Below are 42,786 nucleotides of genomic sequence, written 5' to 3'. Positions count from 1 at the left end.
GATTGGAACATGAGTTTTTAGCGCATTTTTATGCGAATGAAAATGATGCGGATTGTGTCAACGCAGTAAGAAGGGCAGCCGAATCAGCACAGTTGAATGTATCTGAACAGTCTTTTCCATTTAAATGGGGAGAGGATTTCGGGATTATTACCTCCCGGTTCAAAGGGTGTATGTTTGGATTGGGCTCAGGCGAAAATCAACCTGCCCTTCATCATCCTGATTATGATTTCCCGGATGAATTAATTCCTGTGGGGGTAGCCATTTTTACTGCGCTTATTGAAAATCAACTGAAATAGAGCAATTCATTTAAACCCCTTCATCAACACACCATGGGACAAATCCTTACTGCAAAATGCCGATGCGGCTACACCGTGAAATCACTCAATTTCGGGGCGGGAATGATGAACTTTGAAGATTCCTGTTCTGTCCCGGCACTGGACCGAAATACCATGGAAATCGTTTCCCGGGACCTCATGAAACCGGGGGCAGATGATGGGAACCTGAGTTATTATACGGAGCCCGAAATGAACGACGGGGCCGCCAGGGAAAGCCCGTATGAGCACTTCGACAGATTTATTCAGCGCAGCAGGAATTATTGCCCGAAATGCCATCAGTTCACCCTCGGTTTTGAAATGACGGCACTCTATGATTGAGGATTGGGCTTAATGATCTGATAGGCGCGGTGCCCGCTTGAGTGGCATCGCTGTTTTCTGTCCTGTATTTCACTTCTTCCACGCGGTTCCCTGGAAAAGCAAAACCCCAAACTGATCAGTCATGATTCCGGCAGGCGAACATCAATTGGTCGTTGCGCATCAGTCTTATTCCTGCTTCGGGGAAGATAGATTTTCACTAACTTTATGCTCCGAGAAAACCCGGGAATAACCCAATGGATTTCCATGCCAAAAATATTGATCAAACGGCGGCCGAGCTGAAGACTGATCTGTCAATGGGACTGTCAGAGGGGGAAGCTAGGGAGCGGCTGAAACAGAACGGACCGAACAGGCTGAAAAAAGCGCCAGAAAAAACGATCCTTTGCCTTTTTCTGGAACAGCTGAAGGACTGGCTGATCTATGTGCTTTTCGCTGCGGTGCTGATTACCGTTTATCTGGGTGCACTGGTGGATGCCGCCATCATTTCAGGAGTGATTCTTATCAATGCATTTCTCGGGGTGTACCAGCAGCGCAAAGCAGCGCATGCTGTGGAAGCCCTGCAGAAAATCAGTTCACCAAAATCTTATGTAAAAAGGGGAGGAAAAAGGAATGAGATCGACTCCGGTCAACTGGTAGCCGGTGATGTGGTGGTGCTCGAAACCGGCAGGATGGTGGGTGCGGATCTTCGGCTGGTGGAAAGTGTGAACCTGCGGATCGAGGAAGCCGCGCTGACCGGCGAATCCCAACCTTCGGAGAAAGATGCAGCATCCGTCATCACGGAGACCAACGCACCGCTCGGTGACCGGAAGAATCTGGCGTTCATGGGCACTACTGTGACCGCAGGAAGAGGAACCGGAATCGTGACCACAACAGGAATGGAAACGGAAATCGGGAAAATTGCAGGCATTATCCAAAACGAGCCTGAGGAAAAAACTCCGCTCGCGCAGCGGTTGGACCAATTGGGTAAAATACTCGGTTTCGTTGCTGTGGCGGTATGTGTTTTCCTCTTTGTGCTGTCGTGGTTTCAGGGGCGGGATGTGGCGGAAATGTTCCTGATCTCAGTTTCGCTTGCAGTGGCATCCATTCCCGAAGGTCTTGCAGCCATCGTGGCAGTGGTACTTTCAGTGGGCGTTACTGCGATGTCGAAAAACAATGCCATCATCAAAAAGCTGCCTGCCGTGGAAACTTTGGGTTCGGTAAACATCATCTGCACGGACAAAACGGGAACCTTAACCCAAAATAAAATGACCGTGGAAAAGTTCTGGACCTCCGAGGGATTGTTTCAGTCCGGAAATGGAGTGGATCCCGGAGAAACCGCCCGGTTGTTGGTGAAGGGGATGATTCTGGCTTCCGATGCCACTCTGGAAAAGGGAGAAAGTACAGGTGATCCCACTGAAATTGCACTCCTGAAACTGGGCGACGATCTGAATATCAACCGGGCACAGCTTGCACGGGAAACTGTGCGTCTGGAGGAAATTCCGTTTGATTCTGCCAGAAAAATGATGTCTGTACTGATTAGACACGGAAATGAGCTGTCGGTTTTTGCTAAAGGCGCTCCGGGAAAGATCCTGGAAAAATCCACAATGATTCTGAAAGAAGGAACCCCCGTTCCGTTAAACGGTATGCTGAAGAACGAAATCAGAAAAGTGGCGGAAGAAATGTCTGATGAGGCCCTGCGCACTCTGGCGCTCGCATACCGCCAGGTTGCCACGGTACCCTCACGGATTGCAATGGAGCAGGATCTGATCCTGGTAGGGATTGCGGGAATGATTGACCCGCCGCGTGAAGAGGCCAAACCTGCCATAGAAAAAGCCCGAAACGCAGGCATTACCACCCTGATGATTACCGGGGATCATGCACATACTGCTTTTGCCATCGGCAAAGATCTGGGCATTGCGGTTTCTGAAAGAGAAGTGGTGACCGGCAGGGAACTGGACGAAACCGGTGAAGACCAGCTGAGAGCTTCTATTGGGAATTACCGAATATTTGCCAGGGTCTCTCCGGAACACAAAGTGAAAATCATCCGTGCGCTGAAAGCCGGAGGAAATATTGTTTCCATGACCGGTGATGGCGTGAATGATGCACCCTCACTGAACGCTGCCGACATTGGTGTGGTCATGGGAATTACCGGAACCGACGTAGCGAAGAGCGCTGCAGATATGATCCTCACCGATGATAATTTTTCTACCATTGTGAAAGCGGTGGAGCATGGCAGAAATATTTACCGGAATATCCGCAAAGCCGTCATTTTTCTGCTGAGCTGTAATTTCGGCGAGGTGATTTCCATGGTGGCTGCGCTGCTGATTGGTTGGCCGGCTCCATTGCTGGCGACGCAATTGCTTTGGATCAATCTCATTACCGATTCCCTTCCGGCCATCGCTTTGGGTATGGATCCCGGCGATCCTGAAGTAATGAATGAGCGCCCGAGATCTTCGCGGGAAAGTTTCTTTTCCCACGGCGGTACACTGCAGGTGGTTCTGGGCGGTTTGCTGATTGGCGCAATCACGGTGTTTGGCTATTGGTATGGATTTTACGAATTGGGATTTTCACCAATGGATCAGGATATTCCCGATGAGGTCCTGAAGAATGCAAGGACGCTTGCCTTTCTGATCCTTGTTTTTGCCCAGCTGTTTTATTCATTGGCACTTCGTCACCGCAGAAAATCTGTGTTCACCATCGGTATTTTCAGCAACCCATATTTGATTGGTGCCCTGGTTTTGGGGGTGGTTTTACAGTTGTTGCTGCTGTTCGTGCCTTTCCTTCAGGATGCTTTCCAACTTCATTTTCCCGATGCCGGAGGTTGGCTTACCGCATGTGGTTTGGGATTGGTTCCACTGGTTTTCAGCGAGGTGCACAAACTGTTTAAAAGAATTTTGTGGTAATCCGCCCAGAAGCTTTCCGCATTGATGTTCAGTTGTTTTTCAGAGGTCACTAAAAATAATGGGTGCACGATTTTTGGCCGAAATAACAATGACGAAACTTCGCCTCTTCCTGTGGAAAGCAGCGATCTCAAAAACAATTCAATCCCAATGTCAGCTCAACCCGGTAATCTTACCATTTTTGTCTATGCTCATTCCTTCCGCAGCAGGAACATTCGGTAATCCCGGCATCCGCATCATGTCGCCAAGGATCGGGATGATGAATCCGGCACCGGCTGCAAATTCAAATTCACGGACGGTGATTTTAAAGTTGGAAGGGCGGCCGATTTTGGTTTCGTCGTCGGTAAGGGATTTTGGGGTTTTCGCCATGCAGATCGGCACTTTATCAAAACCCAGATCGTAGATGGTTTTCAACTGGTTTTTTGCCTTTTGGGAATACACCACGGTATCCGCTCCGTAAACTTCTTTGGCGATGGTCTCGATTTTATATTCCACCGAATCATCCACTTTGTAGAGAGGCTTGAAATCATTGCCGCAATTGGAGGCACAGAACGCCACTTCCTCGGCGAGTTCGGTCATTCCCGCACCGCCTTTGGTGAATTCTTCAGCGAGGATGGCTCTCACGCCGAGTTTTTTGCACTCTTCCTGGATGAAGTTGATTTCTTCATCGGAATCAGTGGCGAAACGGTTGATGGCAACAATCGGCCTTAAACCGAATTTGAAACTGTTCTCGATATGCTTTATGAGGTTGGCAATTCCATTTTTCACGAACGGAAGGTTTGGAACTTCATATTCGCCTTTCTTGGCACCGCCGTGGTAACGCAAAGCGCGGATGGTAGCTACAATCACCACTGCATCGGGTTTCATTTTTCCGTAATGGCATTTGATGTGGAGGAATTTCTCGGCTCCCAGATCACCTCCGAAACCAGCTTCTGTGACGACATAGTCGGCGAGCGAAAGTCCGGTTTTCGTGGCGATGATGGTATTGGTTCCCTGCGCGATATTCGCGAAAGGACCTCCGTGAAGAATCGCGGGATTTCCCTCCAGACTTTGCACCAGGTTGGGCTTAATGGCGTCTTTAAGTAAAATGGCCATTGCGTTTTCTGCTTTTAAGTCTCTTGCGAAAATAGGTTTTTTGTCAAAAGTATAGCCCACGAAGATATTTCCGAGTCTGGTTTTCAAATCTTCAAAATCCTGGCTCAGACAGAGAATCGCCATCACTTCACTTGCCGGAGTGATGTTGAATCCTTCTTCACGGGTAATTCCGTTGTTGGAACCACCCAAACCGATCACGATTTGCCGGAGTGCGCGGTCGTTCATGTCCATCACGCGTTTCCATACGATGGTTCGCGGATCGATGTTTAAGGAATGTTTCCTGTTCTGAAGATTATTGTCTATGAGTGCTGAAAGCAGGTTATTGGCTTTCTCAATGGCTGCAAAGTCTCCTGTAAAGTGCAGGTTGATGTCCACCATCGGGATCACCTGTGCGTAACCGCCTCCTGCAGCGCCGCCTTTCACGCCAAAAACCGGACCGAGGGATGGTTCGCGCAACACGGCGATGGATTTCTTGCCGATTTTATTCAGACCGTCATTCAAACCGACCGATACTGTGGTTTTTCCTTCACCGGCGGGAGTGGGGTTGATTGCTGTGACGAGGATCAGTTTTGCTTTTTTGATCTTTTCTTCGTCGATGTATTTCAAGGGAATTTTGGCTTTGTATTTTCCGTAGTATTCCAGATCATCATGGTGGATTCCGATTTTATCGGCGATGGTTTTAATGTGCTGGATTTGCGCGGACTCTGCGATTTCCAGGTCGGTTGGGAAACTCATGTTGTACAATTTTAAACAACCAAATTTAGCCAAACTATAGATTCCTGCGAAATATTTTGGAATGTCTTATGTCAGTTTTTGACTTTTTACGGAGTTGCGACCTGAATGAATTTGTTCCAATGTAGCCGGACCTGTTCTTAACCATGAAAGCAATTGAAAGATTAGGAGCACAATGGGATCAGATTGATGAGGGTTCATATCCCTCCGGAATACGGTGCCCCATTTCATCTGACGAAGTTAATTCCCAATAAACATACGGTTCGTTGGATTTGAACTGATAATGGAGTTCATGTGAAGGAGAGGTTTTGTATTCGCGCAGTGATGTTCCCTTGTGCAATCGGGGCTAAAAATTATTAATCCTGTATCATTTTTAGCCACCATAAAAATCCGTAAATTTGCAGATTCCCAGTTTAAAAGAACTATCCGGGAAAAATGAGAGCAAGAAATGCAAAAAACCAGCAGCCATTCCGACAACCATTCTACTTCCGCCGCTGATGGCAAAGAATATATAGAAATATACGGAGCCCGCGAACACAACCTGAAAAGCATTTCGGTGAAAATTCCGCGAAACGAACTCGTGGTGATTACCGGACTTTCGGGAAGTGGCAAATCCTCGCTGGCTTTCGATACCATCTTTGCGGAAGGTCAGCGACGCTATATCGAGACTTTTTCCGCATACGCAAGGCAGTTTCTCGGCGGTTTGGAAAGACCTGATGTGGACAAAATCGACGGACTTTCGCCGGTGATCGCCATCGAACAGAAAACCACGAACAAGAATCCACGTTCCACAGTAGGAACCGTGACTGAACTCTACGATTTCCTAAGACTGCTTTTCGCCAGGGTTTCTGATGCGTATTCAATGACTTCCGGTAAAAAACTCGTGAGTTACACTGCCGAGCAAATCCTGGAAACCATTAAAGAAAATTATAAGGGGGAGAAAGTGTTGCTCATGGCACCCGTGGTCCGTTCCCGAAAAGGGCATTACCACGAACTTTTTCTGCAGAAACTGAAAAAAGGTTACGGACAGGCAAGAATTGACGGTGAGTTGGTAGATATTGAACACGACCTGAAACTCGACCGCTACAAAACCCACGACATCGATATAGTGATCGACCGGTGGATTATCGGTGAAAAAGCAACCGAACACCGAATGGAAAATTCCCTGCGAACTGCCCTGGAAATGGGAGAGGGAACCATCGGGCTGCAAAAACTCAACGAGAATGAAGTCCATTATTTCTCCAAAAACCTGATGGACGACGAAACCGGAGATTCACTGGAATTACCGGAACCGAATACTTTTTCTTTCAATTCGCCCAAAGGAAGTTGCCCGAATTGCAAAGGTCTGGGAACCATCAAAAAGGTGAACACCGATTATTTTGTAGAGAATCCGAAACTTTCCATCAGCCAGGGCGGTTTGCTGCCTTTGGAAGATATCAAGTCGAACAAATGGATACTCGCACAGATCAAGAATATTCTGGAAGTTTTTGACAAAGATTTATCGACACCTATTAAAGATATTCCTAAAGATGCCTTGGACCTGATCTGTTTCGGGGCGCACAAAGAGGTGGCTAAAGAGCTGAAACATGCAGGCATCACGAAGAAAATCAAGGTCAATTTCGATGGTTTGGTATCGATCATTGAGGAGTTGATTGAAGACAAAGAAAGCTATGACGCGATATTGCTTGAAAGGCACTTTACCAACGAAGAAGTTTGTCCGGAGTGCAAAGGAACGCGTCTTCAGCCGTCAAGTCTAAGTTTCAAGATCGACGGAAAAAATATTGCCGAAATCAACGCCTTAAGTTTGGCCGATTTGATGGACTGGCTCCATGAAGTGGAAGACCGGTTCAGCGACAAAAACAAGATCATTGCCCATGAAATCTTAAAGGAGATCAAGACCAGACTGCAGTTCCTTTTGGATGTGGGACTGGATTATCTGAGCTTGAGCCGGAGTTCGCGAACCCTTTCGGGAGGTGAATCACAGCGGATCCGTTTGGCGACCCAGATTGGTTCTCAACTCGTGAATGTGCTCTATATCTTGGATGAACCTTCTATCGGGCTTCACCAAAGAGATAACGAACGGCTGATCAGTTCTCTGAAACATTTGAGGGACATCGGGAATTCCGTGATCGTGGTAGAACATGACAAGGACATGATTCTGGAAGCAGATGAAGTGCTGGATATCGGTCCGCGTGCCGGAAAGTTCGGTGGCGAAATACTTTGGCAGGGAAAGCCGAAAGATTTGTTGAAAGCCAACACCTTGACGGCGGATTATATTTCAGGCAAAAAGAAAATCGAAGTTCCCAAGGAAAGAAGAAAAGGAAATGGGAAGTCATTAGTGCTGAAAGGAGCTGCCGGAAATAATTTGAAGAATGTCAATCTGGAAATTCCACTCGGAAAACTGGTGGTGGTGACCGGAATTTCCGGAAGTGGAAAATCGTCTTTGATTAATGGTACCCTTTATCCGATTTTGAACCGACACTTCTACAGAGCAGTGCAGGAACCTTTGCCCTACAAAAGTTTTGAGGGAATAGAAAATATTGACAAGATTGTGGATGTGGACCAGGCTCCGATTGGAAGGACGCCGCGTTCGAATCCCGCCACTTATACCGGAATGTTTACGGACATCCGAAACCTTTTCGCCGAACTTCCGGAATCTAAAATCCGGGGGTACAAAGCGGGACGGTTCTCCTTTAACGTGAAAGGCGGAAGATGCGAAACCTGTCAGGGGGGAGGTTTGAAAGTCATTGAAATGAATTTCCTTCCGGATGTGTATGTGCATTGCGAGACCTGCAACGGAAAGCGTTTCAACCGGGAGACGCTGGAAGTGCGCTACAAAGGAAAATCCATTTCAGACGTGCTGGAAATGACAATTGACGAAGCAGTGGATTTCTTCGCACCGATCCCGAAAATCTTCAACAAAGTGAAAACTTTGCAGGATGTAGGATTGGGTTACATCACTTTGGGGCAGCAATCCACCACGCTTTCCGGAGGGGAAGCACAACGGATCAAACTCGCTACAGAACTCGCCAAAAGGCAGACCGGAAATACTTTATACATCCTGGATGAACCGACCACAGGTCTTCATTTTGAAGACGTGAAAGTGTTGATGGAAGCGGTGAGCAAACTCGTGAATCTGGGGAATTCCTTCATCATCATTGAACACAATATGGATGTCATCAAATTGGCGGACCACCTCATAGACATTGGTCCGGAAGGCGGAAAACACGGCGGAAAGATCATTGCCGAAGGAACACCGGAAGAATTGGTGAAAAGCAAGAAATCGCTTACGGCTAAGTTTTTGAAAAGAGAATTGGAGTGAATTTCTCAGGCTAAGTTCGTTGCGAGGTGAAATCAAAGATTCGGCGGAGTCCATTTGGACTTTGTCAATTAATTGCTCTTTTTCATTATTCAATTCCCGTTTGTTGCTCAGTGGGTTTTCAAAAGGTCATCTGCTTATTTTTTATGATTTTTATCCTGAAAGTCGAATATTATTAAACATTTTTAAGCATAATTGAAAATATAGCTGTTTTATTTTCAGGTAGTTGGTGTTTCATAATGGTTAATGTTAACCCAATGTTAACAAAATGTAAACTCAGTGTGAATTCTATTTTCTATATTTGTATCGTAAATGTTCAACTCATTATTAACCAATCCATTAATCATACAAGAAAATGAAAAAGATATTCACCAAAGCAGTAGCGATTTTAGCATTGGGGGTCGCAATCAGTGTCTTCTCTCAGATCAAGGCTCAAAGCAGCAATAATATAGAGGAGGTTACCATTAATTCTAAAGGAATATTCGGCGAGTTGCGCCAATTGGTCGTCAGCAATTTCGATTTTACAAACCCTAATTTAACCGAAGGAACCACCGATTCTGTCCTGGAATTTAATATCGCAGAAAACGGCAAAATCACAAATATTCACGCAAAAGGCGGCTGCAAATATGTTTCCGAAGAACTGGAGCATGTGATGAAAAGCCTGCTCTATAAAGTGGATGTGAATAAACTGAACAAGAACCTGATGGCATCTACATTTATCATGCCGGTAAGTGTGAATGTGAACAGCAAATAATGGAGCAGCATCTCTATCAAAAAGAAGCCGGACGGAATGTTCGGCTTTTTTCAATGAAGTGCAGTCCTAAAACTTGAACCCGATACTGAAATAATACCTCCAGATATCGATCAGGTTATTTTTTGAAACACTGAAGTTGAGAGGTCCCACCACCGAAAAGTAACCGAGATTGATTCCATATCCAAAAACGTTTTGGGAATTACCCTCATCAAAACCGCTCAACTCTGCAGAAATCCTTCCATAGCTGAGTGACGGAGTGAGGTAAAATTTACCGAAAGGATTATATTGCGCCGCAAAACCTAATTTTGCGATGGAGTTCACAGGCAATTCTTTTTGTTTGAAACCTTCAAACTCCGGGTTCATCCCATCATCATTAAATTCGCTTCCGCCGGTGTAGAATTTTTGGTTCAGAAAAATGTAAGGGATGTTTTCATCCGGGATTGTGTTTCGGCTGAAATGGCGGCCCAGATATCCATTAAACTTCAGCGAGAGCTGTTTTGAAACAGGCCATGCAAAATTTTCATTGATAAAGATTGCGGTCAGTGCTTCTGGCATGGTATAAAAATCATGGTCTGGATTAAGATACAGATCCAGTCCGGGTTGTGTCTTGTCCAGGTCGTAAGTGTTGTAATGGTTGTTGAAATAAGTCCTCATTCCGATGTGGAGATAGTTTCCGCTTTTGGCATAATATCGGGTGCTCAAACTGTTCTGGATGTATTTCAGATAAACAAATTGATTGTTGTGGCTGAACAATTTAGGGTCATATTCGTCCAGAAGACTTCTGGCGATATCGTTTAAAGAGTTTTTGAGAAGCTCGGAATTGTGTTCGGCTCCGATCCCAATTGCCGAATTGGAGTTGATTTTGTAATTTATTCCGATCCCGCCCATGAAATTGGAATATTTATAGTCCGGGAAAATCACTGCGTTTCCCTGTGCGGTTTCGCCAATCAGTCTGAAAAAGATGTCGTTGCTGTTCGTGCTGGTATATTTTGTTTCTGCGGTGACGAAAAGACGGTTTTTTCGGTCGATGAATTTTTGCAGGTTTAATCTTGCCTTGAACTTTTCGGCGATATCTATGGTTGCAACCAATCTGGACTTGGTGAACAGGAGGTCACGGTAGGTATAGTTGACGATGATTCCCACAGATTGTTCATTGTCATAATGCGGTGCGAGTTTGAACCGGCCTGCTTTTGCCTTTTTTACAAAAACATTCATAATGAGTCCGGATTCTGAATCGGTGTAGGTGTAATAAACCTTGTCGTAAAGCCTTGTTCCGAAAACATAGTCAATGCTCTGGTTCATGGTTTTCGCGTCATGATAGGTTCCGGTTTCCAGATTCATCAGATTTTTGATGGATTCTATTTCCTGCTGAGAAGCGATCGCTGTTCCGTCTTCATTAAAATATCTGATTTCCACCGTGGGTTTCTTCACTTCCTGCATCATTTTGTGGTCGTAAACCACCCCAAGTCTTCTTTGTTCTTCCGCAACTTTTACCAGTTCGGGAAGAATTTTTTTGGTTTCCTCTTCACCGATCTTGATTATTTTCTTATATTTTTTAAAATCTTTGGTGGTGATGTCTTCCAAAGGTGCCACAAAATTCACAAGCACATCCGTATCTTTTCCTTGAACCTTGAAATCTTCCACCGACCGGATGGCGTGTGTCTGATAAATCATTTTTAAAGGATTCTCAATTTCTTCCTTGGTAAATAGCCTGAACCCCGTGTACCCCCCAATCACGAAATCTGCGCCCATGTCTTTGACTTCCTTCACCGGGAAATTGCGGTCAAGTCCACCGTCAACGAGTAATTTTCCATCAATATAAACCGGGGAAAACGCCGCAGGAATCGCTAAAGTAGAACGAATCGCCAGTGGAAGCGATCCTTTTTTCTGCATGATGAGACCACCGCTCACAATATCGGAAGAGGTCAGTTCCACAGGAATTTGGAGTTTGCTGAAATCGTTGATGTGTTTCGTGGGAAAAGTAAGCGTGTTCAGCACTTCTCCCATATATTGCCCTTCAATAAGCGAACTTGGCAGGGTAGGAATTCCTCTCACGATCGGAAATTCAATGATGTATTTGTCAAATTCGTCCTTTTCTTCGATATTCACTTTGCGATAAGGGATTTTGTTGCTCAAGATGCGGTCCCAGTTCATTTCATAAATCGTGGATTTTAGATCTTTGCCGGTGTAGCCCATCGCATAAAGTCCGCCGAGAATTCCGCCCATACTTGTCCCGGTGATATAGTCGATTTTAATCTGCAAAGAATCTATGGCATTTAAAAGTCCGATGTGGGCGAAACCTTTTGCCCCGCCACCGCTTAAAGCGAGTCCGAATTTTTTCTGATGGTTGGTCTTAAGGGTGTCTTGTGCGGAATAATGATTGAAGAAAGTAATGGTCAATAGAAAAACAGCGTAGATTTTAATTTTCATGGGCAATAGGTAAGCAGCTAAATTACTTTTTTTTATTGTTTTTAGGGCAATTTTGCTATTTTTATATCCTTGAAAAAACCGGAACTGCATTAACTTGTTTCTGGTCAGAGTGCTTGAAAAAGATTATTAATGCTTTAAATTCAATTTTATGAATCCTTTTTTAGACGTATCTCTCCGCTCGCTTGCCGTTTATCTGTTCATGGTTTTGGCATTGAGGATTTTTGGAAAAAACCAGCTTTCGCAGCTGAATGCGGGAGATGTCATCTTGCTGCTTCTGATTTCAAATGCCGTTCAGAATGCAATGGTCGGACAGGATACTTCCCTACAAGGTGGTTTGGCAGCGGCCACGGTTTTATTTTTGGCCAATTTTGGTTTAAAGAAATTGATGTTCAGAAGTAAAAAGATGCAGCACCTGATCGAAGATGAACCCGAAGTTTTGGTTCGCGATGGAGTGGTAGATCTGGTGAAACTGAAACATGCCGAAATCACCAGTGATGAATTGCTGGAAACGATTCGGGAACATGGTGTGGAAGACTTGAAGCATGTGAAACTCGCCGTGTTGGAAGTGGATGGAAATGTGAGCGTAATTTCCATAGACCAAAACAACCAGACGAATTTTTCCAGGCATAAAAGAAAATTCCCCAGAAAGGCACACCGGATCTGACCGGAATTCCCAAACAGTGATGATGGTGAATTCCTCTCCGCTGCAATGTTGGTCCAATTACCTATCGGGATGGACAAAACCCGAAAGACGGGGTGGCAATGAGATTAAAAACGCAAGAAAATAGAATGTAAACAAGTCATATGAATTACGAAATACGACCGATGCGTCCCGAAGATGGCGCAAGAGTTTTGGAAATCTTCCAGCAAGGAATTGATGGTGGCAATGCTACTTTTGACGACCATGTTCCCGTTTGGGAAGCATGGGATACGGATCATTTCAACGTGTCCCGTTTTGTTTTGGAGGATGAAGACGGAAAAGTAGTGGGTTGGTGCGCCCTGAAACCCGTGAGCAAACGCGACTGTTTCAAGGGAGTGGCAGAAGTGAGCATTTATCTGGACAATGCTGTTCAGGGAAAAGGTTTGGGTAAAATGCTTTTACGGAAATTAATTCTTGATAGTGAAGATCATGGATTCTGGACTTTGCAGGCCGGGATTTTCCCGGAAAACGAGGCAAGTATCGCAGTTCACCAAAAACAGGGATTCAGGATCGTGGGAACCCGCGAGAAGATTGGGAAAATGAGCGGCATTTGGCGGGATATTGTTTTCATGGAGAGGAGGAGTTCGGTTGTTGGGGTGTGATCTGGCTTTTTGGTCCTTTTCGGTGCTGCCTTCCGATAGGAATAAGTTTCGGTTGTCCTATAACCGATAAAGCAACCATTCGGTATTTGCATGAAGAAATTGAAATTACTTCAAAGTCCGTTCTGCACTGGCGTTATTATCAAATGATGTCCTTTATTTTTAATTATTCTTCCCTATTTTTTACTTAAGATTTTCATTTGGCATTAAGATTGAACCTATGGTGTTAAGTTTTAAATTATAATGAAATGAAAAATATAATAAAAATAATGGCAGTAACAGGTTTGGTCTTTGCTTTGGCGTCTTGCGCCGCAACTAATGATCCTTATGCAACCAATTATCCGAACAACTATCCGGCAACTTATCCCGGCAATGGTCCCGTCTTCAGGGCTCCGGACGGAGCGGTTTACAGGCAGGGCGAAGTGTACCGGGACCGAAACGGAAATGTCTATCAGAACGGCAGAGTGATTCAGACCGGTGATGTTTACGGGCAACCCGGAATCTTAGGCAGAAATGGCAACAACACGGTATATTATCCGAACAATAACGCCAGGAGACTACCACCGGGACAAGCCAAAAAAATCTACGGTGGGGAAGCCAAAGATTACGCACCGGGCCAGCTTAAAAAAAGAAACAGCAGCTGGGGAAATGACAAGAAATGGCGCAAAGATGAGGAAAAGAGAAACAAAGCTAACAGCAAAAAATACCATCAGAACCGGGATGACCAAAATGACCGAGACGACTGAAAAAAGCGGGATGAATTTCCCGCTTTCTCTTTAAAAACAACATGTGAATTAACTGGTTCACAAATCCTTGATTTCGTCCCAATCGTTGTCGGAATCGTGTTTTTTAATTTTTATCGATGCTTCCGAGCACTTTCTGCGCAAAACCATTCAGCGCCTCTCTTTCGCTCATTCCGTTTTTCACGTTCTGATGAACTTCCAATGCACCACAAATGTCGGTAATCATTTCTCCCACTACATTCAGGTCTTCTTCGGTGGTTCCCCGGAATTCTGAAAAAGATTCCAGAACCTCCAAAGCTGTTTCCAGGTTTTCAGGGGTTTGATTCTGATAAAACTGTCTGATTATTGGGAGTTTCATTAATTCAATGTTTTGAAAAGGTTCAACAAAATATCCTGCTGGTTGGTCTGAACTTGATCTACCAAACTTCCGTTCCTGAAAACCGCAAAGGTGGGCAGGTTATCCACTTTCGCCAATTTTCTGCTTTCCGGAAGCTTTTCCGCATCTACATAAAGGAAAGGAATCTCCTCGTTTTCAGAAGCCAGCTTTTTGAATTTCGGTTTCATGATCCGGCAGTTTCCGCACCATGACGCTCCGTACTGAACGACCACTTTTTCATTGTCTGCAACAATTTGCTGCAAATTATCTTCTGCTAATTCTGTGTACATTTTTTTGAAGGTATTAAGGTGAAAGTGTATCCATGTAGCATTCACTCGGTCAATAATTGGTCAGATTTTCATTGACTATTGCTAAGGAATGCATTGTTGCATGATAAAATATTGGACTAATTCTTATGCGTTGCCAAATATTCTGCGGTTGACTGTCTGTCCGCTTTCATCGCGTCTTTTCCTTCTTCCCAGTTTGCAGGGCAAACTTCGCCGAATTTCTGCACGTGCGTGTAAGCATCGATCAGTCTCAAATATTCCTTCACATTTCTTCCAAGCGGCATATCGTTTACTGATTCGTGGAAGATTTTTCCGGTTTCGTCAACCAGATAAGTTGCTCTGTAAGTAACGTTTGAACCCGTGAAAAACTCGTTTCCTTCTTCATCAAACTCAAACTCCTGATCCACGATCCCTAAAATATTCGCCAGTTGTCTGTGCGTATCGGCAAGGATTGGATAAGTTACCCCTTCGATTCCTCCCTGGTCTCTTGCGGTGTTCAACCATGCGAAGTGCACTTCATTGGTGTCGCAAGATGCACCGATCACTTTGGTGTTTCTTTTTTCAAATTCCGGCAAAGCTTCCTGGAACGCGTGCAACTCGGTAGGGCAAACGAAAGTGAAATCTTTCGGATACCAGAATAAAAGAACTTTTTGGTGGTTCTTTGTTGCCTCTTCCAGAATGTTGATTTTCAGATCATCTCCCATTTCAGACATTGCGTCGATGGAGATATTTGGGAATTTTTTTCCAACTAATGACATATGATTTGTTTTAAATATTGTGCGGCAAAGATATGAAGATTCCATCAATGATAAAAGAGGTGCTGATTTATATCATCTATTGCAATGAATGGGTAACCGATTTGGAAATTTGGCACAGATTTCTTTAATAGCAAGGTTTTTTGATCTGATTTTTAAAGTCTCATTGGCAAAAGGCTGATTTTTAATATTATTTTTAGTCACCTTGGATTTATTTTGAAAATTATTGTTTAAATTCACGTCAATAAATAAAACCGCTATGAAAAAGATCCTCGTCATTTTGCTCGTCGCTTTTGTCTTGATTCAGTTCTTTCAAATTGACAAGACCAATCCGGCTCCGACTCCTCAAATGGATTTCCTGAACATTAAGAAAACTCCCGAATCCACTGCTAAATTAATTAGAAGCAGCTGCTACGATTGTCACAGCAATGAAACTAAATATCTGTGGTATGCAAATATCCAGCCGGTAGGTTGGTTTCTGAAAAACCACATCGATGAAGGCCGGCAAAAACTGAATTTTTCTACTTTTGCGAATTATGAGCCCAAGAAGCAGGCGCATAAATTGGACGAAGCTGCAGAGATGGTGCAAAAAGGTGAAATGCCGATGGATTCTTATGTAATCATCCATTCTGATGCGAAACTGAATGATGCCCAACAGCAGGAACTCATCAAGTATTTCAAGTTAATAGCGAGTGATACCAGGATTCTAAACCACCTTCCGGTGGAGGCTGAAAAAGAATAAAGTTTTCAATAATGGATTCATCCAAATATTATATTTTCTATGACGGCGATTGTGGTTTCTGCAACTACTGGGTCAATTGGATTTTAAAAAACGATAAAAAGGACAAGTTTCTTTTCTCGCCGCTGCAATCTGAGTTTGGACAAAGTTTTTTGAAAGACAGAAATCTTGCCAACAAAGACCTGAAAACCATTTATCTTTGGAAACCCAGCTCATTTTATCTCACCAAATCTCAGGCGATTTTTGCTGTTGGCAGAATTTTGGGAGGCGTGAATGCGGTTTTCGGAAATATGAACTTCCTCCCAAGAATACTCACAGATTTCGTTTATGACAAAGTCTCAGAAAACAGGATGAAACTGTCTTCGCAGAAATGTTTGGTCCCGGATGAAAAGGAGAGGATGAAGTTTGTCGAAAAATTGCAATCTTATTAAGACGTAAAAAGACTTACCAAATTGTTCTAAGTGTGCAGATCATGTTAATTTCATTAATTGCCTTTGGAAATTTTTTTTAAGTTGAAGGCTAATGTAAAACAGATGACTGATCATTCAAAAGGTTGCATTTCCGAAAGGTGAAAAATTAGACAAGAATTAGAAAATTTTGGTGGAGACGGAGGTATTGATGACTTTTTTTCTTATTTTTTAGAAAAAAGGATTATTTTTAAAGTGATTCCGAAATCCAGAAAACGCAGTAACTGCATAAAAACTTCCTTTATTCAGTTTTCTTGGGGATTCGCCTTCGCCGGAATGACCAGTACATTCTTCATATTATTTTGCAAAACCTGAAACCTGAAGCTGGAAACCATTCAAGAGTTCAACCAAAATCAAACTGCTCCAAATAATCTCAAACTTCGCTATCTTTGCACCTATGGAATACAACACCCAACGAACCCATCTTCATATGCCTGAATATGGCAGAATCATTCAGCAACTCGTGGAACGCTGCAAAGAACTCCCAACCAAAGAGGAAAGGAATGAACTTGCCACAGCGATTGTAGATTTTATGGGGCAGAGAAATCCCCAACTTCGGGATGAGGAAAATTATAAGCACAAACTTTGGGGACATCTCTACATTCTTGCAGATTACGATCTGGATGTGGATTCTCCATATCCTTTCCCAACCCGTGAGGAAACCCAGGCGAAACCGAAAAGGATGGATTACCCGGTTTTGCAGGGCGAATTTAAATTTTACGGAAAAAGCATTTTGCAGCTGATCGAAAAAGCGATTGAGCTGGAAGCGGGTGAAGAAAAAGACGCGCTGATCCAGGTCATCGCCAATAATATGAAAAAATCCTACAATGTTTACAACAAGGAACATGTGCAGGATGAGGTCATTTTCAGGCATCTGAAAGATCTTTCAGATGACCGGCTGGATTTGACAGGAATCGATTCCCTGGATAAGAGCAAAATCTACTATGCTTCCAACCGAAGCAACAAAAACCAGAAAGGCAGTCAGAACAGCCAAACCAAAAGACGAAACTACCACAACAATAAAAATCGAAAATAAGGATGAGCGGAACATTTCAAATACAGGGCGGAAAAAGGTTGCATGGCGAAATTACTCCGCAAGGTGCTAAAAATGAGGCGCTTCAAATTTTGTGTGCAGTCCTTTTGACCGATGAGGAAGTTCGGGTAAAAAACATTCCCGACATCCATGATGTGAATCGGCTCATCGAAATCCTGGGCGATTTTGGGGTGAAAATCACCAAAAACGCACACGGCGATTATACTTTCAAGGCCGATTCGGTGAATTTCGATTACATTAAATCCGATGAATTTAAAAAAGACGGTGCAAAACTGCGTGGTTCAATCATGCTTTTGGGACCCATGTTGGCGAGATATGGTGAAGCATACATGCCGACTCCGGGGGGGGACAAAATCGGGAGACGACGTTTGGATACACATTTCCAGGGTTTGGTGGAATTGGGAGCAGAATTTCACTATGACGAACAGGAATATTACTATTCATTAAAGGCAAAAGAGCTCAACGGAAAATTTATCCTGTTGGAAGAAGCCTCCGTAACCGGAACTGCAAATATTTTGATGGCAGCAGTTTTGGCGAAAGGTAAAACCAGAATCTACAACGCCGCTTGTGAGCCATACCTGCAGCAACTTTGCAAAATGCTCAACAGAATGGGTGCCAATATTTCTGGAATCGGTTCCAACCTTTTGACCATTGAAGGCGTATCGCATCTTCGTGGAACAGAACACACCATGCTTCCGGATATGGTAGAAATCGGTTCGTGGATTGGTCTCGCTGCGATGACCAAATCTGAAATCACCATCAAAAACGTCAACTGGAACCAGCTCGGCGTTATTCCCCACACGTTCAGAAAATTAGGAATCCAACTCGAACAAAGAGGAGACGATATCTTTATTCCGTCACAGGAAAATTACAGAATCCATAAATTCATCGACGGTTCTATTCTCACGATTTCAGATGCGCCTTGGCCGGGATTTACTCCGGATTTGCTGTCGATTATTTTGGTGGTGGCAACCCAGGCTAAAGGAACGGTGCTCATTCACCAAAAAATGTTTGAATCCAGATTATTCTTCGTGGACAAACTCATCGATATGGGAGCGCAGATCATCCTCTGTGATCCGCACCGCGCCACAGTTGTTGGTTTAAATCACGAATCGCCACTTCGCGGAACCACCATGACTTCACCCGACATCAGAGCCGGAAACGCATTGCTGATCGCCGCACTTTCAGCGGAAGGAAAATCCACCATCCACAATATTGAACAGATTGACCGCGGCTATGAGAATATTGATGGCAGATTAAGAGCATTGGGAGCAGATATTGAGCGGATTTAGAGGGAATGGGTTGAGTGGCATAGTGGTTAAGTGATTTAGTGATTTTGGGTTTTTTCGCTTAATCCTGCGTTTTTTACCAACCACCGCCACCGCCACCGCCGCCACCGCCACCAGAGAATCCTCCACCACCGGAACCTGATGATGAGGTTGACGCAGAAGTAATTGAGCTGGTCAATGAACTGGAGAATACACCCACATTGAAGTTGTGAAACGAGCCGCCATAGTAATAGGTGGGTCGGTAATCTGCACCGGAATCTGATAAATATTTAGTGAATTTTTCGCCCCAAATTTTGTCCACTCCGAAAACCACCGCATACGGAAGGAGTTTTTCAAAAAATTCCGGCGTCATTTTGGGTGGATTGTGGAATTTTAAAACTTCATCTTCTGCGGCGTGCATGTACATTTTGAAACCATCGATCATTGAAATTATCCGTAATTTTTCTACTGATGGTTTTTTGATTAGCCATTGGTAAACCATCAACGAAATTATAGCCAATACCAAGAAAGTATAGCAGCTGTTGAAATTGTTATTCACAAAGGAGAATTCATCAAATCCTAAACGATACGCAAAAATAAATGCTCCTAAAACAAAGAACACTCTCACGAAATTCCAGCCGATTTTTCCCATTTGGCTTCCGATAAATGTGACTGCCGTGAAAGTGATGGCAAGGATCACAAAAATCACTATACCGAAACCAAACTTATTGCCATCGGGATTGATGAGGTAAGAAATTCCTAATCCAACCAAATAGACGATCGAAATCAGAATTCCGGGTATCCAGAGTTTTGAAAAATTATTTCCTTCGTTCAACAGCTGGTCATGTTGGTATTTTAAGCTGGCTTTAAAGTTTTCTACGGTGGATTCGAGGTCTTCGCTATATTGGCCGTCTAGAGTCACAGTTTCGCCTTTTCTGAAAAGTGAATTCATCAGCAAAATTTCTTCCTTAGCTAAGGATTGGTCCACATTTTTTAATTTTTCTAAAGTGAAAACTTTTCCTTTAAATATACTTAAAAGTCCTTTTGCTTCACTTTCCCTAATTTTTAAAAAACCTTTTATGGCCAAACCGATAATGGCTGCCGTAATCTGTTCATCCCGAAAACTTGCGGAACGGATATATCCCAATGAAGCAGGTGAAAGATTTTCCGGAGCACTGAACTGAGGAAAAATAACCGGACTAGGCGGATCAACCCCATACTTTTTCCATGTTCTGTAGAAATAAAGGATGAGTCCAATTAGCGTTAACAAAAAACCGAATAACAATCCATATTTTTCGAAGGAATTAGGTGATTTTGGTGGAATCATTACCCCTTTGTTGAAACCGACCGAAATCGTTAATCCCTCATTACTAAGTAAATTAAAAGCTTCCCAACTGATGGAATTTTCCGAAAGAATTTTCGAGGAACAGTCTTGTTTTTTGCTTCCTGTGGTTCCTGTGTAGCAGCTGTTTTTAAGAATTTTTGCGTTTTCAGGCAGTTTTACGGTTGCGGAAATAGAATCGATGTTGAAGTTCCAGAAATTGCCGTTGACATTCCAATAAAGTTCATCGTATTTCTCGAAAAAACCGATTTGTTTTTTGGTTTTGTAGGTTAGTTCGTAGGTGTAAATTCCTGGCTCTAATTCTATATTCCGGTCTCCGATTTTGATGTCAAATGATTCGTATTTATTTTGGGTGGTAAAAGGTTCGGTTGCACCATTCTTGTTGACGGAAAGAACGGTGTATTTTACACTTTGTGAGCTTCCGTTGATATTTCGAGTAACTGGTAATTGCCGAAAAATTCCGTGCCGAATTTGATTACCGCTGGATTCGATTTTGATTTTTTCAGTTACCGTCAAAGAGGCGTCTTGATGAACGATAATATCTGAATGAAAATTGATAATCCTTTCGCGGATGAAAAACGGGTTGAAAGAAACCTCAGTTTGAGCAGACGAGAAAAAATAGAAAAGCAGAAAGAAAATTGAAATAACCTTTTTCACTGATTTAGAATTTCATGTTTGGAACCGCTCTCTCTGCAGTATTTTCCAGTTCAAAGAATGCAGATTTCGAGAATTTAAACATGTTTGCAATAATGTTGCTCGGGAAAGTGTCCACCAGAATATTGTTTTCGCGCACGGTTCCGTTGTAATATCTTCTTGATTTTTCTATGTCGCTTTCCACATTAGACAGTTCGCCTTGCAACTGCATGAAATTTGCATTGGCTTTCAAGTCCGGATATTGCTCTGCTACGGCATTCAGGCGCATCATTGCTTGTCCGAGACTTTTTTCGGCGGTTTCTTTTTCCTGCACAGAATTTGCGCTCATCGCGTCTGCTCTGGCTTTGGTGACGGCATCAAAAGTTTCGCGCTCATGTATGGCATAACCTTTCACGGTTTCCACCAAATTCGGAATCAGGTCGTAGCGTTTTTTCAACATTACATCAATGCTGCTCCACGCTTCCTGAACCATAGTTTTAAATTTTACCAGTCGGTTGTAGGTAGAAACTCCATAGAGAAGGAATAGAATTCCAACTGCGAGAATAATTGCTAAAATAAACATTTCAATAAATTTTTGTTTGGTTGCGAATCCGATAAATGAGATATGTTTGTAAAGTTAAAAATTATTGTCAATGGGGCGATTTTTTATTTTAATCTGATTGTTAATTTTTTAGTTTCTAAGGTTATCTCATTGATTTTCTCTTAAATGGAAACTGCCTTTTCCCCACTTTTCTTATCTTTTCAAAAATTTTCTGGGCTTCAAAAGTTGAAGTAACCCATTCTTAACTTAAAATGATTTCGCCAGATGAGTTGTGTTTTAACACACTGAGCTGTTTAGAACCACATCCGAACAGTACCTATACAGTGGTACTGTAAACTACGGTGCAACTATGGGTGAACTATGGCTCAACCTCCGCTTTCGGTTTGCTGTAAGTAATTAAGAGGAATTTAATAGAAGAAATTTACTACTTTTGTGAGGTAGTAGTAAATGTTAATGTCCTGATTAACAAGATGATGTAAAAACACAAAAAATATGGGAACAGCACATTCTATTTCAGAAATTTCAGGAAAAGTAGGTGATTGCATTATGAACGGTGCCGTATTAGCATAATTTTCAAGCATAAACATCAGTACACCGCACCAAGTCAAACCGCTGGCAAAGGCTCCCCACTTTTGAGTTTTTAAAAATATGATCAGTTCCTCCTTTTTTTACACCCAACACCCAACATCCATCAACCAACTTCCAGCATAAAAAACTATCTTTGCAAAAATTTTTGGGCTCCAAAAGATGGAGTAACCCATTAATAATCATCGTCCTTCATTTATTGAGAGGATTATTAAACAAAATTTTATGAGCAATATTGTCGCAATCGTTGGAAGACCCAATGTAGGAAAGTCCACCCTGTTTAACCGTTTCCTGGAAAGAAGAGAAGCCATTGTAGATTCTACAGCCGGCGTAACCCGTGATCGCCATTACGGAAAATCGGATTGGAATGGAGTAGAGTTCACGGTAATTGATACCGGTGGCTACGAAGTAAATACCGAAGATGTTTTCCAGGAAGAAATCTCAAAACAAGTTCAGCTGGCGATTGATGAGGCCACTTCCATTATTTTTATGTTGAATGTGGAAGAAGGATTGACCGATACGGATGAGGAGATTTTCGAGATGCTTCGCCGCTCCAATAAACCGACCTATATCGTGGTCAACAAAGTGGATTCTGCGAAAGAAGAATTGGCAGCGACCGAATTTTACCAGTTGGGAATTGAGAAATACTACACTTTATCTTCTGCAACCGGTTCCGGAACAGGAGAATTGTTGGATGATATTGTCAAAGATTTTCCGTCCACCGAATACAAAGACCCATTTGAAGGATTGCCGAAAATTACGATTGCGGGAAGACCGAATGTGGGGAAATCTACTTTGACCAATGCCCTTTTAGATGTTGAAAGAAACATTGTGACCGATGTTGCGGGAACCACCCGCGATTCCATCGAAACGCTTTACAATAAATTCGGCCATGAATTTGTGCTGGTGGACACCGCCGGAATGCGTAGAAAAGCGAAAGTGAAGGAAGATCTGGAGTTTTATTCCGTGATGCGGTCAGTTCGCTCGATCGAATATTCAGATGTGGTCATCATCATGGTGGATGCAACTTTGGGTTGGGAAAGTCAGGATATGAACATTTTTGGTTTGGCCCAAAAGAACAGAAAAGGAATCGTGATCCTGGTCAACAAATGGGATTTGGTGGAAAAAGAAACCAACACCATGCGCGATTTCGAGAATGCCATTAAAGCAAAAATTGGGCAGTTTACGGATGTCCCTATTCTGTTTATTTCTGCTTTAACGAAACAGAGAATCCTGAAAGCTGTGGATACGGCGATGGAAGTTTACCAAAACCGTGCGAAGAAAATCAAGACTTCAAAACTCAACGAGGTGATGCTTCCGATTTTTGAGAAGACGCCACCACCGGCAATCAAAGGGAAATATGTGAAAATCAAATACTGTGTTCAGCTTCCTACGCCGAGTCCGCAATTTGTGTTTTTCTGTAACCTTCCACAGTATGTAAAAGAGCCTTACAAAAGGTTTACCGAGAATCAGCTTCGCAAGGAATTTGGTTTTACCGGAGTTCCCATTGAGGTTTATTTCAGACAGAAATAAATGACAGTCCTTTCGGGATTTCCGGTGCTGAAAGTTTTTTTTCATGTTTTTCAGCCATTTAAAGGGAATATCAGAAGTTTTGAAATGCTTTCTGGTGAGGTGTTTCTTAAATTTACGAACTTTGTAAAATAAAATAAATAGAATGGTTACCGTTTTAGCAGACAATTTTTCATTAGTAAACTCCTGGATCAACGATTTAAGAAACACCGAAGTTCAACGCGATCGCATGAAGTTCCGCAGAAATATGGAACGCATCGGAGAAGTTGCGGCTTTCGAAATCTCAAAAGGTCTGGAACAAAAAGAACTGGAGATTCAAACGCCTTTGGATAAGATTAAAGTCAAGGAAATTGCAGTTCAGCCGGTCATTACCACGATTTTGCGAGCGGGGGTTCCCTTATTCCAGGGAATCCTGAATTATTTTGATAAGGCAGATTGTGGATTTGTGGCAGCTTACAGAAAACACGACGCTAACGATTATTTTTCGATCAAACAAGATTATCTTACCTGCCCAAATATCGATGGACGACCATTGATCGTGGCTGATCCTATGTTGGCAACAGGCGCAAGTTTGATCGAGGCTTTGAAAGATTTGCTGAATCACGGGAAACCAACCCAGCTGCATATTGTGGCTGCAATTGCTTCAAGACAAGGAGTAGAAACACTTGAAAAAGCGTATCCGGAAGCAAAAATATGGATCGGAGCATTGGATGAAAACCTGACATCTAAAGGTTACATTACACCTGGTTTGGGCGATGCGGGAGATTTGTCCTATGGTGAAAAGCTGCAGCGGTAGTGGTCCGCAATTCGCATCCACATTAATTCTAGGCACAAAAAAAAGGAAAGATTTGGACAGGGTTCCATTTCAAAGACTTGGTTGCCGAATACATCAGCTAATGTCGTCTTAAAGGCAGAAAGAGAATTAACCAAAAATTTCCTTATTTGGGAAGAGTAAAATTAAGAAATTATTTCAAATAAAAAGCCAGATTCACTTTTTTTTTATGATGATTTTTGTCAAACTGGAGATGGCTTGAAAATCATTGATTTTCTTTATTTCCCAGTACCTGTTTTTCAGCAACTTCAAGGATTTCAATGGGTTGAGCTCCGCAAATGGACATTCTCCTGAGCGGTTGATAGGTTACCCATACTTTTTTGCCCGGTGAAAGGTTGGAGATTTTGCTAGTAATCTCGGTCACTTCGTAATTGTTACCGCTTTTGTCCTGAAGAAGATAGTCGCAGTTTTCTGATTTCACGGCAGTCATTTCTGTAAACCGGTTGGGTGCGGATTCTGCAGTGGAAGTCACGGAATTGGTCATCATGCAGGAAATTGGGAAAATGAATGTGGACAAAAATAAGTTTTTCATACGGGTGGTTTTAAAAAAAGCTGCTGAATTTCTCAGCAGCTTCGTGATTAATATAGATGAAAATTTACTTTACCAGTAATTTTTTCGAATAGGTCTTGGTACCGTCTGAAATTTTAATCATGTAAATTCCTTTTGGTGCGTAAGACATATCGAAATCTGTTTCATATCCTGTACCAGCTCTGAATAGGCGTTTTTTAAGCACTTCCTGTCCGGCTGCATTGTAGAGATCCATGTCCACCATTTTGTTCATTTCCTTGTCATTCAAAATCACTTTGAATTTGTTGATTCCGGTATTGGCAACCATTACGTTATTGCTGTCCACTTCAACATTTGAAACTGCCAGATTATCGTTGGTGCAAATATCCAGTGTCCAATCAAGTAGTGTTCCGCCGTCAAGGTTTGACATATCTGTGATGACCAGTTTCCAATCGCCGGTCATCAATTTGCCGTTAAGGACAGAAAGTGGTGATTCCGGTTTGAATGTTCCGGTGAACGGAGGCGTTCCCGAAGAAATAGCAGTGGTAGCATCATCATCAAAAATGGTATTGGTGTAGTTGTCGCCAGAACTTCCTCTTCTGTTTGCTAAGATGACTTCAGTATTATCTGGTGCAACCAATTTGATTACAATATCTCCCACCCAGGTGTGAACCAGATTCACTCTCACTTTCACCTTGTTCACCGCACCTCCGTTAGGATAGTTCACAATCGAAGTAGTGACTGTGCCGCTGTTTGGTCCAATTGGATATGGAGTGTTGTTGGTTTTAGCGATACAAGCTGAGTTGACGATTGTTTTTGTGACAACGTCGTTTGCAGGAACCGCATCATTGGCAAGCATAGTTTTGGCCGTAAGATTATAAGTCTTAATGGTGTTGAAATTATACGGTGTGGTAAAAGTATAATTTAAAGATGTTCCTGCCGGAATTGGAGTAGTCACTGTTTCGTTCACGAATGCTCCACCATCCACATTATACGCAACTGGAAGATTGGTAATGGTTTGGGTTCCCTTATTTGAAATTTTCACTTTGATTGGTTGGGAGTTCAAATACCCACCAGAGTTTGGATCGGTGATTTCATCCATTGCGGCATCCCATTGAAATACATGGGTTACATTTTTGGTAATGCCATCATTGGTGGTGTCTTCATCGCCACTTAGCGATGTTCCGGCATAGATGGCGTAAGTCTGACCTTCAGTTCCCAAATTCGCTTTGGCAGTAAATGTGTAATCTGCCGTGGCACCTGAGGCTAAAGGTCCTGCAAAAGTTTCGGTGGCAATAGTGGTCCCATTAACTTTAAATAAAACTGGGATATTGCTTTGTGCATCTGTGCCGTAATTGTACACTTTTACTTTTACGGTTTCCGCATTGCTTAAAGCTCCGGAAACAGGAGTATCAATACTGATAACGCCCACATCCTTCAAGAAATTCGGTGCAATTTTGAAAACTCCCACCACATTTTTTCTGCCACTGTTCATATATTCGGTATCGTACCACATCGTTTTATAGTCAGCCGGGTCGATATCTATTTTTGAATAATCACCATATCTTCCACCAGGAATGTTCGCGTTACCTTCTTTGATGATGGTTTCCGCAACAGTCATTGTTCCCAGAGGATCTACTGCTTTTCGGCCGGTATAATAAGAACCTACATACTTATTTCCTGGACCACCCATGGCAGTATATCCCATCCCGATATTTCCTTGCACATCCATAATCAAACTCGCATTCCAAGCGTGTTTCCCATTAGCTGCTGTATAGGTTCCTTCCTGATAGATCGTCCAGGGTTGTCCGTCAGCTGGTTGACGAAGCTCAAACCAGCGAATTCCTGCAAGTTTTCCTGTGGCGGCCGTGTTGACCACAAAATTAAAAACTGCCGAATTGTGATCTGCAAATTTTCTAAACTGTGCCTGGTTCATAATGGTTGCCTGAAGTGCATCAATGGTGGCGCCTCCGTTTGGCTGAGGTAAATTATAAAAACTTCCCCCGTCAAAAACACCTACGAAAGGTTGGGTGTTGAGCTGCACTGGTTGTGACATTACCGAGGCACTCGGATTTGCCCAGTTCACACTAAGATTCCACAATTTGAGGTGGTCTTGTGAAACGCCGCTCCATGCATCATCTTGCATGTAAACGATTGGGACATTCCCTGCAGCTGGTGCATTTGGATCCGAAAGGGTAAAAAATTGCGGGCTGTAAAAACCTGAAGTTACAAGTCCCGGAAGCGGAAATGCCAATATTTTTGCAGAAGGATCACCTGCCAACATTTTTTCTCTTTCAAAAGCATAAACTTTGTTGCTAGAAGTAGTGTTATCAGTCATATAATATCCATCACTCCACACTGAAAGCTTTTGATAGTCAGTGACTGAAGAATAGGTGTAAACATTCCAGCCGGAAGTCACAGGATCTGCAGTTTTCGAAACGGCCACATAAGCGCCGCTTCCCAGAAGTGTAACCACCCATCTGTTCGCTATATGGTCATATGAAGCGGTAAGGTCGCAACAGCCATTTGTCCCGAAAATATTTGACGGTGCCAATTGCCCGGTCAAAGGATTTCCGGATTTGTCAAAAATTCTGAAGCCGGTGTTGAATACCACAAATACATGGTTCGGTCCCACTGCCAAAGCAGGATCCGTTGGTTGGGAAGTAGAAGCTGCAGCATCAAAAACCAGACTCGGTGCCTTCCCCGGAATAAGCTGTTCCAGCGGATTTCTATTCAACACATGAATGTCGTCTGTTTTCTGAGGGTCTTTTCCCGGAAGGATATTGTGTTTGTAATAACGGCGGTCTTTCATTTCGCCCCCTTTGTCAACAAATGGTTCCAAGTTTGTTCTGCTTGACAAAGAAGGCATTTCCACCATTTTGTCTGCTTGCCCGATGAAGGTCGGTCCCTTTCCTTCTTGCGCGCCAATCATGATGCCCACGCATAACATTACTAATGAAAGTAATTGATAAAGTTTTGATTTCATATTATATTTTAGTTTCGAAATATTGCGTCTAAATTACTAATTATTGTTAAATATTTAAGAAAATTTTAATAATTTAATTTTAACAAAAGGTTAATTCGGTAAAGAAATCTAATAAACAGCGCTTTTCTCATAGGAATTTAATAATAATTTGTGTTTTCTAGAATGTTTCACATGAAATTTTCACAGTAAGACACAAAAAAAGCTGCCGAAAAACGCAGCAGCTTTCATTGATGATTGATTATAAAACTAATTGACCGATAAATTTTTGTTTGAGGTAGAGGTTCCATCGGATATTTTAATCAGGTAGAATCCTTTCCTTTCATAAGGCATATCGAATTCTGTTTTATATTCTGCTGCCATCTTGAAATGTCTTTTCTTTACTATTTTTTATCCAGCCGCGTCGCATAAGACCATATCCACAATCTTGTTTCCCGCACATTCAAAAAATAGCATCTTTGGGATATATTCAAACAAAAAAAGAAGTCCCAAAAATTTTAGAACTCCAAATTAATCTTCCCGGAAATTTTTTCTGAAGTATAGATAATCAAATTTTTAGTTTCCAAATTGACTTTGTTCCAATAGTGGTTTCCCGCGAAGCGGCTTTCCAGAACCTGGGCTTCTTTACCGTTTTCGGAAATCGTAATTTCATGCGGGTACCAAAGACTTTTTGAAAGATTGTGCCTGATTACTTCAGCATTAGAAAACACATTCACCTCACCAAAAAGTTTGGCTACATAATCATTATAGGGATTTTTGAAAGTTTCCTCCGGACCGTCATTTTGGATCAGCCTTCCATCTTGAAGTACAATGATTTGGTCCAGCCAAGGCATTATTTCCTGGATTTCGTGGGTGGAAATGATCAGCGAAATGTTCTTCTCTTTCACATAGCTAAAAAGTCTCTCGCGAAGCTCTACTTTTCTGGAAAAGTCTATATTGCTGAATGGCTCATCCAGTAAAAGGAGTTTTGGCATCACCGAAAGTGCGCGCGCAATAGCAACCCTTTGTTGTTGGCCACCACTCAAGTATTTCGGTAAAATGTTGGCATATTCCAAAAGGCCCACCACTTCCAAAAGCTCGCTGATTTTTTCCTTTTTTTCTTTTAGATTGATATTGGAGATGAATTTTCCCACATTTTCAGAAACAGTCGCGTAAGGCATCAAATCATAGTTCTGAGCCACGAGTTTCATTTCATTTTCTCCCGGAACGATATTGTTTTTGGGACCAAAAAGAGTTTTTTCGTCAAAAATGATTTCGCCCTCTTCCCAATCCAGTAATCCGTAAATCAGGTTAATCAGTGTGGATTTTCCACAACCGCTTTCTCCGGCAAGTGCAATGATTTTTCCTGCAGCCACCTTCAGGTTCAAATTTTGAAAAAGTCTTTTTTCTGGCGAATAGGAAAAAAATAAGTGGTTGATTTCTAAAAGCATAATGCAAAAGTAAGATTTTTGCCTTTAATAGGTTTTTTTTATTATTTTAGCATCAATAAAAAACGCAAATTTTCAATGAAGAAAATAACCATTGCTTCAATTGTTTCTTTTTTAGTCTTCGGTTTATTGGTGATTTCTTGTGGGAAAGAAAAACCTATTGCCGGAGATTCAGGTGAAATTACTGCCATAAAAAATGGAACAGTATTCCAAGTGGATACCCTAAACAGTAAAATTGAATGGAAAGGCTACAAGATCTTTAAGTCAGATAATTTCAGCCATTTCGGAACCATTAAGTTTGAAAGTGGCGATGTGACCATGCAAAATGGGGAAATCGTGGGCGGAAAATTCGTGGCAGATATGGGAACACTTGAAAATGTCGATCTGAAAAACGATTTGGAACAAAAAAACAAACTGGAATCCCATCTGAAAAGCGCAGATTTCTTCGCGGTGGAAAAATTTCCTACGGCTTCCTACGAAATCACGAAAGTTACCCACAACGAAAGTGGCGATTATAATACCACTTTAGACGGAAATCTTACCATCAAAGGCATATCCAAACCGGCGAAGTTCAATGCGAATATTTCTTTGAAAGACGGCGAAGTGAGCATCGCTACAGAGCCAACGGACATCAAAAGGGAAGATTTCGGCGTGAAATTCCAGATCCCCGTAGCGAACGGAGTCATTAAAGATGAGGTGAATCTCCAGATCTTGATTAAGGCATTAGAAAAGAAATAGCTTGATTTCAGTTGGTGAATCATCATGTCCGTTTCAATTTTTTGGGAACGGATTTTTTTTACCAAAAGCTATACATTAGATTACTTGCAAAATATAAAGGAAATTCATTTTCCCTGTCCCGAAACGGAGTGCAGAAAATGAAGTTTCTTTACCCACTACCTTAAGTTGACAAATTCAATCCTTAATCAACAGCTGCATTTTTGTACTTAAATCCTTATTTTTCTTAATGGTTCAAATCCGTAATTTAGACCGGTGCAAAATTTCCAAATCACCCAAAAATCCCTAAATTTGCAATCTTATTAACTGCAGATAGCCGATCGCTAAAAGCCAAAAGCCAACTATGACTTCACAACAAATCAGACAGCAATTTCTAGATTATTTCAAATCCAAAGGACACCAAATCGTGCCTTCTGCACCGATCGTTCTACAAGATGATCCCACGTTGATGTTCTCCAATTCTGGGATGACTCAGTTTAAGGATTATTTCCTGGGCTACAAAGAACCATCAAGTTTGAGAATTGCAGATACCCAAAAATGCTTGCGCGTTTCGGGGAAACACAACGATTTGGATGATGTGGGGCGCGATACGTATCACCACACGATGTTCGAAATGTTGGGAAACTGGAGTTTCGGCGATTACTTCAAAAAGGAGGCGATTGAATTTGCATGGCAATTGCTGACGGAAGTTTACGGAATTCCAAAAGAAGATCTCTATGTAACCATCTTTGAGGGCGATGCTTCCGAAAATCTGAAAAGAGATACCGATGCTTACCAATTCTGGAAATCCCATATATCGGAAGACCGAATCATCAACGGGAACAAAAAGGACAATTTCTGGGAAATGGGCGAAAGCGGACCGTGCGGACCGTGTTCGGAAATCCATGTGGATTTGCGTTCTGAAGAAGAAAAAGCGAAAGTTCCGGGATTGGATTTGGTGAACAATGACCATCCGCAAGTGGTGGAAATCTGGAATCTTGTTTTCATGGAATTCAATCGAAAAGCGGACGGAAGTCTGGAAAAATTACCAAAACAGCATGTGGATACCGGAATGGGGTTTGAGCGACTGTGCATGGCGCTTCAGGGAAAAAAATCAAACTATGATACCGATGTTTTCACACCTTTAATTTCAAAGGTGGAAGAACTTTCCGGAAAAAAATATGGGGGAATTTTGGAAAGCGAAAAAGATATTGCGATTCGCGTGGTGGTGGATCACATTCGTGCTGTTGCATTTGCGATTGCAGATGGACAGCTGCCTTCCAACGGCGGTGCAGGCTACGTCATCCGAAGGATTTTGAGGCGTGCGATTTCGTATTCCTATAGATTTCTAGGAATGAAGGAACCGTTTCTTTACCAACTTGTTGCCGTTTTAAAAAACGAGATGGGTTCATTTTTTCCCGAACTTGACAGGCAGGAAAAATTGGTTACCGAGGTGATTAAGGAAGAGGAATCTTCATTTTTAAAAACCATTGAACTTGGTTTGAAAAGAATTGATTTGATTATCAATGAAACCATTACGAAAGGAGAAAAAACGCTTCCGGGAACTGAAGTTTTCGAATTGTACGATACGTACGGTTTTCCGGCAGATTTGTCCAGGATCATTGCCGAAGAAAAACAATTGACCGTGGACGAAAAAGGTTTCGATGAAGAAATGGAAAAGCAAAAACAGCGTTCCAAAAAATCTTCCGCCCAAAAAGTTCACGATTGGGTGATTTTGGAAGAAAAGCCGGAAATATTCGTGGGTTACGACCAAACCGAGGTGGAAACCTACATTACCAGATATCGAAAAATTGAAAATAAAGACGGGGAATTTTATCAGATCGTTTTGTCGAAATCCCCATTTTATCCGGAAGGAGGTGGACAGATCGGCGACAAAGGAATCCTGATTCCGAGCTATACAGAAGGATTTGATATCTCCAATCCAAGCGTTTTTGATGTGACGGATTGCCGCAATATCGTGGAAATTTTAGACACCAAAAGGGAAAACAACCTCATTATTTCATTGGTGAAAGATCTTCCGAAAGATGTAGGAGCCGTTTTCTTCGCAAAAGTGAATCACGCAGACCGAAACAATACCCAAGCAAACCACTCGGTAACTCACCTTCTGCATGAAGCCTTGAGAGAAGTTTTGGGAACTCACGTGGAACAGAAAGGTTCGTTTGTGGGGCCTGATTATCTGCGTTTTGACTTCTCGCATTTCACAAAAATGAGCGAAGAGGAGTTGAAATTGGTCGAAGATAAAGTGAATGCGAAAATCAAACAGAATATTGCGTTGCAGGAATTCCGCGAAATTCCGATTGCCGAAGCGATGGAAAAAGGAGCGATGGCGCTTTTTGGCGAAAAATACGGCGACCATGTAAGAATGATCCAGTTTGGAAGTTCGCGCGAATTGTGTGGTGGAACCCATGTGAAATCAACCGGGGAAATCGGTCATTTCAAGATTCAGAGCGAAAGTTCAACTGCAGCCGGAATCCGAAGAATCGAAGCGATTTCAGGTGAACAGTCCTCCAAATATTTTGCGAATCTGGAAAAGCAATTAAAAGAAATTTCCACTTTATTAAAGTCGAAAGATTTGGCAAAATCCGTAGAGAAATTACTCGAAGAAAATGCTTTTTTAAAATCAGAACTGGAATCATTAAAAGCTGAAAAAGCAAAATCCCAAACTGCCAACTGGAAAAACGAATTCACGGAAAGCGGAGGCAAAAAACTTCTGGTGAAAAAAGTAACGATGGATGCTGGAAGCGTGAAGGACATTGTGTTCCAGCTGAAGAAGGAAATCCCGAATTCCATCACCATCATTATTTCCGATGCTGATCAGAAACCGGTGATCACGGTGGGCGTTTCTGCGGATTTAGAATCGAAATACCACGCCGGAAATATTGTGAAGGAATTGGCTAAAGAAATCCAGGGCGGAGGAGGAGGAAATCCGGGCTTCGCCACTGCGGGTGGAAAAAACCTTGCTGGAATTGATGCGGCGGTGGAAAAAGCAAGAACAGTGTAGAAGTCCCCAAATTCTTAAATGACTTTAACCAAGTTTAATTGCTGTTTTAACTTCTTTTATTTTTACGAGAATTTCAGTTTACACCAACGAACTTGATCAAGAAAAATCCCGATTCAGCTGATTCGGGATTTTTCTTGATTAATGGCGAAAATTTCTATTTGCTTCCACCTTTTGCGACCAATGCAACCAATAGAATGACGACCAAAGCTCCGATTACCCAAACCAGTGGATTGCTCATCCAGTCGCTGCCCATCGCGTTTCCGCCTTTGTTGACGTCCACATCCACTTTCAGGTCGGGTGCTTTTTCCTGTGCTTTTACAATAAGTGTTGCGAAATTGGCCATCAGTGCCAAAACAAACAGTTGAATTTTCGAAGTCAAGTTAGCGCGTGTCATAATAATATTTTTTTGGTGTTCTATTTCTTCCAATTCTAAAATTGTACCAAAAAAATAGGGATCTGAATTTTCAAACCGAATTAAAATAAAAATTCCATCAAGTAATCATCCATCACATATCCGTTACCAATGTCGAAAACGCCTTCGTCGTAGATCTGGAAACCTTGTGATTCATAGACGTTTTTTGCATTGTTTATTTTGTTCACATTCAAAATGATGCGGTGATTTCCGATTTTTTTAACCTCGTCTTTCAAAAAATTAATGGCCGTTTTTCCTATTCCCTTTCCGTGGGTTTCCGCTAATAAATAAATCCGGTGAAGTTTGGTGGTGTCTTTTTCATAATTAAATTCAAAGCCTATAAATCCCGCCGGTTTTTCGTCAACAAAAATTAAATAATAGGGAAACCCGGGATTCTGTAGGTGCCTCATCAGTTCATCCACCGAATACATTTCGCCTAACATATAATCGATTTGCTCCGGACTGAGAATCTCTGCATACGCAGAATTCCAGGATTTTTTCGCCAAATCTCTGATCATTCCGATATCGTTTTCTGATGCTCTTTTGAAAGTTGCCGTCATTAATTTTCAAAAATTAAGATAGTTCAAGCAGAGTAATCTCCGGTTCAATTCCCACTCTTCCGGGAAAGCCAATTACGCCGAAGCCCCTGTTTACATACAAGTATTTTCCTTCACTTTCATACAGATCCGCCCATTTTTTATAACGGTATTGAGCAGGACTCCAGCGGATGTTCTTAAGGTCGATTCCGAATTGCATTCCGTGGGTATGTCCGGAAAGCGTGAGTTGCACGTTTGAGGGATGTTTTTTCACGATGGCATCGAAATGGGAAGGATCGTGGCTCATCAGGATTTTTGCAGCTTCTGCCGGAATTCCTGCTGCTGCTTTATCCAAATCTCCGTATTGCGGAAACGGTTTTTCGCCCCAGTTTTCTACACCCAAAATGTAGAGTTTCTCGCCATTTTTTTCGATGACGCGGTGTTCGTTTCTGAGCATTTCGAAACCTGCCTTCTTTTGGAGTTCAATAAGATTCAGGATGTTATGGGCTTTTTCTGCGGGCGACTTCCATTCGGCATAATCGCCATAATCGTGGTTTCCGAGGATTGAGAATTTTCCGTCTTTTGATTTTATCGAAGAAAACAATGCAACGAAAGGTTCAAACTCACTCGCGAAATTATTCACCATATCTCCCGTAAAAACTACCAAATCCGGCTTTTGTTTATTGATTAAATTGATGGCGTGCTGCAATTTTTCGGGATGAAAAAAACTCCCGGAATGCACATCGGAGATTTGAATGATTCTGTAGCCTTTAAAACTATTTGGTAAACCCGGAATTTTCAATTTCACCTGTCTCACCCAATGCCGGTATTTCCCAAAGATGATTCCGTCAATGATCAAAGCAGAAAAAATTCCTGCGATTCCGAATCCGAGCAGACTGATGAATCTTCGCCTTTCAGGAAAATAGGAATCCGGCTTTGCATAAAAAGTGAACAGGTACCTGAAAAACCGGCCGATATCTTCCAAAATCAGAAAAAAGACGATGAAGAGTTTTGGAATCAGAAAGATTAAAAATATCGACGCGAGGATCTGAATTCTATGATGATCCCTTTCACTGCGCGAAAATCCCAATAGTTCATAGATGAAAAATCCATAGACCAAAATAGTAACCAGCCAGTAACCGACTCTTAACCATTGGTTTGAAGTTACGGTTTTAAAAGCCTGATAAACATAGAATTCGAGAACAAAAATAATTCCTGTGAAGATGAGAATGTTTTTCTGCATTTTTAAAAAAAAATCCTTCTTTTTGAAGGACTTGATGATTTTTATGGAAAGCGATAAACAATCGCGTTAATGTTCATTCCAGCGCCCACGGAAGCGAAAACGATATTTCCTTTTTCTTTGAATTTCTGGCCTTTCATTTCACCTTTGATGATGAGGTCAAACATCGTAGGAATGGTGGCGACTGATGAATTACCGAATTGCTGAATGGTCATCGGTGCGATATCGTGGCTGTAATTTGTTTTTCCATATAGTTTATGAAGTCTGGAAATCATGGCGTAATCCATTTTTGCGTTGGCTTGATGGATCAGGATTTTGTCGATATCATCAATGGTCAAACCAGCTTGGTCAATGGTCTCCTTGATGGCGATGGGAACATTTTTCAGAGCGTATTCATAGATTTTCCTGCCGATCATTCTGATGTAGAGTGGTTTTTGGTCTGCATTTTTGTTTAATGATGGCGAGTTTTCCAGATAAGTTAATTCCACATCATTGTCGCAAACTGTGGAATCGGCTATGATTCCTACATTTTCTTCGTCTGTTGCTTTTACCACCACTGCTCCGGCTCCGTCAGCAAAGATCATTTTGTTTCTGTCAAAAGGGTCGGTGACTCTGCTTAAAGTCTCAGAACCTACCACCAAAATCAGTTTTGCTTTTTTGGCTTTAATTAAAGTGTCTGCCAAAATCATTGCTTCCACCCAACCCGGACAACCGAAAATCATGTCGTAATTGATGCATTTTCTGTTTTTGATGCCGAGTTTGTTTTTCACTCTTGCAGACATGGAGGGCATGAAATTGGTCATCCCGTTTTTGTCAACTTCCCCGAAATTACTGGCGTAAATAATATAGTCCAATTCTTCCTGATCAATCTCTGCATCGTAGATGGCTTCTTTTGCAGCGTGGTAACCGAGGTCTGAATTGAATTCATCATCTTCAAGATATCTTCTTTCCTCGATTTCTGTGATTTCTACGAATTTCTGGAAGATTTCCTCATTCGGTTTATTGATTTTGTCACCTTCGTCGGTAAAAAAAACCGAATCCATGAAGTGTTCTTTACCGATAACTTTTGAGGGAATATAACTTCCTGATCCTATAATAATTGTATTGGGCATTTTTTTTCTGGAAAATTTAGGCAAAGTTAAGAAATAATCCAAAAATATAGGAAATGAAATTAATTTAGAAATTTAAAGGTTTTCCTAAAGCTTAAAGCGCCTTTTCCAAATTGAACTTTAGATGAATCGCATTTCCTTATATGATCTATCGATAAATCATTCCCAACAAAAAAAATATTCCCTAAATTTGCAAAGTTTTTTACGCCAACTATTATGAAATTAAGTCCATCCACCAAAGGTTTGCTCTTCTCGGTTTTTGCTGTGATCGTCGCATTTGGGATTTATTTCGTCTTTTTGGCAAAAAAAAATTATTATTTGGTTGACAATCCTACAAAAAATACTTATTTTTTTAAAATCAATAATGGAGCGGAAAAGATTATTTCGTCCGGACAAAATTTCAGGATTGATTTGAAAAAGGGAAAAAATAAGATTGTTGTTTTTGATGACCAAAGGAAACTTTTGTATGATTCTTCCTTTAATGTCAATAAAGACCGTGGTTTGCTGAATATTTCACATCAGGATTATTATATCAACGAACAGTTTTACGGATACGGACTAAATAAAGATTCGCTGATCGCCGCAAGAGGTGCCACCGAAATCGACGGAAAGAATTACCTGAACAAACCGGTCCATTTCAATAAATTATACACTGATGATTTTTACTATAATTTGGACGAAAATTACGACCAGGTGGTGAAAAACATCCAAAAAGTGGAATCCAGAACGAAGATTTTCAGAAAAGAGGATTTTCTTAAGTATTACCAAGAATATTACAAATTTTAAATCAAAGATTGTGAGCCAAGTTACACCCTACAATACAGAAGCCGGGAAAAAAAAGGAAGTGGAAGATATGTTCGACAATATCGCGCCGAAATACGATCTGCTGAATCATGTGCTTTCCATGAAAATTGATGTGCTGTGGCGAAACACTTTGGTAAAATGGATGAACAAAGACCAACCAAAACTGGTGCTTGATGTGGCAACCGGAACCGGCGATCTGGCGATTGCCGTGCAAAAAGGAACCGGTGCGAAAGTGGTTGGCTTGGACCTTTCACAGCAAATGTTGAATGTAGGGATCGATAAAATAAAAAAACTTAAATTAGATGCCGAAATTTCTATGGAAAAAGGCGATGCTGAAAACCTGCCGTTTGATGACAATAAATTCGATGCGGTTTCCGTTGCTTTTGGAGTAAGAAATTTTGAGAATCTGGAGAAAGGTTTGTCGGAACTCAGAAGGGTAGTGAAAGAAAATGCGAGCGTATATATTCTGGAATTTTCTAAAGTGGAAGGGTTTTTGGGACCGTTCTATATGTTTTATTTTAAAAATATTCTGCCCCAAATCGGGAAACTGGTTTCCAAAGATAACAGAGCTTATACCTATCTTCCGGATTCTGTGAACGCTTTTCCGTTTGGCGAGAAAATGAAAAACATACTGTTGAAGACAGGGTTCCAGAAAGTAGAATACAAGAAACTAAGTCTAGGAATCGCAACTATTTACAAGGCAACCAAATAATATGGGGAATAACACACTGAAAATCAAGGTACTCATAGCAATCTTCTTTGCGGGACTTTTCAATGCGCAGCTTTTCAGAACCAAAGACAGAATGGACCGTCTGGAAGGTTTTGATGGCCAAAAATTCAGCTACGGTTTTTACCTTGCAGCAAATAATTTTGACTACAAACTCGTGCTGCACCCCATGTTTGGGATGGATGGGCAGAGAAACCTGGTGCAAACCAAGTCCTCATACAGTTTCGGAGCCGGATTAATTGGAAAGATGCGTCTTAATGACAATTTTGATTTAAGATTGGAACCGGGACTTCAGTTCATGTCCAGAGAAATTACCTTTAATACCCAATCAAATGATCAATATTCTGGTGGAACTACAGCCAATGCACCTTTCACACCGCGGGCTTTGACGGAAGCAGACAAGCTGAGAACGGTGAAATCCACTTATTTGGACGTACCTTTGTTATTGGAAGTTCATGGTGACAGATGGTACAATTCAAGACCTTACGCCGCTGCAGGGGTCAACTGGATGATGAATTTGCAATCCAATAGCAGTTCGGTGGATGACAATTCAAACGGGATTTTCCGCACCACATCCAGTAATTTTGCCTGGACCGCAGAAATCGGGATTCAGTTCTATTTCAGCAGATTCAAACTGACTCCGGGATTCCGTGGAACATTTATGATCAATGACGAGATGGTTGCAGATAATGCAGAAACGCCACCATATTGGACCTCGGCAATTTCCTCTGCAAAAACCAGAGCGTTTATGTTCGTGCTGAAATTCGAATAAATTATATTTAAATATTTCATAAAGAGAAGGCTGATTAGGTCTTCTCTTTTTTTATCCAAATAAATCTGCGAGAAAACTCCAATTCAAATTAAATTTTTATATTTTTGTACAATAGTTAGAATAACAACACCTGAAAATGCTTCGAGATTTAGAGAATAATTTTTCGCTTTTGGAGAAAAGGGTTCTGAACTTCAGAAAAGATTATCAGAACTTAAGCGAAAAGTATTTGGAACTAAGTCGAGAACACGAAGAGCTGAAGGCAAAGTATGATGAGGAAAGAAGAAAAAGTCAGGCATTAGCAGAAGAACAAAAAAATATTAAGCTTTACTCGGCAATATCCGGGAATCCAGACCACAACCGATTGATGAAAACGCACATCAACCGGTTGATCAAAGAGGTGGATAACTGTATTGCAGAACTTCAAAACAACGGATTGTAATGGAAGTGAGGAGGATTACCATCACCATCGCCGGAAGAAATTATCCGCTGAATGTGCCCGCTGCAGAAGAAGAAACACTGCGAAAAGTGGGGAAACAGATTGAAGCCATGATTAAAGATTTTGAACAAAATTTTGACGTGAGAGACAAACAGGATGCTTTGGCGATGTGCGCCCTGAAAATGGGAACCAACGCGGAAGTCTCACAAATCACGAACGAAAAGAATATCAATGCCTCCAATGAAAGGTTGCTACAGCTCAACCGGATCTTGGAAGCGCTGGAAAAGTAGATTTTTCTTTTCCGGGAAACAACTGCCTACAATAGTTCTAACACATTAAAGGTAAACTCAACGCTAAACAATAACCGGACGAAAGTTCATTTGATGGCGCGCCGACTTGCTCGGATTACAGAAAATGAAAATCAGTTCAAATCGTGTAGATTAGGAGTTTACTCTAATCCGGAATTGTTGTAGGCTTTTTTTGAACTAAAACAAAAATAAACATAGATATATATGGACTTAATTACAATTATCATCGGCATGGTTTGTCTGGGAATCGGTGCGGTTTTGGGACTTGTTTTTTCCAAAAGCTCGCTGAATTCAAAGGCACAATTCATCATTAATGATGCCAAGAAAAACGCCGAAAATCTTATAGAGAAAGCCACGGTTCAAGCAGAAGCCGTGAAGAAGGAAAAACATCTTCAGGCCAAAGAAAAATTCCTGGAACTGAAATCGCAACATGATGCCGATATTCAGCAGAGAGAAAAGAAAATGCAGGAATCCGAGAAAAGCCTCAAAGACAAAGAGCACAAACTCAATGACGAACTGAGCAAAACCGGAAAACTGGAAAAGGATCTGGAAAGACAAATCGCAGACTACGGCAAAAAACACGAAATTCTGGAAAGAAAACAACAGGAATTGGATGCCATCACTGCCCAAAAAGTAGAAATCCTGGAGAAAATTTCTGGATATTCCGCAGAGGATGCCAAGAACGAACTCGTGGAAGCCATGAAAGCCGAAGCGAAAACAAAAGCGCAAGCTCATGTTCAAAGCATCATGGAAGAAGCCAATCTCAATGCAAAACAGGAAGCCAAAAAAATCGTCATTCAAACCATTCAGAGAATCGGAACGGAACAGGCCATCGAAAACTCGGTTTCTGTCTTCAATATTGAATCCGACGAAGTGAAAGGAAGAATCATCGGTAGAGAAGGTAGAAATATCCGTGCTTTGGAAGCTGCAACCGGTGTAGAAATCATTGTGGATGATACTCCTGAAGCAATCCTGCTTTCATGCTTCGATCCGGTCCGCAGAGAAATCGCCAGATTATCGCTGCACCGATTGGTAACCGACGGACGAATTCACCCCGCAAGAATTGAGGAAGTGGTGGAAAAAACCAGAAAACATATCGAGGAAGAAATCATCGAAGTGGGTAAAAGAACCATCATCGATCTGGGAATCCACGGACTGCACCCGGAACTGGTGAAAATCGTGGGAAGAATGAAATTCCGTTCTTCTTATGGACAAAACCTTTTGCAGCACTCCAGAGAAGTTGCCAACATCGCTGCAACGATGGCTGCAGAACTGGGACTCAATGTGAAATTGGCGAAAAGAGCCGGTTTACTCCATGATATCGGAAAAGTTCCGGAACAGGAATCCGAACTTCCACACGCGCTTCTCGGAATGCAGTGGGCAGAAAAATTCGGTGAAAATCCAGAAGTTGTTAACGCAATTGGAGCACACCATGACGAGATTGAAATGACTTCACTTCTTTCGCCAATCATCCAAGTTGCCGACGGAATTTCCGGAGCAAGACCAGGAGCTAGAAGACAGGTTTTGGAATCTTATATCCAAAGACTAAAAGATTTGGAATCCGCCGCATTGAGTTTTGACGGGGTTTCCAGTGCATACGCAATTCAGGCGGGTCGTGAACTCCGTGTGATGGTGGAAAGCGGTAAAGTTAGCGATGACCAAAGCGCACAGCTTTCTTATGATATTTCTGAAAAAATCCAAAATGAACTCACTTATCCGGGTCAAGTCAGAATCACAGTGATCCGTGAAACCAGAGCGGTGAATATCGCAAGATAATGCAGCGGTAACTGGCTGAAATCTCAGAATTAAAAAAGTCCTTTCAAGTTTTTGGAAGGACTTTTCTTATGATTTCAAATTCGTATTGAACGGACATAAATGTTTTGAGAATTTCTTGCTGATTCCAGCAGTTCCTCTGCGTGAGAAAATCAGACGATTAAATCCGTTCCAGTTCGTCCCCGGAAATCTGGGTCTTAAACGTTCCATAATTCACCGTCACCTTTTGGTTCTTGTCTATTTTTTCAATGGTTCCCACAGAAGTTGAACCCGAAATTCTCACACGCTGACCGATTTTCAACCAAACTGCGCGCTCTTTCTTTTTTCGGTCTTCTAATTTTTCGTGGGTCTCCGCGATTTTTTCCTGAACGTTTTCCTTTTTGAGTTGCTGGGTGATTTTTCTCTTGATCACCTGCAGTTTTTTGGTTTCATCTTTATCAGAGCCAAGTTTTCGGAATTTCTCCTGTTCCAGAATTTTTACGAAATCCCGCACTACATCTTTTCTGGATTTTCCTTTCACATAAGAATCGATGAAACTTTCAATCTTGTTCCCGAATTGCAGTTTTCGGTGTTCGTCTTCGTAAAGTTTCTGGAAGTTGAAGAGTTTCTGCTGAAGCTGCTCGTTGAGTTTTTCCAGATTTTCACGCTTGTTTTGGGTGGATTCTTTTTGCTCGGTTAAATTGGATTTCAGTTTCTCGACCTCAAATTTTTCCTGCTGCAGCTTAACGATGGTTTTATCCAGGTTCACAATGTCGTGTTCCACCTTTTTCTTGGCAGAATTAATGATGAATCTTGGAATCTTGTTTTTCTCTGCAACTTCAAAAGTGAAAGAACTTCCGGCTTGTCCAACTTCCAGTTTATAAAGTGGTTCCAGGGAGTTTTCGTCGAAAAGCATCGCCGCATTCTGGGCGTTCGGAAGTTGTTCAATCACCAGTTTAATGTTCGTGTAATGCGTGGTAATAATTGCGAAAGATTTCTTTTCGTAAAAAAATTCCAGAAAACTTTCCGCCAATGCGCCTCCTAATTCCGGATCAGATCCAGTCCCGAATTCGTCAATCAGTAAAAGGGTATCGGAATTGGCTTCGCGGATGATCTGCGACATTTTTTTTAACCGGGAAGAGTACGTGGAAAGATGGTTTTCAATTGACTGGTTGTCACCGATATCGGTCATTAATTTTTTAAAGAAAAACATTTCCGATTTTGGATGTACCGGAACCAGGATTCCGCTTTGAATCATCAGTTGAAGTAATCCGACGGTTTTTAAGGTAATGGATTTTCCGCCTGCATTTGGTCCCGAAATACAAATGATTCGGTTGTGTTCCGTCAAAGTCAAAGTTTGGGGAAAAATCTTTTTTTGGGCTTCCCGGTTGCGGATCAGCAATAGCGGGTGGAATGCATTGACCAGTCGTAAAGTCTTATGCCGGTTGATTTTAGGTAAAACACCACCGATTTTTTCGGCGAATTTTGCTTTCGCCCTTGTTAGGTCCAAATCGAAAATATAACTTTGATAGTCAGAAAGTTCGGGCTGGAATTCAGAAATTTCTGCAGTAAGTTTTCTTAGTATTTTATCGACTTCTTTCTTTTCTTCCTCCAGGTCTTCCCGAAGTTTAAACTGATGTTTCACCACCGATTCAGGTTGAATATAGGTAATCGACCCTGTTTTTGAAACCCCCAAAACTCTTCC

At 41.9% G+C, this 42,786-nt stretch carries 37 protein-coding genes (1 of these 37 running past the window's edge); 22 read left to right on the top strand and 15 right to left on the bottom strand.

All coding sequences use genetic code 11. The annotated features are described in order from the left end of the window. The 3 genes from L0951_RS09435 to L0951_RS09425 form a co-directional block, all read left to right on the top strand. The coding region (locus L0951_RS09435; protein WP_234110982.1) for a M20/M25/M40 family metallo-hydrolase at window positions 1-296 on the top strand (296 nt) is incomplete at its 5' end. Between the two features lie 33 nt (window positions 297-329). Further along, a complete protein-coding gene (locus tag L0951_RS09430) occupies window positions 330-653 on the top strand; it encodes a hypothetical protein (RefSeq protein WP_234110981.1) in 324 nt (107 codons plus the stop codon). Window positions 654-886: 233 nt separating this feature from the next. Continuing rightward, window positions 887-3,532, top strand: coding sequence for a cation-translocating P-type ATPase (locus tag L0951_RS09425; protein WP_234110980.1), 2,646 nt, complete (start codon window positions 887-889; stop codon window positions 3,530-3,532). 150 nt (window positions 3,533-3,682) lie between these two features. On the opposite strand, the gene L0951_RS09420 is transcribed toward L0951_RS09425, so the two are convergent. Continuing rightward, window positions 3,683-5,359 carry a formate--tetrahydrofolate ligase gene (locus tag L0951_RS09420; RefSeq protein ID WP_234110979.1) on the bottom strand — a complete coding sequence of 559 codons (1,677 nt, stop codon included), beginning with the start codon at window positions 5,357-5,359 and terminating at the stop codon, window positions 3,683-3,685. Window positions 5,360-5,804: 445 nt separating this feature from the next. On the opposite strand from L0951_RS09420, the gene uvrA reads away from it, so the two are divergent. Both uvrA and L0951_RS09410 read left to right on the top strand, forming a co-directional pair. Continuing rightward, a complete protein-coding gene (gene uvrA / locus L0951_RS09415) occupies window positions 5,805-8,678 on the top strand; it encodes an excinuclease ABC subunit UvrA (protein ID WP_234110978.1) in 2,874 nt (957 codons plus the stop codon). A gap of 352 nt (window positions 8,679-9,030) precedes the next feature. Then, the gene (locus L0951_RS09410; RefSeq protein ID WP_234110977.1) at window positions 9,031-9,429 is read left to right on the top strand and encodes a hypothetical protein; all 399 of its coding nucleotides are present in this window, start codon (window positions 9,031-9,033) and stop codon (window positions 9,427-9,429) included. 66 nt (window positions 9,430-9,495) lie between these two features. Here L0951_RS09410 and L0951_RS09405 read toward each other — a convergent pair whose 3' ends face one another. Continuing rightward, window positions 9,496-11,859 (bottom strand): patatin-like phospholipase family protein, encoded by a 2,364-nt coding sequence (locus L0951_RS09405; protein ID WP_234110976.1) that lies wholly within the window; start codon window positions 11,857-11,859, stop codon window positions 9,496-9,498. Between the two features lie 148 nt (window positions 11,860-12,007). Here L0951_RS09405 and L0951_RS09400 point away from each other — a divergent pair, with 148 nt between their 5' ends. The 3 genes from L0951_RS09400 to L0951_RS09390 all read left to right on the top strand — a co-directional run bounded on the left by L0951_RS09400 (window position 12,008) and on the right by L0951_RS09390 (window position 13,904). Then, a complete protein-coding gene (locus L0951_RS09400) occupies window positions 12,008-12,523 on the top strand; it encodes a DUF421 domain-containing protein (protein WP_234110975.1) in 516 nt (171 codons plus the stop codon). Window positions 12,524-12,663: 140 nt separating this feature from the next. After that, window positions 12,664-13,161: a GNAT family N-acetyltransferase gene (locus tag L0951_RS09395; RefSeq protein ID WP_234110974.1), complete on the top strand. Its 498-nt coding sequence runs from the start codon at window positions 12,664-12,666 to the stop codon at window positions 13,159-13,161. A gap of 245 nt (window positions 13,162-13,406) precedes the next feature. Continuing rightward, a complete protein-coding gene (locus L0951_RS09390) occupies window positions 13,407-13,904 on the top strand; it encodes a hypothetical protein (RefSeq protein WP_234110973.1) in 498 nt (165 codons plus the stop codon). A gap of 103 nt (window positions 13,905-14,007) precedes the next feature. On the opposite strand, the gene L0951_RS09385 is transcribed toward L0951_RS09390, so the two are convergent. The 3 genes from L0951_RS09385 to L0951_RS09375 all read right to left on the bottom strand — a co-directional run bounded on the left by L0951_RS09385 (window position 14,008) and on the right by L0951_RS09375 (window position 15,322). Beyond that, on the bottom strand, window positions 14,008-14,259 hold the full coding sequence (locus L0951_RS09385) for a DUF6952 family protein (protein ID WP_234110972.1): 252 nt from the start codon (window positions 14,257-14,259) through the stop codon (window positions 14,008-14,010). Then, a complete protein-coding gene (locus L0951_RS09380) occupies window positions 14,259-14,567 on the bottom strand; it encodes a thioredoxin family protein (protein WP_234110971.1) in 309 nt (102 codons plus the stop codon). Before L0951_RS09380 ends, L0951_RS09385 begins: the two co-directional genes overlap by 1 nt. Window positions 14,568-14,683: 116 nt before the next feature. Continuing rightward, complete coding sequence (locus L0951_RS09375) at window positions 14,684-15,322, bottom strand: peroxiredoxin (protein ID WP_234110970.1); 639 nt, start codon at window positions 15,320-15,322, stop codon at window positions 14,684-14,686. A gap of 256 nt (window positions 15,323-15,578) precedes the next feature. On the opposite strand from L0951_RS09375, the gene L0951_RS09370 reads away from it, so the two are divergent. The 4 genes from L0951_RS09370 to murA all read left to right on the top strand — a co-directional run bounded on the left by L0951_RS09370 (window position 15,579) and on the right by murA (window position 18,871). Next, window positions 15,579-16,061 carry a heme-binding domain-containing protein gene (locus tag L0951_RS09370; RefSeq protein ID WP_234110969.1) on the top strand — a complete coding sequence of 161 codons (483 nt, stop codon included), beginning with the start codon at window positions 15,579-15,581 and terminating at the stop codon, window positions 16,059-16,061. Window positions 16,062-16,072: 11 nt separating this feature from the next. Further along, window positions 16,073-16,489 (top strand): thiol-disulfide oxidoreductase DCC family protein, encoded by a 417-nt coding sequence (locus L0951_RS09365; RefSeq protein ID WP_234110968.1) that lies wholly within the window; start codon window positions 16,073-16,075, stop codon window positions 16,487-16,489. 433 nt (window positions 16,490-16,922) lie between these two features. Further along, window positions 16,923-17,561 (top strand): DUF4290 domain-containing protein, encoded by a 639-nt coding sequence (locus L0951_RS09360; RefSeq protein WP_234110967.1) that lies wholly within the window; start codon window positions 16,923-16,925, stop codon window positions 17,559-17,561. Between the two features lie 2 nt (window positions 17,562-17,563). Then, complete coding sequence (gene murA, locus L0951_RS09355) at window positions 17,564-18,871, top strand: UDP-N-acetylglucosamine 1-carboxyvinyltransferase (protein ID WP_234110966.1); 1,308 nt, start codon at window positions 17,564-17,566, stop codon at window positions 18,869-18,871. 73 nt (window positions 18,872-18,944) lie between these two features. Here the strand turns inward: murA and L0951_RS09350 are convergent, their stop codons facing one another. Both L0951_RS09350 and L0951_RS09345 read right to left on the bottom strand, forming a co-directional pair. Next, on the bottom strand, window positions 18,945-20,846 hold the full coding sequence (locus L0951_RS09350; protein WP_234110965.1) for a DUF2207 domain-containing protein: 1,902 nt from the start codon (window positions 20,844-20,846) through the stop codon (window positions 18,945-18,947). A gap of 4 nt (window positions 20,847-20,850) precedes the next feature. Continuing rightward, window positions 20,851-21,405, bottom strand: coding sequence for a LemA family protein (locus L0951_RS09345; RefSeq protein ID WP_234110964.1), 555 nt, complete (start codon window positions 21,403-21,405; stop codon window positions 20,851-20,853). Between the two features lie 789 nt (window positions 21,406-22,194). On the opposite strand from L0951_RS09345, the gene der reads away from it, so the two are divergent. Together der and upp are read left to right on the top strand one after the other, a co-directional pair. After that, window positions 22,195-23,502 carry a ribosome biogenesis GTPase Der gene (gene der, locus L0951_RS09340; protein ID WP_234110963.1) on the top strand — a complete coding sequence of 436 codons (1,308 nt, stop codon included), beginning with the start codon at window positions 22,195-22,197 and terminating at the stop codon, window positions 23,500-23,502. 142 nt (window positions 23,503-23,644) lie between these two features. Then, window positions 23,645-24,295, top strand: a complete 651-nt coding sequence (gene upp / locus L0951_RS09335; RefSeq protein WP_234110962.1) for a uracil phosphoribosyltransferase — start codon at window positions 23,645-23,647, stop codon at window positions 24,293-24,295. Window positions 24,296-24,536: 241 nt separating this feature from the next. On the opposite strand, the gene L0951_RS09330 is transcribed toward upp, so the two are convergent. From L0951_RS09330 to L0951_RS09320, 3 genes are all read right to left on the bottom strand, one after another. After that, the gene (locus tag L0951_RS09330; RefSeq protein WP_234110961.1) at window positions 24,537-24,863 is read right to left on the bottom strand and encodes a hypothetical protein; all 327 of its coding nucleotides are present in this window, start codon (window positions 24,861-24,863) and stop codon (window positions 24,537-24,539) included. Between the two features lie 64 nt (window positions 24,864-24,927). Next, window positions 24,928-27,825, bottom strand: a complete 2,898-nt coding sequence (locus L0951_RS09325) for a proprotein convertase P-domain-containing protein (RefSeq protein WP_234110960.1) — start codon at window positions 27,823-27,825, stop codon at window positions 24,928-24,930. A gap of 494 nt (window positions 27,826-28,319) precedes the next feature. Beyond that, complete coding sequence (locus L0951_RS09320; protein ID WP_234110959.1) at window positions 28,320-29,252, bottom strand: sulfate/molybdate ABC transporter ATP-binding protein; 933 nt, start codon at window positions 29,250-29,252, stop codon at window positions 28,320-28,322. A gap of 75 nt (window positions 29,253-29,327) precedes the next feature. Between L0951_RS09320 and L0951_RS09315 the strand changes: the two genes are divergently transcribed. Both L0951_RS09315 and alaS read left to right on the top strand, forming a co-directional pair. Next, on the top strand, window positions 29,328-29,987 hold the full coding sequence (locus tag L0951_RS09315) for a YceI family protein (RefSeq protein ID WP_234110958.1): 660 nt from the start codon (window positions 29,328-29,330) through the stop codon (window positions 29,985-29,987). A gap of 340 nt (window positions 29,988-30,327) precedes the next feature. Further along, the gene (gene alaS / locus L0951_RS09310; RefSeq protein WP_234110957.1) at window positions 30,328-32,985 is read left to right on the top strand and encodes an alanine--tRNA ligase; all 2,658 of its coding nucleotides are present in this window, start codon (window positions 30,328-30,330) and stop codon (window positions 32,983-32,985) included. A 154-nt stretch (window positions 32,986-33,139) separates the two neighbouring features. Here the strand turns inward: alaS and L0951_RS09305 are convergent, their stop codons facing one another. The 4 genes from L0951_RS09305 to L0951_RS09290 form a co-directional block, all read right to left on the bottom strand. Next, window positions 33,140-33,379: a hypothetical protein gene (locus tag L0951_RS09305; protein WP_234110956.1), complete on the bottom strand. Its 240-nt coding sequence runs from the start codon at window positions 33,377-33,379 to the stop codon at window positions 33,140-33,142. A gap of 80 nt (window positions 33,380-33,459) precedes the next feature. Beyond that, window positions 33,460-33,957, bottom strand: coding sequence for a GNAT family N-acetyltransferase (locus L0951_RS09300; RefSeq protein WP_234110955.1), 498 nt, complete (start codon window positions 33,955-33,957; stop codon window positions 33,460-33,462). 13 nt (window positions 33,958-33,970) lie between these two features. Beyond that, window positions 33,971-35,176, bottom strand: a complete 1,206-nt coding sequence (locus L0951_RS09295) for a metallophosphoesterase (protein WP_234110954.1) — start codon at window positions 35,174-35,176, stop codon at window positions 33,971-33,973. A gap of 41 nt (window positions 35,177-35,217) precedes the next feature. Continuing rightward, complete coding sequence (locus tag L0951_RS09290; protein ID WP_234110953.1) at window positions 35,218-36,285, bottom strand: 3-oxoacyl-ACP synthase III family protein; 1,068 nt, start codon at window positions 36,283-36,285, stop codon at window positions 35,218-35,220. A 213-nt stretch (window positions 36,286-36,498) separates the two neighbouring features. Between L0951_RS09290 and L0951_RS09285 the strand changes: the two genes are divergently transcribed. The 6 genes from L0951_RS09285 (at window position 36,499) to rny (ending at window position 41,105) form a co-directional block, all read left to right on the top strand. Continuing rightward, window positions 36,499-37,068: a hypothetical protein gene (locus L0951_RS09285; RefSeq protein ID WP_234110952.1), complete on the top strand. Its 570-nt coding sequence runs from the start codon at window positions 36,499-36,501 to the stop codon at window positions 37,066-37,068. Between the two features lie 10 nt (window positions 37,069-37,078). Then, entirely contained in the window at window positions 37,079-37,798 is a 720-nt protein-coding gene (gene ubiE, locus L0951_RS09280) for a bifunctional demethylmenaquinone methyltransferase/2-methoxy-6-polyprenyl-1,4-benzoquinol methylase UbiE (RefSeq protein ID WP_410686357.1), read from the top strand. 1 nt (window position 37,799) lies between these two features. After that, a complete protein-coding gene (locus tag L0951_RS09275) occupies window positions 37,800-38,585 on the top strand; it encodes a porin family protein (protein ID WP_234110951.1) in 786 nt (261 codons plus the stop codon). Window positions 38,586-38,721: 136 nt separating this feature from the next. Then, complete coding sequence (locus L0951_RS09270; RefSeq protein ID WP_234110950.1) at window positions 38,722-39,024, top strand: hypothetical protein; 303 nt, start codon at window positions 38,722-38,724, stop codon at window positions 39,022-39,024. Continuing rightward, window positions 39,024-39,311, top strand: a complete 288-nt coding sequence (locus tag L0951_RS09265; RefSeq protein WP_234110949.1) for a cell division protein ZapA — start codon at window positions 39,024-39,026, stop codon at window positions 39,309-39,311. Before L0951_RS09270 ends, L0951_RS09265 begins: the two co-directional genes overlap by 1 nt. Before the next feature lie 222 nt (window positions 39,312-39,533). Next, on the top strand, window positions 39,534-41,105 hold the full coding sequence (gene rny, locus L0951_RS09260; protein WP_234110948.1) for a ribonuclease Y: 1,572 nt from the start codon (window positions 39,534-39,536) through the stop codon (window positions 41,103-41,105). A gap of 157 nt (window positions 41,106-41,262) precedes the next feature. Here the strand turns inward: rny and L0951_RS09255 are convergent, their stop codons facing one another. Beyond that, window positions 41,263-42,786 carry the 3' portion of an endonuclease MutS2 gene (locus L0951_RS09255; RefSeq protein WP_234110947.1) on the bottom strand. It continues 627 nt past the right edge of the window, so the window shows 1,524 of its 2,151 coding nt (coding positions 628-2,151); the start codon falls outside the window, past its right edge; its stop codon occupies window positions 41,263-41,265.

Source organism: Chryseobacterium sp. R2A-55 (assembly GCF_021401085.1).
Lineage (GTDB): Bacteria > Bacteroidota > Bacteroidia > Flavobacteriales > Weeksellaceae > Kaistella.
The sequence above is the reverse complement of the archived record's forward strand: the minus strand, read 5'-3'. Positions and strand labels throughout refer to the sequence as shown.

What these genes read in the sequence shown, in the direction of transcription:
- L0951_RS09430 (WP_234110981.1), top strand. Translation starts at nt 330, where the DNA reads ATGGGACAAATCCTTACTGCAAAATGCCGATGCGGCTACACCGTGAAA.
- L0951_RS09425 (WP_234110980.1), top strand. Translation starts at nt 887, where the DNA reads ATGGATTTCCATGCCAAAAATATTGATCAAACGGCGGCCGAGCTGAAG.
- L0951_RS09420 (WP_234110979.1), bottom strand. Translation starts at nt 5,359, where the DNA reads ATGAGTTTCCCAACCGACCTGGAAATCGCAGAGTCCGCGCAAATCCAG.
- uvrA (WP_234110978.1), top strand. Translation starts at nt 5,805, where the DNA reads ATGCAAAAAACCAGCAGCCATTCCGACAACCATTCTACTTCCGCCGCT.
- L0951_RS09410 (WP_234110977.1), top strand. Translation starts at nt 9,031, where the DNA reads ATGAAAAAGATATTCACCAAAGCAGTAGCGATTTTAGCATTGGGGGTC.
- L0951_RS09405 (WP_234110976.1), bottom strand. Translation starts at nt 11,859, where the DNA reads ATGAAAATTAAAATCTACGCTGTTTTTCTATTGACCATTACTTTCTTC.
- L0951_RS09400 (WP_234110975.1), top strand. Translation starts at nt 12,008, where the DNA reads ATGAATCCTTTTTTAGACGTATCTCTCCGCTCGCTTGCCGTTTATCTG.
- L0951_RS09395 (WP_234110974.1), top strand. Translation starts at nt 12,664, where the DNA reads ATGAATTACGAAATACGACCGATGCGTCCCGAAGATGGCGCAAGAGTT.
- L0951_RS09390 (WP_234110973.1), top strand. Translation starts at nt 13,407, where the DNA reads ATGAAAAATATAATAAAAATAATGGCAGTAACAGGTTTGGTCTTTGCT.
- L0951_RS09385 (WP_234110972.1), bottom strand. Translation starts at nt 14,259, where the DNA reads ATGAAACTCCCAATAATCAGACAGTTTTATCAGAATCAAACCCCTGAA.
- L0951_RS09380 (WP_234110971.1), bottom strand. Translation starts at nt 14,567, where the DNA reads ATGTACACAGAATTAGCAGAAGATAATTTGCAGCAAATTGTTGCAGAC.
- L0951_RS09375 (WP_234110970.1), bottom strand. Translation starts at nt 15,322, where the DNA reads ATGTCATTAGTTGGAAAAAAATTCCCAAATATCTCCATCGACGCAATG.
- L0951_RS09370 (WP_234110969.1), top strand. Translation starts at nt 15,579, where the DNA reads ATGAAAAAGATCCTCGTCATTTTGCTCGTCGCTTTTGTCTTGATTCAG.
- L0951_RS09365 (WP_234110968.1), top strand. Translation starts at nt 16,073, where the DNA reads ATGGATTCATCCAAATATTATATTTTCTATGACGGCGATTGTGGTTTC.
- L0951_RS09360 (WP_234110967.1), top strand. Translation starts at nt 16,923, where the DNA reads ATGGAATACAACACCCAACGAACCCATCTTCATATGCCTGAATATGGC.
- murA (WP_234110966.1), top strand. Translation starts at nt 17,564, where the DNA reads ATGAGCGGAACATTTCAAATACAGGGCGGAAAAAGGTTGCATGGCGAA.
- L0951_RS09345 (WP_234110964.1), bottom strand. Translation starts at nt 21,405, where the DNA reads ATGTTTATTTTAGCAATTATTCTCGCAGTTGGAATTCTATTCCTTCTC.
- der (WP_234110963.1), top strand. Translation starts at nt 22,195, where the DNA reads ATGAGCAATATTGTCGCAATCGTTGGAAGACCCAATGTAGGAAAGTCC.
- upp (WP_234110962.1), top strand. Translation starts at nt 23,645, where the DNA reads ATGGTTACCGTTTTAGCAGACAATTTTTCATTAGTAAACTCCTGGATC.
- L0951_RS09330 (WP_234110961.1), bottom strand. Translation starts at nt 24,863, where the DNA reads ATGAAAAACTTATTTTTGTCCACATTCATTTTCCCAATTTCCTGCATG.
- L0951_RS09325 (WP_234110960.1), bottom strand. Translation starts at nt 27,825, where the DNA reads ATGAAATCAAAACTTTATCAATTACTTTCATTAGTAATGTTATGCGTG.
- L0951_RS09320 (WP_234110959.1), bottom strand. Translation starts at nt 29,252, where the DNA reads ATGCTTTTAGAAATCAACCACTTATTTTTTTCCTATTCGCCAGAAAAA.
- L0951_RS09315 (WP_234110958.1), top strand. Translation starts at nt 29,328, where the DNA reads ATGAAGAAAATAACCATTGCTTCAATTGTTTCTTTTTTAGTCTTCGGT.
- alaS (WP_234110957.1), top strand. Translation starts at nt 30,328, where the DNA reads ATGACTTCACAACAAATCAGACAGCAATTTCTAGATTATTTCAAATCC.
- L0951_RS09305 (WP_234110956.1), bottom strand. Translation starts at nt 33,379, where the DNA reads ATGACACGCGCTAACTTGACTTCGAAAATTCAACTGTTTGTTTTGGCA.
- L0951_RS09300 (WP_234110955.1), bottom strand. Translation starts at nt 33,957, where the DNA reads ATGACGGCAACTTTCAAAAGAGCATCAGAAAACGATATCGGAATGATC.
- L0951_RS09295 (WP_234110954.1), bottom strand. Translation starts at nt 35,176, where the DNA reads ATGCAGAAAAACATTCTCATCTTCACAGGAATTATTTTTGTTCTCGAA.
- L0951_RS09290 (WP_234110953.1), bottom strand. Translation starts at nt 36,285, where the DNA reads ATGCCCAATACAATTATTATAGGATCAGGAAGTTATATTCCCTCAAAA.
- L0951_RS09285 (WP_234110952.1), top strand. Translation starts at nt 36,499, where the DNA reads ATGAAATTAAGTCCATCCACCAAAGGTTTGCTCTTCTCGGTTTTTGCT.
- L0951_RS09275 (WP_234110951.1), top strand. Translation starts at nt 37,800, where the DNA reads ATGGGGAATAACACACTGAAAATCAAGGTACTCATAGCAATCTTCTTT.
- L0951_RS09270 (WP_234110950.1), top strand. Translation starts at nt 38,722, where the DNA reads ATGCTTCGAGATTTAGAGAATAATTTTTCGCTTTTGGAGAAAAGGGTT.
- L0951_RS09265 (WP_234110949.1), top strand. Translation starts at nt 39,024, where the DNA reads ATGGAAGTGAGGAGGATTACCATCACCATCGCCGGAAGAAATTATCCG.
- rny (WP_234110948.1), top strand. Translation starts at nt 39,534, where the DNA reads ATGGACTTAATTACAATTATCATCGGCATGGTTTGTCTGGGAATCGGT.